The sequence below is a fragment of the Veillonella infantium genome, assembly GCF_002959895.1.
GTDB lineage: Bacteria > Bacillota > Negativicutes > Veillonellales > Veillonellaceae > Veillonella > Veillonella infantium.
On record NZ_PPDD01000009.1, the window covers coordinates 1 to 57,671 of the forward strand.

Here is a 57,671-nt window from a genome sequence, read left to right on the forward strand (position 1 = left end):
TATTTCACGTAAACTATTTCTGTATTGATTATATATAACTTTACGTCTATACTTAGGTGTAAATACTATGTGGTATTTGCATAACCATTTTGTGTGCGCAAGGCTCTGTGTCTTTGTTGCCATATAAAATCACCTTTCTTTTGCATATAATGCGGCTTGAACACCTACATTATACTTAAGCAAGGTGATTTTTTTGTATAACTTTCGTTGCCGCACCCGCATAGCGGGTGGTTTAATGATTCGCGACTACGTCGCGAACCAGTCTAAAGACAATAATAGAAACGGCATCTATCGTTTGATAGATGCCGTTTTTTCTATGTATTTTATTATTTTAATAAAGTAAGTAAGATATTAGCAATAAATCTAATAGTAATAAATTTATTAGTCATAAATCTATTGGTAAAATAGTAAACTATTAGTTAGATTTTGCTCTACTTGCCACTTTGGCCATAAATTTTTCGTTATTAATAACAAATCGTTCATGAGTTCCGCGACCAATGATACCGACACCATCAGATGCTTCAATATCAAAAGTTATTTTACGCCCTTCTATAGCGCTAACTGTAGCTTTAGCAGTTACTGTTGCACCAAGTGGAGTAGGTGCTTCATGAGTGATGGATAAAGCAATACCTACAGTGCCTTCACCTTCTTCTAAATATGGTTGTACTGCTGCTTGTGCTGCTTCTTCCATCAAAGCGCACATGGCTGGAGTGGCAAAGACCTCTAAAGAACCGGACTTCATTGTTTTTGCAATATTGGATTCTGTAACTGTTACAGTTGCCGTAGCTGTTTGACCTGCTGATACCATAATATACCTTCTTTCATTAAGAAAATTCTCGTTATAATAGTATTATACATCTTTCTATAATTTTTATGCTAATGTAATAATACATATTTATAGATACTACCAGTTAAAAATAATTACTTTTAACTGGTAGTATCTATAAAAGTAACCCATATAAGTTCTAATAATAATATTTTTAACTGGTAGTAATCGAAAAAATGGAATATATAGGTTTATTATCGAATATAGACAGATTGTTAATTAGAATAGAATTAAAGAAGGGGGAACTATATATAACAGTTCTATAGAATCCGTGATATAATGGAACTAGTTTTTTATAAAACGAGGTATATATGAGTACAAGAAAATTAAAGCCTTCTGGTGAAGGTTGGGTACAGTTAATAGCAGGCATTGGTTTTGTCATTCTATTAATTGCCATCCATATAGTAGATCCTACATTTTATCCAACTATGTGGCATTTAGCGACTAGTGGATCCATGGATGAAATAGCAGAGTATATTCAAGGCTTTGGTCCTATGGCCATGGTCGTTAGTATGCTTCTTGATATTTTTGTTAATGCTGTTGGTTTCTTACCATCTATCTTTATATCTACCGCAAACGGTCTAGTGTTTGGTATGTGGCCAGGCATAATTATTTCTTGGCTTGCAGAAACAATTGGCGTAGTCATTAGCTTTTATATTATGCGTTACTTCTTACGTGATACAGCGGATAAGCTCATTGCTAAGAGTACGGTATTGATGAAAGTAGATGATTTCTCTGGTAAAAATGGTTTTGTGGTTATGTTATTTGCACGATCCTTACCATACTTCCCATCTGGTGTTATTACGGCACTAGGTGCTATTAGTAAAATTAAACCGAGAGACTACATCTTAGCAAATTTAATTGGTAAATTCCCATCTACAGCTCTTGAAGTTGCTATCGGTACAGATATTGTAAATTTCCAAGAAAATATGGGGCGATTAGGAATTATTGTTCTTGTTGCAGGTGTTGTATACTTCATTCTTTGGAAAGTATATAAGAACTATATTAATAAGAAGAATGCTGAACAAGAACATGATCCTAATGCGTAATTTTTTAACGTAGTAATATTTTTAACTTAGTATATATGAAAGAGGCGATTGTATGAGTTTTTCTCTTCCTGAACGTGTCACTTTAAAAGGTCCAAATTTTATTCGCGAAGTATTTGAACGTGGTGTAGGCGTAGAAGGTTTTATCAGCTTTGGTATTGGCAATCCAGCGCCAGAAGCGATTCCTGTGGAAATCATCGAAAAGGCTTTTGATGAAGTAGTTCACTCTAATCCAATGAGTCTTTTACAATATGGACCAATGCAAGGTGATGCACGATTAGCAGAATTGACATTAGATCGTCTTGTAAAAACGCATAAGATGAATCCAGAAGGACAAGGTCTTATTATCTCTAATGGGGCGGGGCAACTCTTAGGTCTTGTACCGATTACTGTATTAGAACCTGGCGATGAAGTATACATGGATGAATTCACTTTTACCAGTGCCATTAATTCTGTACGCAATATGGGTGGTAAAGCATTAGGTATTAAGACTGATGAGTATGGCATGATTCCTAGTGAATTAGAAAAAGCGGCTCAATCTGGTAAAGGTAAATATATTTATCTCATTCCTAACTTCCAAAATCCAACAGGTATTACAATGCCGTTGGAACGCCGTAAAGAAATTTACGCTATTGCGTCTAAATATGATTTGTTTATCTATGAAGATGATCCATACGGTGAGATTCGCTTTGCTGGTGAGTACATTCCAACATTTAAATCCTTTGATACAGAAAATCGTGTTCTCTATGCAGGTTCGTATTCAAAGACATTATCTGCTGGTTTGCGTGTAGGTTTCTTATTTGGCCCAGCTAAAGTTATTGAAGCTATTCAAGCATTAAAAAATAATACGGCAGGGCAAATGCCATTAGTTACGCAAAAAGTGGTAGCTAAAGTGCTCGATACAATCGATTACGACGCACATTTAGAAAATGTACGTAAAGTTTATAAAACAAAATGTGATGCCTTGTTAAATGCTTTTAACAAGTATGCAAGCTCTAAGGTTAAGTTAACACAGCCTACTGGTGGTATGTTCGCATGGATGACGATGCCTGAGGATGTAAATTGTGATGAATTCTTCGAAGCATGTATGGACAGAAATATAGGGATTATTAAGTGTGGTGCCTTTGCAGCTGATGGAGCAGGGGAAGGACATGCATTCCGTTTGAGCTATACAGTACCAACAGTAGAAGAAATTACAAAGGGCATGGAAATTCTTGGAGCTTTAACTAAAGAATTCTGTGGTGAGTAATATATTGATAAAGTTTGATATGACATGATACAATGTAACAGTAGATACATTGTATTTACCATATAAACAAAAGGTTTTACATATAGATGTGAGGTAGTTCCTCAAAGAAAGTAGGTGTTTACTATGGGTTGCGGTAGCAGCAGTGATTGTGGCGGATGCCCATCTCAATCCTCTGGTTGCGGTGGCGGCGCTCCTCAACAACCTCAAGATCTTACAGCTCCATTACACGAGCTTAGTTCTGTTAAACATGTAATCGGCGTAGTATCTGGTAAAGGTGGCGTAGGTAAATCCTCCGTTACAAGCTTAATGGCTATTACTATGGCGCGTAAAGGTTACAAAGTAGGTATCCTCGATGCGGATATTACAGGTCCTTCCATTCCTAAAATGTTCGGCATCAAGGAAAAAGCATATGCTGACGAAATTGGTATGTATCCTGTAAAATCCAAAGGTGGTATTGACGTTATGTCTGTTAACCTCCTTTTGGAAAACGATACAGATCCAGTTTTATGGCGTGGTCCTATTTTGGGCAATGTTGTAAAACAATTCTATACAGATGTTATTTGGAAAGACATCGATTATTTATTCGTTGATATGCCACCAGGAACAGGTGACGTAGCGATTACAGTTTACCAATCCTTGAAATTGGATGGTATTATCATTGTTACATCTCCTCAAGACTTGGTATCCATGATTGTTGAAAAAGCAGTTAAGATGGCTGATTTAATGCAAGTGCCTATTATTGGTGTAGTGGAAAACTACTCTTACTTCCATTGCCCAGATAACGGTAAGGATTACCAAATCTTTGGTGAAAGCCACATTGAAGAAATCCTTCAAAAATACGGTCTATTATTGTTGAATCGTTTGCCAATTGATCCAACTATTGCAAATCTTTGCGACCAAGGTGATATTGAGTCTATCGAAAAAACAAACTTAGAGAACGTATCTCTACCTGAATAGGATTTATATGATGATGAAAGCTGTGCATACCTAGTGATGCACAGCTTTTTCTCATTTCTTTTTATGTTGTAATATATTATATTTATCATAAGAAGATATAAATATATTTCTAATTTCAAATACTACTGATATATACTGAAGACACCGTATGATAGGGGGCTTAGTATGTGTTTTATAGTCACCTTGCGATGCCTTGATATTTCAGCAGTTATATATTTTAGTTTTTTCCTATGTAGGAGGTATGTGTATGAAAAAACTGTTAAATTGGATTATTCCAGCGGTCTTTGGTATAGGCCTATGGTTTATTCCAACGCCTGAGGGTTTAACACCTCAATCTTGGCATTTATTCGCCATCTTTGTTGCTACTATCGTAGGCTTTATTACTCAGCCATTACCGATTGGTGGCGTATCTATCATTGTAATTACTGTGGCGGCTTTGACTGGTACTTTGAAAATCGGCGAAGCTATCTCTGGTTTTGCTAACTCTGCTATTTGGTTAATCGTAGGTGCGTTCTTATTCTCTCGTGGCTTTATTAAAACTGGTTTGGGGAAACGTATTGCGTATAATTTGATTGCTGCTTTTGGTAGTAGCTCCTTACGTTTGGCTTATGCATTAGCATTATCTGATTTAATTTTGGCTCCAGCAACTCCATCTAATACAGCTCGTGTAGGTGGTGTTATCATGCCAATTACTACAAGCTTGGCAAAAGCGTTCGGTTCTGAACCTCAAGATGGTCCTCGTAAAATTGGTTCCTTCTTGATGCAATCTATTTATCAAGTTAATACAATTACATCTGCTATGTTCCAAACATCCATGGCTGGTAACACATTGGTTGCAGCATTGGCGCTTCAATCTTTTGGTATTGGTATCACATGGGGTGATTGGGCTATGGCTGCCATCGTGCCAGGTATTATTGCATTGATCATTATGCCGTACTTTATTTACAAAGTATATCCACCTGAAATTACAGATGCTCGCGAAGCACAACAAATGATTAAAGAAGAGTTAAAAGGCCTTGGTAAAATGTCTTTCCAAGAATGGGTTATGCTAGGCGTATTTGTTTTGGCTTTAGTTTTATGGGCTACTTCTCAATTCACAAAAATTGATGCTACAACTGTTGCATTCTTAGGTATTTCTATTTTGCTTGCTACAAGTGTTCTTGTATGGGACGATGTTAAAAGTGAAAAAGGTGCTTGGGATACATTAGTTTGGATGGGTACATTAATGGGCTTTGCCGGTTTCTTGTCCAAATTGGGCTTCATCAAATGGGCAACAGTACTTGTAGGCGGTTATATTCCAGAAGGATCTTGGATTATTGCCTTCGTTATAGCTGTACTTATTAATACATATTCCCACTATGTATTCGCATCTTTAACTGCACATATTTCTGCAATGTTCGTAGCGTTCTCTGCAATTGCTATCTCTGCAGGTGCACCACCAATGTTGACATTGTTGATGATTGCATTCACATCTAACTTGTGTATGTCTTTGACTCACTATGCTGCAGGTCCATCTCCTGTAATCTTCAATACTGGTTATGTTCCTCAAAATACATGGTGGAAACTAGGTTTCTTCGCATCCGTAATCAACTTAATTATCTTTATGGGCCTTGGTTCCGTATGGATGAAAGCAATCGGTATGTGGTAAGACCAGATATCCAGAATTTTATATACTTGTAATACATTAAAAACTATATATGTCATAGTTTGATTATAGTGTGGTTACAAAATATACGAAAAGCCGTCCCACTTGGGGCGGCTTTTTTGTGATAAAATAAGAGCAGTTAATATATTATTAATGTATATGTTGTAAAATTATACGTAAATGAACTATTCATGGTGAATATACGAATAGCATCATTATTTTACATAGGAGGAATCTATGAAATTTGATAATGAACAGTTATTGAAATATATTGGTGCTTGTACATCTCCGTATCATACAGTAGATACAAGTTTACAAATGTTATTGGATTCAGGTTTCACAGAACTTAATTTAGATGATGAGTGGCAATTAGACTCTGGTTCTTATGTAGTTAATGTATTTGGTACTACTTTGTTTGCTTTTCATATAGGAAAGAAACCAGAACACACATTACGTATTGCTTCAGCGCATACGGACTTTCCTGCAATTCGGGTTAAACCAAATCCTATTACATCAGTAAAAGGTTATACCAAGTTAAATGTGGAAATGTACGGTGGTCTCATTGAAAATACATGGCTTGATCGTCCTTTAGGGGCTGCGGGTACAGTCGTATTAAAAGGTGATAATGCTTTTGATGTAGACTCTGTATTGGTTGATACAAAACGTCCTATCGCAATCGTTCCAAACTTAGCTATACATATGAATCGTTCCGTTAATGATGGCGTTAAATTAAATCGCCAAAAGGAAATGCTTCCTATATTAATGATGGATCGTAAAAATAAGGAAAATTCTTCAAAATCTTTAACTGATAGAAGTAATCCAAGTTTATTCCCAGAATCTGACATTCAATATGATGAGTGGACTACGTTCATAGCTGAAGAGGTAAATTGTGATCCATCTGAAATTTTGTCTTATGAAATGACATTATACCCAACAGAACAAGGCTGTGTACTTGGCACAGAAGGTGATTTCATTAGCGCCCCTCGCCTTGATAATTTAACATCTTGCTTTGGTGTCCTTTCAGGGATTATTCAAGCACGTAAACATAATGCTAATGGTGTACGCTGTGCTATTCTCTTCGATAATGAAGAGGTAGGAAGCCGTACAAAACAGGGTGGGGCAGGCATGCTTTTACCAAACCTTGTTAAACGTGTATATGATGCATTGGGATATTCCAATCAAGAGATGGAAAGTTTCATTTCAAAAGGATTTATGGTTTCCTCTGATGTAGCCCATGGTTTACATCCAAATTATCCTGAGAAAAACGATATCACTAATATTCCTACACTTAATAAAGGGGTAGCCCTAAAAATAGCATGTAGCCAATCTTATGCCGGTGATGCCAGAGCTATTGCCATCGTTAAAGGTTTGTGTGATGAAGCTGAGGCAAACTACCAAATTTATGTAAATCGTTCTGATATACCAGGGGGCTCTACTGTAGGGTCTATTTCATCTGCTATGTTGCCGATGAGAACCATGGATGTGGGGTTACCATTATTGGCAATGCATTCTGCACGTGAGTTGATGGGGGCCAATGACCAAGAACAACTGAACCGATTAATGAATCATTTCTTAGGTGATTAATTATATAGTATATAGAACTAGTTCGATGTACATCGATAAAAGACATATGAGTTTTTCTCATGTACAGCAAATAATGTATTTTATGATTTCATAATTAATATAATCCTTTAAATATGTGGAAAATATTGTATAATAGTTATATGTAATTATGAATATTATGCTTATCATAAATTTTGATGAGCTGTCCAAATATATTGTTTTGTCTATAAGTATAGGAAATATTCATATATTAATAAAAATGAAAGCTGATAGTTCACATTAGTGGAAGCTAGTAGGAGGCAATACATGAGAAAAATTAAATCCGTATTGGTTGCCAACCGTGGTGAAATTGCAATCCGCGTGTTCCGTGCATGTAATGAAATGGGTATCAAAACTGTAGCCATTTACTCCAAAGAGGATACATTATCCTTGCACCGTAACCAAGCTGACGAAGCCTATCTCGTAGGGGAAGGTAAAAAACCTGTTGAAGCATATCTTGATATTGAAGATATTATCCGTATTGCAAAAGAACATGATATTGATGCTATCCATCCAGGTTATGGTTTCTTGTCTGAAAACGAAGAGTTCGCTCGTCGTTGCGGTGAAGAAGGTATCATCTTTATCGGACCTCATGTAGAACATTTAAATATGTTCGGCGATAAGGTTAATGCTCGTGCACAAGCTAAATTGGCAGATATCCCAATGATTCCAGGTTCTGATGGGGCATTGCGTGATTTTGAACAATTAGAAGAATTTGCAAATACTCATGGTTTCCCATTGATGATCAAAGCCGTAAATGGCGGCGGCGGCCGTGGTATGCGTGAGGTTCATCGTAAAGAAGATCTTCGTGATGCATATGATCGTGCTAAATCTGAAGCGAAAGCTGCCTTTGGCGATGATGATGTATATGTAGAAAAACTTATTGTTGAACCTAAACATATTGAAGTACAAATCTTAGGTGATGAACATGGTAATGTAGTTCATTTACATGAACGTGATTGCTCTGTACAACGTCGTCACCAAAAGGTTGTTGAAATGGCTCCAGCTTTTGCATTGCCATTGGAAACTCGTAAAGCCGTATGTGATGCAGCTGTAAAAATCATGAAAAATGTTGGCTACGTTAATGCGGGTACTGTAGAATTCTTGGTAACTGCTGATGGCTCCTTCTATTTCATCGAAGTTAACCCTCGTATCCAAGTAGAACATACTGTAACAGAAATGATTACAGATATTGATATCGTTCATTCTCAAATCCGTATTGCTGAAGGTTATGACTTACATAGCCCAGAAGTAGGTATTCCAGCACAAGATGAAGTTCCTTGTAAAGGTACTGCAATCCAATGTCGTATCACTACAGAAGACCCTAAAAATAACTTCATGCCTGATACAGGTAAAATCTTGGCATATCGTAGCTCCGGTGGCTTTGGTATCCGCTTAGACTCTGGTAATGCTTTCACAGGTGCCGTAGTAACACCTTACTATGATTCCTTGCTTGTAAAAGCGACTGCATTCGGTCCTAACAACGAAGAAACTATTCGTAAAATGCTTCGTTGTTTAAAAGAATTCCGTATTCGTGGCGTTAAAACTAATATTCACTTCTTGATTAACGTTCTTGAAAATCCTGAATTCCAAAGCGGTAACTACACTGTTAACTTCATTGAAGACCATCCAGAATTGTTTGAATTAAAACCAGACCGCGATCGTGGTACTAAATTATTACGTTACATTGCTGACGTAACAATCAATGGCTACTCTGGTGCAGGTCCTCAAGTGGTACCTGATTTTGAACCAATTCAAATGCCATCTGATTTAGATGTATCTCCAGCAGCTGGTACAAAACAAAAATTTGATGAATTAGGACCAGAAGGCTTCAGTAAATGGTTATCTGATCAAAAACAAGTATTCTTTACAGATACAACATGGCGTGATGCTCACCAATCCTTATTTGCTACACGTTTACGTACCATTGATATGGCACGCGTAGCTGGTCGTGCTGCAAAAGGTGTTCCTAACTTATTCTCCTTGGAATGTTGGGGCGGTGCTACATTCGACGTATCCTATCGTTTCTTACATGAAGATCCATGGGAACGCTTACGTATGTTCCGTCGCGAAGTGCCTAATACATTACTTCAAATGCTTATTCGTGGCGCTAATGCTGTAGGTTACACATCTTATCCAGATAATGTAGTTCGTCAATTTATCCAACGTGCTGCTGCTAATGGTATTGATGTATTCCGTGTATTCGATAGCTTAAATAGCCTTGATAATATGCATGTAGCTATTGATGAAGTTCGTGCACAAAACAAAATTGCTGAAGTAGCATTGTGCTATACAGGAGATATTCTTGATAGCAACCGTCCTAAATACAATTTAGACTACTATGTAAATATGGCTAAAGAGCTTGAAAAAGCGGGTGCTAATATTATTGCTATCAAAGATATGGCTGGTTTATTGAAACCTCAAGCTGCTTATAATCTTGTATCTGCCTTAAAAGATGCTGTTACTGTACCGATTCATTTACATACACATGAAGGTTCTGGCAATGCTATCTATTCCTATGGTCGCGCTGTAGATGCTGGTGTAGACGTTATCGACTTAGCATACTCTGCATTTGCTAATGGTACATCTCAACCTAGCATGAACTCCATGTACTATGCATTGAGTGGACATGACCGTCAACCTGAAATGAACATTGATTACATGGAAGAAATGTCGCATTACTTTGGCAGCATTCGTCCTTACTACAAAGGTGTAGATAAAGCAGAAGCATATCCTAACACTGAAGTATATCAACATGAAATGCCAGGTGGTCAATATTCCAACTTGCAACAACAAGCTAAGATGGTAGGACTTGGTGATCGTTGGGCTGATATTAAGAAAATGTACCACCAAGTAAACATGATGTTTGGTGATATCATCAAAGTAACGCCATCCTCTAAAGTTGTAGGTGATATGACATTGTACATGGTACAAAATAACTTGACTGAAAAAGATATTTACGAAAAAGGCGATGTATTAGACTTCCCTCAATCCGTAGTTGAATTCTTTGAAGGTCGTCTTGGCACTCCATACCAAGGATTCCCTGAAGAGTTACAAAAAATTATCTTGAAAGGTGCAAAACCAATCACAGTTCGTCCAGGTGCAGTATTGCCTCCAACAGACTTTGAACATGTTCGCAATGAATTGAGTGAAATGGGTGCTCAAACAACTGATGAAGATATCAGTGCATACTGCTTGTACCCTAAGGTTTACCAAGATTACAATAAATTTAAAAAAGACTTTGGTAATGTATCTGTACTTGATACTCCAACATTCTTCTTCGGTATGAAACGGGGCGAAGAAATTCAAGTAACTATCGAAAAAGGTAAAACACTTATCATCAAAATGAACGGCTTATCTGAACCAGATGAAGATGGTAACCGTATCGTATTGTTCGAGTTCAATGGTCAACCTCGTGGTATTAAAGTTCATGATAAACATGCTAAGACTACTGGCGTTGTTCGTCGTAAAGCGGATGAATCTAACCCTGGTGAAATTGGTGCTACATTGTCCGGTTCCGTTGTTAAGATTCTCGTTAAAAATGGTCAATCTGTAGCTAAAGGTGAGCCATTGATCGTTACAGAAGCGATGAAGATGGAAACTACAATTACTGCTCCTATCGATGGTATCGTAGAAGAAATCCTAGTTCGTGAAGGTAGCCGCATTGAATCTGGCGACTGCTTGCTTCGCGTTGAAGATGCTCCTAAACGATAGTTAGAATAGTACATAAAATTAAAAATATTATTTCTAAAGTATTTCATAACATAAAATGCTCTAGAATAATGGAAGAATCCCTAGGAAATCCTAGGGATTCTTTGTATTTTAAGGGGTTTCATGGTACTATATATAGTAGAGAAAATGGGCGTATTATGCACTATTTTAGAGTGATTATTAGAAAAAGGAGTAGTAACAGATGAGATGTCCTTATTGCCAACACACAGACACGAAGGTAACAGACTCTAGAACGACTGATGAAGGTAATAGTATTCGCCGTCGCCGCGAATGTATCAATTGTGGCCGTCGCTTTACTACCTATGAAATTATAGAAGAAGTACCACTGATGGTATTAAAGAAAAACGGACGTCGTGAATTATTTGATCGTGGTAAATTATTAAATGGTCTATTGCGATCTTGTGATAAACGTACCGTACCAATGTCTGTGATGGAACAAGTGGTTAACGATGTAGAGCGTGATATTCGAAATGAAATCAATCAAGAGGTAACTACGGATCGCATTGGTGAACTTGTATTGCAACAATTAAAAGATATCGACCAAGTTGCATATGTTCGTTTTGCCAGCGTATATCGTAAGTTTGATAATATTGATAGCTTTATGGAAGAATTGAAAGCATTAAAGAAACTTGATTCTAAAAAACCAAAACGCAATTAATTACTAATACTATATGTGAGGCTTTATGATAGATTTACACTGCGATACGATAATGAAATTAATAGATTATCCTGATTGTGGAGATTTGTATCGTAATACTTGGAAAATCGATATAGAAAAATTACAAAAAGCTCACAGCAAGGTGCAGGATTTTGCACTTTTTATCAATCTTGGTGAGACAAATGATCCTTATGGTCGTTATGAAGCGATGCGTAATTTATGTACATCACAAATTCATCACTATGGAGAGCACATACAACATGTGCTCTCTTATCAAGATGTAGAGTCTGTGTATGAGTCTGGCAAGATTGGAGCTCTCATGTCTATTGAAGAGGGCGGTGTACTAGGCGGCGATTTAGATAAACTAAAACAAGCTTATCAAGATGGGGTTCGACTTATTACGCTTACTTGGAATTATTCAAATGGACTAGGTGAGCCACATTGTGGTGAGCAGCATAAAAAATTAACACCGAAAGGTGTTGAATTTGTGGAGGCTATGCAAGACTTAGGAATAATTGTGGATTGCTCCCATCTTAACGATGCTGGTACAGAGCAACTAGGTGATGTATTAGATGTACCATTTGTAGCATCACACTCCAATGCGCGCGAAGTTACTGCCCATACAAGAAACTTACCGGATAATTTAATTAAGCTTATTGCTAATAAGGGTGGCGTTATAGGCCTTAATTTCGCTCAATCATTTTTGGGGACATCACCAATAAGCCGGATTGAAGATATAGTAAAGCATGGCTTATATCTCATCAATAAAGGCGGAGAAGATGTGGTGGCATTAGGAACCGACTTTGATGGTATTAAGCCAGATACAGAAATTAAAGATGCTTCTGAAATGTATCGATTATATGATGCATTTAAAGAGGCAGGTTTGTCTGTGGAGCAATGTGAAAAATTGTTCTGGAAAAATGCAGATAGACTATTAAAGGAGATTTTATAATGACTGATTTAAATCCAATCATTGCAGATCGTTTTACAGAGCATCTTGAAGTTTTTGGTAAAACGATGGAGCATATGGATACCATTCAAGAGATTGCCTATCGCTGTAAGGCGGCTTTAGAAAATGGCAATAAAATTTTGTTCTGTGGTAATGGTGGCTCTGCTGCGGACTCTCAACATTTAGCAGCAGAATTGATTTGTCGTTTTAAAAAGGAGCGACGCTCTCTAGCGGGTATTGCATTGACTACTGATACATCTGCATTAACAGCTATTGCAAATGACTATGATTTTGAATCTGTTTTTGCACGTCAAGTAGAGGGCTTAGGCCGTACAGGTGATGTTCTCATCGGTATTTCTACATCTGGGAACTCCAAGAATGTTGTGAAAGCTGCAGAAATGGCTCGTTCTATTGGTATGCATACCATTGCTTTCACCGGTGAAGGCGGTGGGAAACTAGCTGAATTATGCGACATTACGTTGGCTATTCCAAGTAATGTGACAGCTCGTATTCAAGAAATGCATATATTGGCTGGACATATCATGTGTGAGATTATTGAAGAAGATTACTAACCGTTACGGTCTTATTTATAAATAGATACATGTTTGATGCCAAGTATTTTATGTAAGTCGTTATGCATGTATATTGTGGTAAGGAATAGGTGGATTATGATAAATGCTACCATTAATCAATTTTTAACAAAGCAGCTACCAAATCTAAAGATTGCCGTTATAGGTGATGTTATGGTAGATCGTTATGTTTTTGGTGATGTAAGTCGTATTTCTCCAGAAGCACCGGTTCCTGTTAACCGTGTGGTAAAGATGAAAGAAGTACTTGGCGGTGCTGGTAATGTTGCGTCGAACTTATCAAATTTAGATTGTACAGTATATCTCGGTGCTATTGCTGGTAATGATGACCATGGTCGCTTATTACAACAGTTACTTGAGACAGACAAGATTGATACAACAGGTTTATTAACGAGCGACGATCGTTCTACCATTACCAAGATGCGTATCTTAGGTGACCGTCAACAAATGATGCGTCTTGATTTTGAAACGATTACAGATTTGACGGCTCATGAGGAACAGAAACTCTCTACATGGTTAGAAAATCTCTGCAAAGCCGGTATCGACGGTATTGTTGTTTCTGATTATGGTAAAGGTGTTTGTACACCAACATTGCTAAAAAAAATCTTTAGTTTAGCTAAGCAGTATGGCGTACAAACGATTGTAGATCCTAAAGGTTCAGACTGGTCTAAATATAATGGTGCCACCTGTATTACACCGAATGTAAAAGAGCTTAGTGAATGTGTGGGCCGTAAATTAGAAAATGATGATGCCACGATTGTTGAGGCTGCGAAGTCAGTATTGGCTAATGTTGATTTAGAGTACATTGTGGCTACACGGTCTGCAAAAGGGATTACTGTTATTGCAAAGGATGGACGCACATGGCATAATCCGGCTACACAACAAGAGGTATTCGATGTAAGTGGTGCAGGCGATACGGTTGTATCTATGATGATGACAAGCCTTGCTAGCGGTCTATCTATGCGTTTGGCATTACATATCGCAAATGGTGCTGCTGGCATTGTCGTATCTAAGGTTGGCACATATCCAATCCACCGATCTGAACTATTGGATTTATGGCATTCTTATAAGCATAGTGTTCAATCTAAACCTTTATACACAAAAGAAGAGATGAAGCAGCTTATTGCACAATGGCAAAACAAAGGTGAAACTGTTGTGTTTACTAATGGTTGTTTTGATATTCTTCATCGCGGACATATTACATATTTACAAGAGGCGGCTCAGTTAGGGGATCATTTAATTATTGGATTAAATTCCGATGCTTCTGTTAGACGCCTAAAAGGGGAAACGCGTCCCATCGTACGTGAAGAGGATAGAGCAGCATTATTAAGCGCATTGCGTTGTATCGATGGTGTGGTGTTATTCGAAGAGGATACACCAGCTGAACTATTAGCTTATTTACGTCCTAATACGCTTGTTAAGGGCGGCGATTATAAAATAGAAGACATTATTGGGCGTGAGTCCGTAGATCATGTAGAGGTGCTTTCATTTAAAGAAGGTTATTCTACATCAGATATTGTAGGGAAAATAGCTACTATGGCTAAGGAGGGTAAATTATGATTATCGTAACAGGCGGTGCTGGTTTTATTGGCAGTAATATTGTGAAAGCGTTAAATGACCGCGGTCGTACAGATATTCTTATTGTTGATGACCTTACAGATGGTCGTAAAATCCGAAATATTCAAAATTTAGAATTCTTGGATTATATCGATTGTGATGATTTTGATTGTGCTATTGCTGATGGTACATTTGATGTAGGTCCTATCGAAGTTATATTCCACGAGGGTGCTTGTGCGGATACAATGGAATATAATGGCAAATACATGATGAAGAACAATTATGAAGGTTCTAAAAATCTATTCCACTATTGCCAAGACCGTCGTATTCCATTTATCTATGCATCCTCTGCATCTACTTATGGCAATGGTACTAATGGTTTCGTAGAAAAACCAGAAGCTGAAGAAGCCCTCAATCCATATGCGTACTCTAAATTGTTATTCGACCGTTATGTGCGTAAATATGAAGGTGAGTATACAGCGCAAGTTGTAGGTTTACGTTACTTCAATGTATATGGTCCTAATGAAGCTCATAAAGATAAAATGGCTTCCTTAGTTCGCCAAATGTTCTACAAAAATAAAGAAACTGGTATTATCAATCTATTTGAAGGTACAGATGGCTACGAAGATGGTGGTCAAACACGTGACTTTATTTATGTTAAAGACGTAGTTAATGTAAACTTCTATTTCTGGGAACACCCTGAAATTTCTGGTACTTTCAACTGTGGTACAGGTAATGCTCATAGCTTTAACCAGTTTATGCAAGCTGTTATCGATTACAACGGTAAAGGCAAAATTGAATACATTCCATTCCCAGAGGTATTAAAAGGCAAATACCAAAGCTTTACAGAGGCTGATACTACTAAATTGTTGGCTGCTGGTTATGATAAAGGGTTCCATAAAATGGAAGATGCTGTTAAAGAATATTGTGAATTACTTGATAATAACGAAGGATATTTACGTTAATGCGCAAGGTATTATTTTTAGATCGCGATGGTGTTATCAATAAAGATGTTAGCTATCTATACAAAATTAGCGATTTAGAATGGGTAGATGGAGCTAAAGCGGCATTGGCTTATGCGTATAGCAAGGGCTATGATCTCATTGTAGTGACTAATCAAAGTGGAGTAGCTAGAGGTTATTATAAGGAATCTGATGTTCAGATTTTACATGATCACATGGCTCAAGAACTAGATCGTAGTGGGGCACCAATTTTACATTTTTATTATTGCCCTCACCATAAAGAAGGCTCTGTACCTCTTTATGCCGTTGATTGTGAATGTAGAAAGCCAAAGCCTGGTATGATTAATCAAGCTATTAAGGATTATAATGTAGATCCTAAAGATAGTTTTCTTATCGGTGATAGTCAGCGCGACGTTGACGCAGCAGAAGCAGCTGGCGTAAAAGGTTATCTATTTACAGGTACAAATCTGTTAGATTTTATTAAGACTATTATTTAGTTAATTATTACCATTACTTTGTTATATTTTTAACTTATGTCTGTTTTAAGGTGAGATAACGTTGTTTAGGTATGGTGTTGTAATTGGGGAGGCTATATGAAAGATTACAAGAATATACTCATCATTAAGATGAGTTCTTTAGGTGATGTGATTCATGCATTGCCTACCTTGTATGCAGTGCGTAAAAACTGGCCTAATGCACATATTACGTGGGCTATTCATGAGCAATTCGCGAGCCTCCTACCTGGTAAACCATGGGTAGATGATGTCATCATTATCGATAAGAAACAACTTAAAAAGCCTGCCTATTTATGGCAATTACGTAAAGATTTACATAGTCGTCACTTTGATATGACATTGGATTTACAATGTATTGCGAAGAGCGCCATTGTATCTTTATTATCTGGTGCGCCTGAAAAATATGGCTACTGGGAGCTTCGTGAAGGTAGTAATTTAGTTAATAAAGCTTTAGTAGGTGACCATAAATACGACCATGTCATTGAACGCTATTTAGATACTGTTCGAGCACTAGGCGGTTATGTAGACAGTATAGAGTTTCCTATGCCGGCCTATGTAGATTCTGAGAAGTCAATTAAACATAAGTTAGCATGTCATGGCGTTGACGAAGATTATGTTGTTGTTGTCCCTGGCGCTCGTTGGATTGTTAAGGAATGGCCTCTTCTTAATTTTGGAGAACTATGTATTCGTTTATGTGAATCTGGCAAAAAAGTCGTTATTGCTGGTGCCCCTGTTGATGAAGAAAAAGGAGCTTTCATAGAAAACTATGTAAAAAATAAGAATCTCATCAATTTGGTAGGATCTACGTCCATGCCAGAGCTCATTGAGTTGATTCGACATTGCGAAATATTCATCAGTGCTGATACGGGTCCTCTACATATTGCTAATGCCCTTAAGCGTCCTTTGATTGCTTTATTTGGAACCACATCTCCAAAACGAACTGGGCCGTATGGCGGTAGCCACGTACATCTTATTATTTCACCGACTTCAAAGGCTACACCAGAACAGCCTCTCGTAGATGATCCAGAGTGTATGGCTCAAATTCCAGTGGATGCAGTGTGGTCTGTATATGAACAAGTACTTGGAAAGGAACTGTAATGGAACTTGATTATAAACGCATTGTGGTGACCTTTCTTATGCATTTAGGAGATGTTATATTAACGACTCCATTCTTAGAGGTGCTACGTAAAGCGGCTCCACATAGTCATATTACATATGTAATAGATGAAAAACTGCAACAAGTGATGCAATATAATCCAAATATTGATGAACTTATCGTTGTAGATAAAAAGGGGCGTCATAATAGTATTTCTGGGCTCAATGAGATAGCTCGAGAGATTAATGCAAAGGGTAAACCTGATATCGTTATCAATTTACATCCTAATGAACGTACTTCCTATTTAGCCTGGAAGATTCATGCGCCCATTACGACTGGTATGAGTCATTTTTTATTTAGACCGTTTATGACAAAGTATACCCGTCTAGACCGTAAAACTCGCCACGCTGCAGATATGTACATCAATGTACTAGAACAATTAGGTGTAACGGATATTTCTAACTCTGGTTTACATATTGAAACTTGTGAGGCATGGCGCCGTGAGGCTCAGGAGTTCTATGCTAGTCATGGTTTAACAGATAGTGATACGCTCATCGGTTTTAATATTGGTAGTGCTGTTCCTGAGAAACGCTGGCCTGCTGAACGATTTGCCCATGTAGCTGATTATTTGGGTCATTTAGGGTATAAAACAGTATTCTTTGGCGGCCCTATGGATCTCGAAATGGTGCAACCTGTAGTAGAACAAATGGAAACGAAACCGATTGTGGCTACCGGAAAATTCCAGTTAGGACCGTTGGCAGCGGCAATGAGCCGCTGTAATCTATTGATTACAAATGACTCTGGTCCTATGCATGTGGCCATCAGCCAAAAGGTGCCAATTGTGGCGCTTTACGGTCCATCAAACCCATTCTTTTATGGTCCGTACCAAGCTCATGCTATCGTTCTAGAAACGATGGACTCCTATGAGGTTGGTAAAAGCATGAAGAAGATTATTAAAGAAGGAAATTATAAAGGTTTGTCCGTAATTTCTGAAGAACAGGTTATTAAAGCAGCGGAAACGTTGCTTTCAGAATCGAAATAAACATATGAACTATATTGTATTTGATTTAGAGTGGAATCAACCCTATAGCAATGACATTAGCTTTATGAAGCGCACAAAAATGCCACTAACTGGGGAAATCATTCAAATCGGAGCGGTAAAACTGAATGAAAAGATGGACATTGTAGATCATTTTACAATGTTCATCAAACCACAATACCTGCCACGGATGCATAAACATGTCCGTGAATTGACAGGTATTACATCACGAGAACTCGATCATGGTGTGCCCTTTAAGACGGCTATGCAGCACTTTCAAAACTGGTGTGGTGATGAGTATATGTTGTTATCTTGGGGGTCTGATGACATTCTCATATTGCGTGAAAATCTAATGCTTCATAGGATGAAAGCTTTATCCTATGATCAATGGGTTGATGCGCAGATGATTTATGCTTATCAGCGATATGGTACGAGTCAACAGTATTCTGTGGCTCATGCCATGGAGGACCTGAATATATCTACGGAGCATTTATCTGCTCATAATGCATTACATGATGCTGTATTTACGGCTCATATATGTCAAAAGCTAGATATACAACAAGGTATTTTACATTATGATCTAATTCGAAAGGAAAGTAGTAATCCTTTCTTATATCCACCAATTTTAACGTTCTTTATGTATGAGAACTTTCCTGAAAAGAAGCGCATTGTTCATGATAGAAGGGTTCGATTATCATTCTGCCCGTATTGTCAGACCCGCTTGGAAATGACGCGGCCAGAACGATTGCAAGGTGATAAGCATCTCGCTATAGGCGTTTGTCCTAAACATGGCGATTTTGCAGTGCAACTTAAAGTTGGAAAATATACGATTAAGTCCGGTAGTACTAAATTCTACGTTACAAAGGTATTAACGCATTGTACGGACGAAATTCGTTCTCTATATACTCAGAAGTCTGAAATTAATCGAGAGAAAGAGCGAAAATATTTGGAATTTCGCCGGGCGGAACTAGAAAAGGACCGCCAAAAATAATTTTATTAATTCCTGTTCACATCTATAGTTTCTTAATTATTAGCTTGTGAGCATTTAGAAAGGATAGATTATGGAACGCAAATATGCATGGCATAATTACGACGATGCCACTATGGAAAAGGTATATGCCTTAAGTGATACATATCGTCAATTTTTAGATAATGGTAAAACAGAACGTGAATGTGTTGTACAGGCCGTTGAATTTGCAGAAGCAAAAGGATATGTAAATTTAAAAGATATTATTAAATCCAATACACCAATCAAAGCTGGGGACAAGCTTTATTACACACATATGGATAAATCCATTGCTTTATTTAATATTGGTACTGATGATATTGAATTGGGTATGAATATCTTAGGTGCTCATATTGACTCTCCACGTATCGATGTAAAACAAAACCCACAATATGAAGATAGCAATCTTGTGTTTTGGGATACTCATTACTATGGAGGCATTAAAAAATACCATTGGGTTGCTATGCCTCTTGCTATTCATGGCGTTGTAGTAAAAACAGATGGTACTCGTATCAACATCAATATTGGGGATAACGAAAATGATCCTGTATTCTGCATTACAGATTTGTTACCGCATTTGGGACAAGAGCAAATGCAAAAGAATGCAGCTAAGGTAATTGAAGGGGAAGCTCTTGATTTACTCATAGGCAGTCGTCCTGTAAAAGATGAAGAAAAAGAAGGGGTTACTAAATTTATTAACAACCTTCTTGAAAAAGAATATGGCTTTGTAGAACGTGATTTATTATCTGCAGAGCTCGAAATTGTACCAGCAGGTAAGGCTCGTGATATGGGCTTTGACCGCTCCATGGTTATGGCCTATGGTCAAGACGATCGCGTATGCGCGTACACATCCTTAGTAGCTATGCTTGAAGTAGACAATGTTAAACGTAGTACTTGTTGCTTGCTTGTAGATAAAGAAGAAATCGGTTCTGTAGGCGCCACTGGTATGCAATCTCGTTTCTTTGAAAATGCAGTAGCAGAAGTTCTCACACTTATGGGTAAACCTAATTCTGTAAGTGTACGACGCACATTGGAAAATTCTCGTATGTTATCTTCCGATGTTAGCGCTGGCTATGATCCTTTATATGCATCTGCATTCGAAAAGAAAAATGCATCTTACTTAGGTATGGGGGTTGTATTTAATAAATTTACAGGCTCTCGTGGTAAAGCTGGTTCTAATGATGCGAATGCTGAATATATGGGCTTTATTCGTCGTGTCATGGAATCTAACAATGTAACATATCAAACTGCAGAGCTTGGCAAGGTTGATCTCGGCGGTGGTGGTACCATTGCTTATATCATGGCCTTATACGGTATGAATGTTATCGACTGTGGTGTGGCTGTGCTTAGTATGCATGCTCCATGGGAGGTTACATCTAAGGCGGATATTTACGAAGCAAAACAATGCTATGTGGCATTTTTAAATGCAGCTGATGAGTCAATCTAAAATTATGGGGCTTTCACCAATGGTGAAAGTCCATTCTATGTGAGGTATATATGAATCAAACAGATTTAGGCGTAGCCATAGAGGCAGCGAAGGGAGAGGCAACAGAGGTTAAGACTGTAAAGGTCGATATCTTTGATATTCCTGAAACAAAGGCTGAAGAATATATTGCTAATCGTGAAGAAGTAGCAGAAGCTGCAGCACAGGTCATGAAACCATACTGTGTAACGGTAAAGCGTGAAACTTTAGATCCTGATGAAGGGGAAGCTGTAGTTGGTTATTATGTAACGGGTGAAATTTTAATGTGTGTCATTCTCGATCCATTTGAAGTACCTGTTATGAAGGTAGCACTTGATAAGGGGACCCTTAAAGACTACATTTTAGCAGCAAATGATTTGACAGAAGATATGCTAGCGTCTTTAGAAAAATAGTTGGATTTCTTGTCTTTATTGTATTTTACAAATAATAAAAATGTAAAATACTTTACTCTGCTACATTGATGTAGTGGATAAATTTGTTTATAATAGATGTATTATAGTCATTGCATATAGGAAGGAAATCCCCATGAACTTGAAAAAAGGTATTGCCCTAGCGCTCACGGCGGCAGCTTTATTAGCTTTTACTGGCTGTGGCTCAAATGGAACTACATCGAATGGTGAATACAAAGTTGGCGTAGTACAACTTGTTGAACATCCTGCACTAGATGCGGCAAATAAAGGTTTTGTTGATGCTCTTAAAGAAAAGGGGCTAGCTGATAAAATCACTTTTGACCAACAAAATGCACAAGCTGATCAATCTAATTTGAATAGTATTGCTCAGCGATTCGTATCTGATCGTAAAAACTTGATTTTAGCCATTGCTACTCCAGCAGCGCAATCTATGGCGAATGCAACTCATGATATTCCTATTTTGGGCACTGCAATCACTGATTATGAAGCTGCTAAACTTGTTAAATCTAATGAACATCCAGGCGGTAATGTTTCTGGTACATCCGACATGAACCCAGTAGAACAACAAGTAGATTTGATTTTACAAGTATTGCCTAATGCAAAAACAATCGGTACGATTTATAGTTCTAGCGAAGTAAACTCTCAAATTCAAGTAGAGAAGATGAAAGCTTACGCAGCAACAAAAGGCATTAAGGTTGAAGAGGTTACGGTTTCCAACGTAAACGATATTCAACAAGCAGCACAAAATCTTGTTTCTCAACATGTAGATGCCATATATGTACCAACAGATAATGTAGTAGCTTCTGCTATGAGTAATCTTGTAGCAATTACCGACCCAGCAAAAATTCCTGTATTTGGCGGTGAAGATAACCATGTAAAAGGTGGTGCCGTAATGTCCTTATCCGTAGATTACTACAAACTTGGATACCAAACAGGTTTAATGGCAGCTAAAATTTTAACTGGTGAAGCTAAAATTGAAGATATGCCTATTGAAATGCAAAAAGAATTTAAATTAGTTGTTAATAAAGATAAATTACAAAAATTGGGCATCACATTACCAGAAGAATTGATGAACAAAGCAACTATGATTTAATAAAAACTGGTAAGGAGTTACATATGAATTGGAAAAAAAGTATTGCAGTGGCACTGAGTGCCGTCACTATTATGGCAATGGTTGCTGGTTGTGGTTCCAATACAGCAACTAATGACCAAAAGAAAATTGGCGTTATTCAATTAGTAGAACATCCATCCCTTGATGCTGCGAATAAAGGTTTTGTTGATGGCCTTGCATCTAAAGGCTATAAAGATGGGGAAAACATCAAATTAGACCAACAAAATGCTCAAGCTGACCAATCTAATTTGAATAGTATTGCTCAACGCTTTGTATCTGATAAAAAGGATTTAGTATTAGCCATTGCAACTCCTGCAGCACAAACCATGGCAAATGCTTCTCATGATATTCCTATCATGGGTACTGCTATTACAGACTACGTTACAGCGAAACTCGTTCAATCTAACGAACATCCAGGTGGTAATGTATCTGGTACGTCTGATATGACACCTGTAGAAAAAGAGGTTGATCTTATTATTGCGTTAGTACCAAATGTAAAACGCATTGGTGCTATTTACACATCTTCTGAAATCAACTCCCAACTTCAAGTTGAAAAAATGAAAGCTTATGCTGCCACAAAAGGTATCACTGTTGTAGAAGCAACTGTTTCCAACGTAAATGATATCCAACAAGCGGCTACAAATCTTGTGAACCAAGATGTACAAGCTATTTATACACCAACTGATAATGTGTTGGCATCTGCTATGGCTAACTTAGCTCAAATTACTGATGCTGCTAAAATCCCAGTATTTGCTGCCGATGAAGGTATGACAATGACTGGTGGTGTAGCAACATATTCTGTTGACTACTATAAATTAGGCTATCAAACTGGTTTAATGGCGGCAAAAGTGCTTTCTGGTGAAGCTAAAATTTCTGATTTAGCCATTGAAACACAAAAAGATATTAAGTTAACTGTGAATGAAGAACGTGCTAAAAAATTAGGTATTACAATTCCTGAAGCACTTCGTAAAGATATGAAATAATAGAGGAGATTTTGATGTTAGATTTAGTGGTAGGCACCATAACAACTGGCCTTTTATGGTCTTTGTTAGCGGTTGGTGTATTTATCACCTTCCGTGTATTAGATGTGGCTGACTTAACTGTAGAAGGTACGTTTCCAATGGGGGCGGCCATTTCTGCAATTTTAATTACTAGTGGTATGAACCCGATCTTATCTATCTTGATTGCCGGCATTGGCGGTATGGCCGCAGGTGCCGTAACAGGTTGGATTCATACAAAATTAAAGATTCCTGCGTTACTCGCTGGTATCTTAACAATGATTGCTTTATACTCCATTAATCTTCATATTATGGGGAAAGCTAATGTATCCTTGCTTCGTATGGATACAATTTATACAATTATCGGTAGCGTACTTCACACACCAAATATGTGGTCTGCAGCTATCGTAGGTGTGATTGTAGCTGTTGTCGTATGCTTATTTTTATTCTGGTTCTTCGGTACTGAAATTGGTACAGCATTACGTGCAACAGGTGTTAACCCACAAATGATTCGTGCTCAAGGCGTAAACACTGACAATATGATCGTTCTTGGTCTTTTGATTTCCAATGGTTTTGTTGGTATGTCTGGAGCTTTAATAGGTCAATTCCAAGGCTTTGCTGATGTAGGTATGGGTATTGGTACTATTGTAATCGGTTTGGCTTCCGTAATTATCGGTGAGGTAGTTTTTGGTACAAAATCCTTCGTACGTAGCCTCATCGCTGTAGTACTTGGTTCTATCGTATATCGTATTGTTATTGCTGCTGTACTCTACATGGGTATGCCACCAAACGACTTGAAATTATTCACTGCAATTCTAGTTGCCATCGCGCTTTCCTTGCCTACATTGAAAGCAAAATGGTTGGCTCGTTAAGGAGGACACTATGTTAGAAGTAAAAAATATGGTAAAAACCTTCTTTAAGGGCACAATCAATGAAAAAACTGCTCTTCAAGGTATTGATCTTCGTTTAGAAGAAGGCGATTTTTGTACTGTAATCGGTGGTAATGGTGCTGGTAAAAGTACGTTGCTAAACTCCATCGCTGGTGTATTCCCTGTAGATGAAGGCTCCATTACAATCAATGATATTGATGTCACTAAAATGCCGGAATACAAACGTGCTAAATACATTGGCCGTGTATTCCAAGACCCTATGGTTGGTACGGCAGGTAATATGCAAATTGAGGAAAATTTGATCCTTGCTATGCGCCGTGGTAAAAACTTAGGTCTTAAATGGGCTTTCAAAGATAGCGAACAAGCTTACTTTAAAGAACGCCTTGCACTATTAGGTTTAGGCCTTGAAGACCGCTTATCTGCTCGAATGGGCTTGTTATCTGGTGGTCAACGCCAATCCATTACATTGTTGATGGCTACTATGCTTCGTCCTGAACTTTTATTACTTGATGAACATACAGCGGCTCTTGACCCTAAGACAGCAGAAAATGTTTTGCAATTGACTGATAAACTAGTTGCTGAACATAACTTAACGACTCTCATGATTACCCATAATATGCGTGATGCATTGCGTTTCGGTAATCGCCTCATCATGATGGATGCTGGTCGCATTATCTATGATGTAAAAGGGGAAGAAAAGAAAAAATTAACAGTTGCCGATTTATTACAAAAATTCGAAGTAGCTGGAGAAAATGCATTGAGCGACCGCATGGTGCTTGGTGCAAAATAATAGAAGAGGGCATAAGCCCTCTTTTGTTTATTTACTGTATTTATTCTTTACAAGATAAGGTAGATACTGTATACTAAATAAGGTCGTAAGACATATCGTAAGCGAAGTATTCGAATCTCCAACGGTTACTTAAGCTTATCGGGATTATTTATTTTTTAGGAGGTAACATTAATGTTAACTACAGAAGCTAAATTAGCAGTAATTAAAGAATACGCTACTCATGAAGGTGACACTGGTTCTCCAGAAGTACAAGTTGCGATTTTAACAAGCCGCATCCAATACTTAACAGATCACTTGAAAGAACACAAAAAAGACCATCATTCCCGTCGTGGTTTGTTGAAATTGGTTGGTCAACGCCGTAACATGCTTGACTACCTTCGTCGTAAAGATATCGAACGTTACCGTTCCCTTATCGAACGTCTTGGTCTTCGTAAATAATAAAACTAGCCGTCCTATAGGACGGCTTTTTTATTTTATTTCTCTATGTTATAATAACTTTAGGCAAAGGGAAACGAATGCCGATATTCAATTGTGGCAACACAAAAAAAGGACAGAGCGGCTACTCTGTCCTTTTTTATTTGTGCTAGTTGCTTTTTATGATGTGAAAAAATAGCTTAATTTAAATAGATGATATATAATAAGAAGGTATACATATAAGAAGATTTTTAGGAGGAATAGGAATGGAACAATTCCAAATGGACCTAGCTGGTCGTATGCTTACGATTGAGACTGGGGAACTTGCAAAACAAGCTGGCGGTGCCGTAATGGTTGGTTATGGCGATACTCGTGTACTCGTTACCGCTACAGGTTCTAAAGAGGCGAAGGATATCGATTTCTTCCCACTTACAGTAGACTATGAAGAAAAAATGTACGCTGTTGGCCGTCTACCAGGGGGCTTTATTAAACGTGAAGCACGTCCACCTGAGTCTGCCATCTTGAATAGCCGTTTGATTGACCGTCCTATTCGTCCATTATTCGATAAAGGTGTACGTAATGAAGTACACGTAGTGGCAACTGTTATGTCTGTTGACCAAGATTGTGATCCTGCAATCTGTGGTATGATTGGCGCTTCCGCTGCATTATCTATTTCTGATATTCCTTGGAATGGTCCTATTGCAGGCGTTCGCATGGGTCGCATCAATGGTGAATTTGTTGTAAACCCAACAAAAGAACAATTGGAAGCAACAGATCTTAATATCGTTGTAGCCGGTACAAAAGATGCTATCCTCATGGTTGAAGGTGGTGCTCAAGAGGTTCCAGAAGAAACTATTCTTGAAGTCATCATGGCAGCTCATGAAGAAATCAAAAAAATTGTAGCTTTCCAAGAAGACATGAAAGCTAAAGTAGGCAAGGAAAAACGCGTATTTGAAAGCAAAGACGTACCTTCTGAAATTGCGGATGCAGTTCGTGTATATGGTCATGATAAACTTGATGCAGCAGTACGTTGTGCAGATAAACAACAACGTGATGCACAAGAAAGTGAAGTGCGTGCAGATGTATTAGCACACTTTGAAGAGATCTATCCAGATAACTTGGCTGATGTAAATAAAGCATTTGATGCAATGACAAAAGAAATCGTACGTCATATGATTACTGTAGAAAAAATTCGTCCAGACGGCCGTAAACTTGATGAAGTGCGTCCTATCTCTTGTCGCACAGGTGTATTACCTCGTACACATGGTTCTGGCTTATTTACACGTGGTCAAACTCAAGTATTGAACGTTGCTACTGTAGCACCATTGTCTGAAACTCAAACAATTGATGGCATTGGTTTAGAAACAGAAAAACGTTATATTCACCACTATAATTTCCCATCCTTCTCCGTAGGTGAAACTCGTTCTTCCCGTGGACCTGGTCGTCGTGAAATTGGTCATGGTGCGTTGGCTGAACGTGCATTAGTACCTGTTATTCCTAGTGAAGAAGAATTCCCATATGCATTGCGTCTTGTATCTGAAGTGTTGGAATCTAATGGTTCTAGCTCCATGGCATCTGTATGTGGTTCCACATTATCCTTGATGGATGCTGGTGTACCTATTAAAGCTCCTGTTGCTGGTATCGCTATGGGTCTCGTAACGCAAGGTGAACACTACACAATCTTAACAGATATTCAAGGCATGGAAGATGCTCTTGGCGACATGGACTTTAAAGTGGCTGGTACAGCAAAAGGTGTAACAGCAATTCAAATGGATATCAAAATTTCCGGCTTGTCCCGTGAAATTCTTCATGAAGCATTAGAACAAGCTCATAAAGGGCGTATGCATATCATGGGGATTATGCTTGATACAATTGCTGAACCACGTCAACAAATGTCTCAATATGCGCCACGTATCATTACAATGAAAATTGATCCAGACAAAATCCGTGACGTAATTGGTTCTGGCGGCAAAGTAATTCGTGGTATTATCGAAGAAACTGGCGCTAAAATCGATATCGAAGATGATGGTACAGTATTCATCGCTTCTGTAGAGCAAGAAGGCGCTGCAAAAGCTCAACAAATTATCGAAAACCTTACTAAAGAGGTTGAAGTAGGGGAAGTATACCTTGGTAAAGTAACTCGTTTGATGGCCTTCGGTGCTTTCGTAGAAGTATTACCAGGTAAAGAAGGTCTTGTACACATTTCCAAACTTGCGAAAGAACGCGTTGAAAATGTAGAAGATGTAGTAAATGTAGGCGATGAGATTATGGTAAAAGTTATCGAAATCGATAAACAAGGCCGTATCAACTTGTCCCGTAAAGATTGTTTAAAATAAGAGGTGTTACATGGATATTCGTGGCTTTGAAGTAGTTTCTGCTTTTGAAGAACAAGATATCAATTTACCGACACGTAAAACAACAGAAAGCGCAGGCTATGACATTGAATGCGCTGAAGCTGTTACATTAGAACCAGGCCAAGTCGTATTAGTGCCAACAGGCATTAAAGCTTTCATGGCATACGATGAATACCTTGCCATTCACATTCGTTCTAGCATGGCCATTAAACGCCATCTAGCACTTGTAAATAGCACAGGTATCATCGACAGTGATTACTATAATAATGAGGACAATGAAGGTCATATCATGATCGCTCTACTCAATTATGGTAAAGAAACAGTTTCCCTTGAAAAAGGTGAACGCGTAGCTCAAGGTATTTTCTCTAAATACCTTATCACTAACGATGACGATGCTACAGGCATTCGTACAGGTGGTATTGGTAGCACTGGGACTATGTAAACTAAATACAATTCTGAACAGAATGGTGAAAGCCGCTCAACTAAGGTTGGGCGGTTTTTTTATGTGTAAAAAAATACGTATTGTATTAGATATACTATAGTCAATCCCAAAGCTTATTGTTTGTATTATGTTGTATAGGAGTTTAACTATGGAAACTTTAAAAGAAAACATTATTACTGTTGAAGACATCAAAGAAGAAATTGAAAAAGCAAAACTAGAAGTACCAAGAGAAGATGAAGATTTTGATGATCGCTATGATCGTTTGCATGCTGAATGGGAGGTAAAAGGCTTAAAAAAATATCGTAAGGAAATCAATGATGCTCATACTAATAAGGAAACTTTCAAAGATTGGGTAATTGATATCTGGGGAGATATAGAAACTTATATTGCCGTTATTAACGAGGAGCTAAAACTTCGTGAGATTGAAATTACTCGAGAAGCATCCGAATGTGCTGCATTGATGAAAATTTTTGTCTCCTCTGAAAGTGGCCCAAGAGATGAAGCTGAAGAAAAGGTAAAACGTAACCTAGAAGAAGCTTTAGAAGAACATGACCAAAGAATTCTTAACATCTATGATGTAGAAGTAGTACCACTTTTAAAATGGTGTGAAGAATTACTTGTGATGAAAGCCTTTTTAACTAATGACTTCTATATGAAAGGCTCCTTTACAGACGAATTAAAACTAATTTATACAAATGTGTTTACATTGTTAGATCGAAACTTGCCAGAAAAAGTTGACTACAGTGATGCTCATTCCTTCGAGTATTATGTAGATTTAGAAGATGAATGCGAGTATTTGTATTTAGATGATTTAAATCCTGTAGAAGAACTATTAGCTATATTACCTGGTAGTCCTTATGAATGTGATGTGATGTATTATGCGAAGTCAATTAATTGTAATATCAAGAATAAGCATGTAAATACTTTCAAAGAAAAATGCAAAGAGTTATATAATTCTTTGCATCAATAGTAGTATAGATTATTTATATGAGCTATGGAGTGTTTGTATATGAGAAGTATGTTAGTTAATGAAGAATCAAAAGAATCTGTTTTAGATTTATTTAAAAAACATTGAATGTAAAAATGAAAGAAGCAGAAATCCAACAGGATGATTGGATGCAAAAGGGTTAAAACCATACAGAGCTGAAATTATAGAGGCATTTAAGCATTTAGATTCATTTGATACATACATTGAATCAAACTATGAATCTAAAGAAAATTTTGAGCTTCTCATTTAAATGAAATAAAAATCCGAATGGAGGAATTGCTAGAAGGTTTTCATGGTATGGGGCGACCTATGATTATCCCGTGTGTTAAAAGTGGACCTCATAATGAAAGTAAAAAACAAGTTAAAGATTTGTTACATACAAGGCTTAATAATCATGATAATGAACTTCCTTATTTATTTGACAAGTTTATAGTACCTAATCTTGCCTGGAGTGAAAATTTATTTGAGATAATAGCTTATCTAAAAGGAAAAACTTATAAACCTAGTTCTTTAACTAACAAATTAATAACAATCTTTATGAAAGCATATGTAATACTTGAGGAAAACCTACAAGATCCAGAATGGTATTGCAATGCAAAACCATTGACATACTATTGGCATATGAAATCAAATTTAGAAAAAATCTATTATGATGAGTACTTAGCAATTCAAAAACTGTTATCTTTTATACCTAATAATTCATTAGATTGCTATATATCTTACTGTCCAAATTATATCAATGAAACCTGGGCAGAATTACAATAAGGAAAAGTTAAGCAAGCAATTTATAAGACTTATTATGATTTTCTACAAAAAATTAGTTAGTTGTTTGCGATAGAGAGAAGAAAGGCTACATTTGAATTTATGTAGCCTTTTATGACTTTGATTTATGAGTACAAAATGAATTAGTTTATGAAGAGTTTATGAAATATTGAATATATAATAATATTTTATTGGTAAAATATGGTAGGAAATATACTCATAATCAATGAAAAAAGAATGAGTATATCTACTATTTGTTTTCTAGTTCGCGTTGTCAAGTGAAAAAAATTCAATAAGAGTTATATATGGTGGAGTGTATGAATAGAAAAAATATTATTTGGGAAACTACTGTAAATACAGATTTTTTTAGAAATCATAAAAATTTACAGATTTGTATATTGGGCGATTTGGTTGAAAATCAAATTAATAATCCTGATTTTATTGATAATAATAATGAAATAGAATTACATGAAGTTTTAGATAATAAACATATTATAGAAGAAAAAAACGTAGAAATAGAAAAGTTAAATAAACGTATTACTGATGAACGAACTAAGTATAAAACTTTATTAGAAGAGAAAAATCAATTACATGCTGATTTTGAACAATATAAAAAAGATACAGAGTTTAAACTAAGTAAACAAAATAAAGACATTTATAATTTAGAAAAAGAAAAAAATGAACTGGAAAATGATATTATTTGCTGTGAGAGCAATAGTAACGCCTTAAAAAAACAATATGAAAATGAAGTAAAGATTCTAAATGAATCTATTGTTTCATTATCAGATAAATTGAACAGTTTGTTTAAGAATATTAGAGAAATATATGGTAAAGTTATGGATTTAGACACTAAATATCTTGATGAATTAGTGAAACCAATTAATTTAGATGATTTTGAGACTTTTTTAATAAGTAGTGTTTCTAGTGGTGATGCGTTACGTAGAATATGGTCTGTTGCAAAAATTGCTATAAAGTCTAATGATATATCTGCTTATGAGATTTTATGGAAGTATTTTGAAGAAATGGTTAAACTTCATAATAAATTTAAAGGAGAAGAAATTTTTTCTATTGATACGGTTAATATAGGAGACAAGTATTCCGTACATGATCATGAAAGTAAAGATGAAACTATCTCATTTGGTCATGTATCTAAAATATATATTTTGGGATTTACTAATAAATTACAAGGTAAAAAAATAGAAAAATCCTATGTTTTGGTGAAAGGGTAATTTTTATGATAGTTAGACCTTTTAAAGTTGCATTTTGTGATATTAAAAATCATTATGGTAATACTAAAACAAATGATATTGATAATGTAATGAAGGAGATAATTACTACAGTATTTAATAAATCAATTGAAATTGAAATTCCCAAAATATCACAAAGTGAATCATTTTTTCATCTACTTACTAGTTTTAGTAAAAATAATAATAATAATATTTTTGAATATAAAAAAGTTCAAAAATTAAAATCTGAGTTATTAAAAGAAGATCAAAATGATGAAGAGTTAGAATTTCAAGATTTAGTTTTAATTCCTAAGGTCGAATTTGAAAACGCTTGTTCTATTGTTGAACGCTATAAATATCTAATCAATAAATTAGACATTTATAGAAAAGAGAATAAAAGTAGTGAATCGGATTTTTATCATGAGTTTGTAGATATTAAGAATAAACAAGAAAAAGATGTATTTAGAATTAGTAGTATCAAAGATGGACTTGGAAGAACAGTTAAAAATTACTTTGAAGATAATTCTGCTTCCTCTTTAATATATACTAGAGACGCTTTATTTCAAAATATTTATAGATATTTTGAAATATGCCAGCCAATAGCATTAACTGATAAAGAGTTTGTTGAGTTTAAAAGACTTATGATGACGGTGTATGATAAAGATAGTAATATGCTATATACCTTGGATTATACTGATACTGACATAATTAAAACATATCTTATTGATTATAAGTTTGATAATTCTGATTATAGATTTCTCGATACATTACTAGATGATAATATTCCAAAGTCATGGTATCAAGAAGAAATACTATTTAATAGTAATATTTTTATAGTTAATCTTAAATTAGTTGGTGAACATTGGATTAATGGTAATATCTCTGGAAAATCTCTCGTTGAATTATTAAATCGTTCTGAATTAGATACCATAAAGTTTGATGTTATAGATATTCTTAATAAATATGATTTAAATATTAATGATTTAATTGATATGTCAAGAGAATCTATAGAAAATATTTATTTAAATATAGATAGAGATCGATCAAACATGCAGGGGGAGAATCAAACTGTATTATATGATCCTAACAGAGGTCATTGGGAAGTTTTTGAAGATTCTATTGACCATTCTTTTAGCGAAGATACTACTGAAGATAATGGGTTTTATGCTCGTAATCCATTATTAGATATAAAAGATGGATCTGTTTGTGCTATAGATTTTGGTACTAAAAGTACAGTAGTAGCAATCCGAGATCAAGAAGAACGTTTAGTTAGAATTGGCACAGGCGATTACTATTCAGAGGTTCGTAAAACTGATTATGAAAATCCAACTACAATTTATTTTGATGACTTTTTAAATTTCATAAATGCATATGAAGCTAGAGCAGGTCGTCCGTTTACATTATGGAAAGATTTGAAAATATCACATGAAGCTGAACAACGATTTTATAATGATATAACAAATGAGGATAACTTTTATGCTACATTTAATGAGTTAAAGCAATGGGCTAATGATCCACTTCGTTATCAGATTATTAGAGATCGAAAAGGAAAAGAAATTAAGTTAGTACCATATAAAAATCTTGGAACTGATAATAAGTTTGACCCGATAGAGTTATATGCTTATTATTTGGGTTTATATATTAATAATATGAATAATGGAATATATCTTAATTATGTTCTTTCTTTTCCTGTTAACTATGGTAAAGAAGTTCAAGATAGATTATTAAACAGTTTTACAAAAGGCTTAAAAAAATCATTACCCTCAAGTATATTATCTAAGGATGAAATCATGGAAGATTTTGATGTATATGCAGGGGCCAGTGAACCAGCGGCTTATGCCATTACGGCTTTAGAAAAATATTCATTGGAACCTAGTAATGATGATGAAGTTGCATATGGCGTATTTGATTTTGGTGGTGGTACAACTGATTATGATTTCGGCATCGAAAAAAAGCCTTCAGATGGTAGACGTAAGTTTGAATTAACTCAATTTGGAAAGGGAGGAGATCCATATTTAGGTGGTGAAAACCTATTACAATTGATGGCTTATAAGGTCTATTGTGAAAATAAACTTGAAATGCTTAAGAATCGTATACCTATTGTTCTTCCACAGAAAGCAAGTAGAATTCCTGGTTTTGAAGTATTAGTAATGGATCATGATATTGCTACTAAAGAAGCTTATTCGAATATGAGAGTATTAATGCATTTATTAAGACCTATCTGGGAAGAAGCAAAAGGTGCAGAAGAAGAATTTAATGAGGAATCTAAAGTAGTAAGATTATTTTCCAGTGATACAAGTGACATGAAGGGTATTGATATCACTTTAAAAATTAATATTGATGATTTAAAAAGTTTGCTAAAAGAACATATATCGATTGGTGTTCAAAACTTTATTAGTCAAATGCATGCTGTGTTTAAAAAGAAAAATCTGAAAACATATCCAATTCATATTTTCTTAGCAGGAAATTCATGTAAATCCACAATACTACAAGAAATATTCATAGATTCTTTAGTTAAATCTATTAAAGAATTTATTACTACTCATGATGAACAACCTGATGTTGAAAAATTAGAATTATATAAACTATATCCACCTTTAGGAATACAGTTTGATATTAGTAGTATAAAGAAATTATTTCACGATGATGATTTAACTATATTAAATCAATTATTAGTAGTTTCAACTAATATTGAAGAATCTGATAGAGATATTCCTTCTGATCAAAAAAGAACTGGTAAGACAGGAGTAGTTTTTGGATTATTGCGTAGTCGTAAAGGGGGAAAAGACGTCCGTATTATTAATGAAAATCTTACAGATATTGATGAAATTAAATTTCCATTCTATCTTGGTGTAGAAGGTGATAATCGTATGTTTAAAACGGTAATTTCTATTGATGTCCCTTATAATACATGGGCGCCTTTTGACTGGGCGGATGAAAAAAGGTTTGAATTGTATTATACAGTTGATAATAGAGCGTTATATGATAACACTTTGCCAATTAGTGAGACATCATTAAAAGTATGTAAGATTGATAAATCTGATATTAATGAAGATCATAAGATTTTTATCAGAAAAGCCGGAATTAATATAATTGAGTATGTTATAGCAGATTCAGATTTTAATGGTGATACTACCAATCTTCATGTATATAGTAATGTGATACTAGGATAAACAATGAAAGAAAAAATTGATAATATTATAGAAAAAGGTCGCTCATATCTGGATTTAATTAGTCAATATGATGAACAAAATGTATTAAATTTATGTTCAGATGATGAGTATATAAATTCAGATATTGATGAATATTTAGATGGCGAACAATTAGATCTTCGTAATTTCTTTTTATATCGAATTGATGAAATTGTGTTTTCAAAGAAAGATGGACCACGTCGAGAGGCAATGGAAAATGTCTTATCTTCTTTTAGAAATTATCAAGATGTTAATTTGATTTACATGATTTTAGGTGATAAAGATAAAGTAAATTTTTATATTGGCGTTTCTAAAAATTTGCATTTACAAGACTATAGTTCTTCTACTGGTCTTGCATTAAAAGATTATGCTGATGATATCCTACAACCTAGTATAAAGGGTAACTTTGTTGGTAGTACAATTACGAAAATAGAGCCTACAGAAAAGGAACGAATATTACAAAGAATACAAAATGGTAATTACTCTGGACTTATTAATGGTATCCCTGGTTTTATAGATGAAAATAATGGTGAAAAAAGTGATTTTCAAGGTGTTGAGCGTCTTGTAGATACCATGGTAGGCAATGAATTTGGATTAGTTGTTATTGCAACTCCATGTAAGGATATTGATATAATTCAGTTTAATCGTAATATTATACAACTACATGATACATTAAGCCCACTTTCTAAATATTTAATTCAGTCATCTGAATCAACTCAAAGTCAAGAAGGAACTGAAGAAAACTCTACTAATAGTAGAGCGATTGGATTATGTACTAATAAGGATTCTATATCTATACACTCTAATAGTAAACTGACTGGTCATGATCATCGGACTGATAATAATACACAAAATAATTCAAGTAAACATCAAACGAAAGTTTTTCAGAAATCTGAAAATATTGCTAAATCATCAACCTATACAGATTCTAAAAATAATTCTGAAAATAATGTTAAGAATCAAAATAGTAATAACTCAACCAATAAGACTAATACTTTTAGTTATAGTAATGATGATAGTACATCTTATCAATATAATGAATCAGATAGCTTTAATGATTCGGAACAATCTTCTGTTACCGTTTCCGAATCTGTTAGTGAAAATAATTCAGAGTCTAATAATACGATTGATACAATACAAAATTCTATTCAAAAGAGTACTTCAATTAATGATAATCTTTCATATTCTGAACGTAAAAGTAAACATGATAGTAATTCAACTCAATTTTCAAGGTCTATTGAGCTAGATAAAAAATCAGTTTTAAATTGGCTTAAATATATCGATGATGAGCTATTGTTGCGAGTTGATGCCTCTAGAGGTAAAGGCGCCTATTCTGTTGTTAGTTATTTATTTGCTGATAAGACTAGAACAACTTTATTTAGATTGGCAAACTCTATTTTGGGACTCTATGGTGGTGATAAAGGAAATATAAACCCATTACAGTTTATAGAATTTCAAAAACAACAATCGGAAGAATTGAATAATATTAAATTATGTTTATCCAATTTACAAGTTCCATTATTAGATTCATCTACTCCTATTTGGAAATCAATTTTTTCTAAAATTACCTATACTGCACTAGGAAAAGAATGTTATGGAACTTGGCTGAATACAGACGAATTAGGACTTCTTATGGGAATGCCTAGAAAGGAAGTTCTAGGAGTATCTACAAGAGATGAAGTAGAATATGGATTAAATGTAGATTTACCTGAAGAAGATAGTACTAATGAATATATTAAAATTGGAAGATTAATTCATCATGGTGATATCAAGAATACACCTATACATTTAAAAAAAGAAATTTTAAAAACACATACATTTATTTGTGGAGTGACAGGATCTGGTAAGACTACGACATGTCAAAATATACTATTACAATCGGATTTACCATTCTTAGTAATTGAGCCTGCTAAAACAGAATATAGAACATTAGCTAATAAATTAGATAAGGAAAAGATTTATTATTTTACATTAGGAAATCAGAATGTTGCCCCATTTTATATAAATCCTTTTGAAATTTTTGAAGGTGAGTCCATTACAAGCCGGGTAGATATGATTAAGGCTACTATGCAGTCAGCTTTTGATATGGAGGCTGCAATGCCACAGTTAATAGAAGCGGCAGCATATGATGTATATAAACGCAAAGGTTGGAATATAAATAATTCAACATGGATAAATCCTGATACAAATGAAATAGATGACCCTTTTAAAGCAGATAGTTTTGCATTTCCTACTTTGAACGATTATATCAATTCTATCGAATTTGTCACTAAAGAGCAGAAATTTGGGGATAAAATGGAAGCTGAATATTTAGGCTCATTGAAAGCACGTTTACAAGCTTTATTAGTGGGAGCAAAAGGCTTGATGCTTAATACTCCTAGGAGTATAGACTTTAAGAATTTAGTTAAGCAGAAAGTAGTTCTTGAATTAGAGGATATTAAAGATGGAAGTGAAAAATCATTAATAATGGGGTTTATCATTACTAATTTATTGGAGGCTGTAAAATATCAATATAAACAAAATTCAAAGTTTCAACATATTACATTGGTTGAAGAGGCTCATCGGTTGCTAAGCAAATATGAACCAGGTGATAGTTCTAATAAAAAACGAGGTGTAGAAGTATTTGCTGATATGTTAGCAGAAGTCAGAAAATATGGGGAATCATTAATTATAGTTGATCAAATTCCTAATAAAATGACTCCAGAAGTATTAAAAAATACAAATACAAAAATTGTACATAAAATATTTGCACAAGATGATAAGGATGCCATAGGGAACACATTGGCGCTCAATGATGAACAGAAAAACTTTTTGTCGTATTTAGAGAAAGGTCGTGCTGTTGTTATTACAGATGGTTGGAAAAAGCCAGTTCAAGTTCAGATAGATTTACTAAGTAATACGACTTGTGTACCTGATATTTCAGAAAATCTTATAAAACAGAGAGCTATTGAGTATTATATAGAAAATTATAAAAATGGTGTATTGCCGGGTATACAATACTTTTCTGATAATATTTCACTGAATGATATAGAATTGTATTTTACATTTTGCTCCATGTTAGGAATTAACAATAATGAGTTATCTAAGATAATTAACTATTATAAAGATTATGATAATATCGCTGAAATTGTTGGTTCTAAAGAACTTGAAGATTTTCAAAAACGATTAATTAAAAAAATTGAAAAAGCATCTATAACATTAAATGATATTAATAATAAAGGACTTATGAATCAATATATCTATTGGCTTCTTGGTCGATCAGGTATTAGTATATGTTCAGATATACATAGTTGTATTAATGAATTGATAAGTTATGTTTTAATGTATATTGGTAAGTACACTACACTATCATCAATTAGTTCTGGTTTAGAGAAAATGGAATTTGAAGATGGGTATAAATCAATTTTTAATAGAATAAGAAGTATATATAATAAGGAGGTTTAATATTATGGAATTTTTTAGTTGGATTGGTAGCGCTGTTGGTAGTATTGCCAGTGGAATTAGTAATGTTGTTAGTAGTATAAGTTCTGGTTTATCCGCTGCTATTGATAGAGTAGGGGAAATTATAAAAAGTGGTATATCTACATTGGGCAAATTAGTAACTACGACTATCAAGACTTTGAGAGATATCTGTCCTAAAGGCGCAAATTTTTTGCATGAAATTAGTCAAGCTGTAACTAAATTATTAACACCTGTGCTTGGGCCTTTTTTGGCACCAGTAGTTACAAGTATAATTATGGATGTTATAAATAATATATTTATGAGCCTATTAACTCCTATTAATGAGAACCCACTTGATAATGAACAAATCGAAGAATATGGTGCACTTCTTGAACAGTCTGAAAAAAATAATTGGGATGATGGAGATAAATTTGATACTGTTAATGAACACTATGAGTATCTAAAATCTAAGGCTAAAGAAGAGAATATTGAAATTAAGCCTGTAGAAAGATTGTCTGTTGAGTCTATGAAACGTAGAACCATAGCAATGTCAGAGCTTTGGGAGCGATTAGAAAAAAGAGAAGAAATTACTATTTCTCAAGATTTCCTAATTTTTTCTGCATTAAAAGCTTTTACACCCGAACGAGTGCAAGCAATAATTAATGCGTCCAAAGAAATGGGATTTTCTGCAGTTAAGTTTTCGGATTTACGTAATGGTAAATTAGATCCAGATATTACAAAAAAATATAATTTGACTATTGTATCACAATTAAAAGAAATTTATGAAAATAAGGGAATAACTATAACTGATGATGAAGCTATAAATGAGTTAGCTAATATGAAGACTTCTGTTGAAGAAATAAAGTTTATGGAACCACTAAAAGATAAATTTGATCTATATGCAGCTTTAGGAGAAAGATTATTTAATAAGAATTCTTTGGAAAACGAATATAAAAATATGATGTAAGTATATTTTTATATAGATTGATAATATTTGATATGAAGATATGAAGATATGAAGATATGAAGAAGAAATCATTAAAAGCTGAGTGGATCAGTTGTAGTAATTTTAAAGAAAACCATGAACAACATAGTTACAATTTAAGCAATGTAAAAAAAGATATTGGTGAGGGTCATTTTTATGTTGAAAATGGACAGAAATTTGTATCACGAAGTCTGAATCAATATAATAAAGATTTCAATATAAATGAAGATGTTTATTTAGATAATGGGCCTAAAGTCGATATTGATGATGCTGAAATTACAAAGATAATTAAAAATAGTGTTTTTAGACTTTCATCAATAAAAAAGCATATAGAATTAGAAACAATTAATAATGTGGCCAACGGAGACTCTTTTGAGCCTCCGTTTATCAAACAAAGTAATAATTTATTGAATTCTAATGCTCTAAAAGAGAATTATTTAAGGAAAATAAATATTAGGTTGGAAAATATAAAAAACTTATCATTAAAATTATCTGAATTAGAAGAAATTGATAAGACTTTACGAAGTAAATGGATTGAAAAGGAGTAAATAATATAGTGAATAGATTGCTATGTGTAATATCAGATACAAAATTATATTTTTTTGTTGATGCTCCAAGACCAAATAAAGGTTTAGAATTACAAACTATAAAAGGTTCCTATAAAGTTGATATATCTATGTATATTAATCGTGAACAAGACTTTAAAGAAGAGGTATGGCAAGATTTATGTGAATCTGCTGGATATATGTCTTCTACCTATATTGCTGCATTGTATCTATATGAGTTAGAATCTGAGAATGCAAGATTTATATTTAAAGTGTTAAATGAATTAGTTGAATCTCATAATGTTGTTGCTAATAGTAACGGATTAAAAAAGTCAATTCAATGGACTAATAAATCTCTTAGCGAGCTTTTTTTTAATAGTAAGAATCTCAATTTAGGTCACAGTAAATTTGGTCAAAACTATGTGGTTATTGAGAGCACTAAGTATAATATTGTTACAACAAACTGCGTTGAATATCATTTTATTGATATGAAAACAGATTCAATCAATCTTCATACAAAAGAAGCCCAAACGTCTGCAAAAGTAGTTTTTCCTAAGACCTCATTAAGTAAAAAAACATATAAAAAAACTAAGTATAAAAAAAATGCTGATAAAAATATAGTTAAACATTCTAGTTCTTTGGAAAAATTAAATTTAAAGGATCCGCGTGCTGAGTACTTAGAAGAAAAAACTAAAAATATGAATTTTGAAGTTAGTGAGCCAAGATAGAATTTTGCGAATTTAAATAAATGAATAATTCAAATAAAAATAATAAAATGAATAAAAACTGTGGACAAGATAAATCATCAATTGAATTATGGAAAACTCAGCAGGTAAAAGTACTGAGCAATGATTCTATAGCAGTTGATTACTTTTGTGTTTCTAAATCGGTATTAAATAATATCGTGATAGAAAAAATAAAAAATGAAATTTATGAGTATATGTGTGATTTAAGGGCAATATTAGATGAACCATATTTGATATTCAAGGATTGTGGTATTGCTTATTTTGGTAATGAGAAAAGAATCGTACCATTAGAATCTAATTCTGATAAAATTCTGTTTATAGATTCGAATCGTAAAAATTTTTCACGTTATACTGAATACCGAATTGGGGTTGCTGATAAGGGTACAGATAAATTCATTATAGAATTAAAAAATTTATCAATGAATATACTACTGTAGAAGATAAGTTATCCATATTATTAAAAAAAATAGATTTTAATCCAGTTTTAAACTATTATAAAAATAATAATATTATAATTCCAAATTGGTTAGATAGTTTATTGAATAATCAATTGTTAACAGAATCATTAAAATCATCAGTTATAAGATTATTAGAACTAAAAAATAAGTATATTGCTATTGGAACTAAGAAATCAATAACTGCTAATAACAATTTTACTATTGTTTTTTCCAGAAGAATACATGCTAAAACCTTTAATGATCTTTTTAAATATATCATAAAGAATTTGTGTGAGCCTAATCATGTTAAGTTATCAAAATATGATAATAAATATTTTGATAAACTTAAATTGTATGTTTTAGATAATAAGATTAAAAATGTTTTTGATAATATCGATATAATAGTAGATGGTATACTTAATCATTACAGAAAAGAATTAAACAATGTTAAGAAAATAGAAGACTATAAAAAGTATTTAGGTGGTTTTAGTGTCAATGATATATACGAGTTATATATTAATGAATTAAAAAATTGTGACTTAAAGCGTGCTAATATTTCACCATATACTGATGATATGTTGGAAGATATAAATAATGGACATTGGAATGTTTATGAATCATTTGCTGATGAGTATAATGCAAATACATATCTATGTAAGGTGCCAAAAAATAAAGTATTAGTAGCTAGAAATCCATTACGAGATGTCAACATGAAAGCTGTTTGTGGTATTGATTTTGGTACTAAAAGTACTGTTGTTGTATGTCACGATAAGGATGATAAACTTTTACGTGTTGGTGCTAGTAATTTTCTAGAAGAACCAAGGGTAGAAGATTATGAGAATCCTACTGTTATTCATATTATTGACTATGAGCAGTTTATTAGTAATTATAAGTCGTCCAAAGGCAGACCTAATACTGAGTATAAAGATTTACAAGTTTCTCATGATGCTGCAAAAGAGATATATAAAACAAATTTTGATAAGACACGGTTTTACTCCGTATTTAGTGAATTAAAACAGTGGGCGAATTCAAAGTATAGAAATCAGATTCTTCAGGATTATAATGGAAAATTTATTAATTTAAAGCCATATTTGTCACTAGAAAAAGATGATTTTGATCCAATAGAAATTTATGCATACTTTTTGGGAATTAATATTAATAATATGCATACAGGAATATATATAAAGTATCTATTATCTTTTCCTGTGAATTATGAATTGGCTGTTAGAAATAAAATTATTGAAAGTTTTGAAAGAGGATTAAAAAAATCACTCCCTAATACTGTGCTTAATGACGCTGATGTCATGAAACGATTCAAAGTATCTATAGGAGGGAGTGAGCCTGCTAGTTATGCTATTACTGCACTAAACTCATTTGGTGTGGAACCTTTAAAAGAAGAAACGTCAAAAGTAGTTTCGTATGGAGTTTTTGATTTTGGTGGCGGCACTACCGATTTTGATTTCGGTATTGAATATATTCCAGATAGTATAAAGTATAAATTTGAAATAGAACAATTAGGAAATGGTGGAGATGTTTATTTAGGTGGGGAAAACTTATTAAATGTCTTAGCATTTGAAGTTTATAAAGATAATTTGGATGTATTAAGGAAAGAAGCAATCCCTATAGTTATTCCTCCAAAATCTCAAGCTTTTTCTGGCTCTGAAGTTTTAATAAAAAATGAAGAGAATGCTGATCAGTCTTCATATTTAAATTTAAAACTTATTGCATATGAATTACGTGACTTATGGGAAGAAACTAATGATTATGAAGCTAAATATAATGAAGATACAATAACTATTAAATTATTTTCAGTAAATGGTGAAGAGAAAACGGTTAATTTACGTGTAAATCTTGATGAATTACAGGATATAATACGTAACCATATAAGAGATGGAATTGATAACTTTTTTAATACATATTTACGTGTAGCAAAACAATACCAGGATAAAATGAAGGCACCTTTGCATATACTTTTAGCGGGTAACTCTTGTAAATCAAGAATTTTACAAGAAGAATTTGTTTCACGAATAATAGTTGAATTGAATGATCTGAAGAAGATAAATGGTAAAAAAGATAATTTAAAACCAATATTTAAATTATACCCACCTCTAGGCACTAAGTTTAATATTGAAGCTCTAAAGAAATTGGATGTGGTTAAGAATTCACCATTTGATTTAGAAAAATTATTATTCCTAGAGTAAATAAAATTAATATATTTATAGTTGATCTTTTTTATAGTTAAGAATTTTGTACTTTATAGGATTAAAGGTTAGTAAATGGAAAAACTAATATCGATGGATCGTATTAAAACCGGTAAAACTGGTGTAGCATTTGGCCTAATAAGAAGCCGTGAAAGTGGTAGAGATGTTCATATTTTAAATGCAGCAATGACTAAAGATAGCGAAATTTTATTTCCCTATTTACTAGGTTGTGAGGATCGTAATTCTTGCGTTGATGTTTTAATTGGTGAAAATGTTGGATATGGTATATGGGCTAGATTTCTTCCGTGTATAGGTAATGAGTTGGAATTGTATTATACCAAGGAAGCTAGAGCACAATCACATAATATGCCTGTGTCAGAATCTAATTATGAAATTATGTATATAGATGATGAATATGTAAATGAAGATGGTTATTTCTTTATTAGAAAAATAGCTCCAGATACTATTGAATATACTGTGGCACTAACTGAAGATATGGAAAGTCCATCATTTGAGCCACTTAAAATTTATTCTTTAAAATTGAATTAATGGAGAATATATCATGTCAAAACGTTTTCAAGTAAAATTTAGAATTAAATCTGACCCTAAATCAACATCTCGAAATGGGGTAAATGCAACCATGGTTACTGCTTCTAATATGTGTGATGCACGTAATCAAGTAAAAGCACGTTATGCTAATAGTTTACATGGAATAGAAGTTATTTCTGTCGTTGAAAGATAAAAATATATTATGGCAAAATTCTATCCAACAATAATAAATAGTTTCCATGGTAGTGAAGGAGAGCGTCTCGTATATGAGGCGCTCTCTAAATTAAATAATGAATATGTAATTTTTCATTCTTATAGATGGTTAGGTGAATTAAACCAACGCAGGAGTGAAGGTGAGGCAGACTTCGTTATTTTACATCCTAAAAAAGGTATTTTATCTATAGAGGTAAAGGCTGGTGGGATTTCCTATCGTGATGGAAACTGGATTCAAACGAATCGAAATACAAAAGAAGAAAAAATAATAGATCCTTTGGGGCAAGCTGCGGAGAGTCAATTTAGGATTCAAAATTATTTACGTAAACATTATAATGGTCAAATGCCTGTTATTGGTCGTGCAGTATGGTTTCCGTCTGTGGCTATTCATAATAAGATCTCATTACCACTAGAAGTAAATAGAGATATTGTGTTTGATGTAGATTCCTTACTTAATCCACAGGAATCTATGGATAAAGCTTTTAGCTATTGGAGATCTAACTTAGGATTTAAAGATTCTGAGCAATCAGTAAATGATTTTCAGAATATGATTAAGATTCTCATGCCTACATTTAATATTGTAGAATCTGTTGCAAGTACAGCTCTTGCATCAACAAAAAGTTATATTCAGATGACTAAACAGCAAGCATCTATATTGCATTTTTTACGGGAGCAGCCAACGGCTGTTATACATGGACCAGCAGGGACAGGTAAAACTATGATTGCTATTGAAAAGGCTAAAATGTTAGCTGCTGAAGGTAAAAAAGTATTATATTTATGCTTTAATGAGTTCTTATTATCTTATGTGAAAGAGCATTATGTTTGTGAGAATATAATCTTTCATAATGTTAGATCATTAGCTGAAGAGATGATGCCTAACACTGAGTATTCTATTTCAGAAATTATTCCTCAGTTTATAGAGTACTTTCAAAATGAATACGATGATTTAGAGTGGTCTTATGAAAATGTAGTTATTGATGAAGGACAAGATATTGATGAGCATATACTAGAGCATATCTCTATGTTAGTAGATATGTTAGGAGGTCATTATTACGTATTCTATGATAAAAATCAGTATATAATGATGCATAAGTCGACGCATTGGTTAGATACTTATGGGGACTGTCGTCTTGTATTGTATAAAAATTGCCGCAATACCGCTGAAATAGCTAAGACTGTAGGAACAACATTAAGTGATATTAAGAAAGATGCTTACATAAATGAGCTATCAGGAATAAAACCACTTGGATCATTCTATAAAAATGAAAATGAATTACGTAATATTGTTACTAAATTTGTTACAAAAATGATTCAAGATAAGGTTAAACCTGATGACATTGTTATTCTTACTACAAGTAGTGTTCCTAATAGTATGTTAAAAAATATTTCTGCTATAAACGGAGTATCTATCTCTACTGAGCCAAAGAAAAATAATATATTGTTCACATCTGTTCGTAAATTTAAAGGTTTAGAAGCTAAAGCGGTTTTATTAATTGATATTTTAGTTAATCGTCTTACTTATGAATTACATAAACGTTTGGTTTATGTAGGTTCATCTCGGGCAAATACATATTTACAATTAGCATTCTATGATAATGTACCTAATGAAGATTATAAGTTCATTCTAAATCATTTAGGTGTAAATGAAATCAATGGAACTAATAAAGAAGCTTTGTTAGAAACTTTTGGTCTCGATTTATTAAAATAATATTTTGATGCGTTATTTTTTTCGCATACACTTTTGTACAATATACATGTAATCAGTTAGTTATTCTAATGTTGTTTTGTAGTATTGAGGTGTATTGTATGAAAACAGATGTTATTAAAGAAGCTATTGAAAAAGTTCAAAAGGAAGATCCTAAGTTATACCAGGATGTAGTAGAGTATGTTTCTTCTAATAGAAATAAAACTGGTGTTCATCCGAAAGGTGTGTATCAAGAGCATAGATGGCCTAATATTATAGGGCCTAGACCTGGACCCTTTCCATTTCCACAAAATCCATTAGAGAAAAATCCATTCGGTATATTTTTACCATTGGCAGGTTTGTATATGTTTTACAAGTTTGTTAGACGAATATGGAAATTATTACGAGGAAAGAATCAAGATATTTCCTTAGATGATATTATCAAGTATATGAATAATCTTAAATAATGCGTTGTATGGGAGAGGAATAATGGGGTCAAGAAAGTTAAAATTAGGAGATATCGTATTTTGCCAACGAAGTAACTTTTTCTTTGGTGATGTATATCAACATTATGGCGTATATGCTGGATATCATAAAATTATCCACTATATAAAGGGGGATTCTCCACTAGATGGACGAATTGCAGAGACTAGTATTGAAAAATTTTGTGACGGAGATACCTTATATATTGCCGAGGACGATAGTTTATTATCTATTTTCCAAGATGCAGATTTGGCCTCTACTTTTTATGGGCCTCGAAAAACTGTACAACGTGCAAGATCTATGATTGGTAAAGGTGACTATAACTTGTTTGGCCATAACTGTGAACACTTTGCTATTTGGTGTAAAACAGATCAACTAGAATCTACACAACTTAGTATAGAAGGCATGTTAGCAAGATTTTTACGACCATCACGCGGACCATTGAAATGGTTAGCTAATGAAATTTGGCGTGTTGAGGCAGAGTATTAGTAGTAACTATCAGGGACTAGCAATGCAGTAAAACATGTGTTGCTAGTTCTAACTTTCACAAAAGCAAAATATTTTAAAAGTAATTATTGACACACACGGATACGTGTATTATAATTACATCATAAGGTGAAAGAAATCATCAACAATTAGAACAGAAAGACTTAGATTCTAACAGCAATCCTATCACATACATAGCTTGATTAAGATGAGTATAGAATCTAGTATAATTTCATAGTTATCGTTCATAAACGATTCATAAGGTTAGACACAAGCAGCAATCTTCGATGATTTAACCAGAAAAAGTGATTTTGGAGACCATTTGGTCTAGAGTATCGTGTCTAGTTATCCTTAGCCTCAGTGAGGTTAGTAATTGTCTTGAACTTTGTATTGTAACCGCTCATGGTTGTCTTGTTTATTTTGCTTTCAAAATTTACGTTGTGATAATCCGCAGCGGTTTTTTATATGCCAAGGAGATATGAACTATGGATACATTTATGAACGCTTTAACAAACAATGAAAAATCCTATACAGCCAATGATGGTACTGCGTATCATACGAGTGGCAGTCCTCTTGTGGACCTTAATTTCTCTGTGCCTGCATTGCGTCAAGTTGCGGTTAATTTTTATGGTAAAAGTAAACATGACCGATATTTCTATGGTGCACATCGCACTATGGATGCTGTGGAAGCATTGCGCTTATTTATTACATCCTACGATGAAGATCCTCTGTATACCATGAAATGGCTTATGTATGCTCGCCATATTAAGCTAGGCCTTGGCGAGCGTGATGTATTTCGCATGATGCTCACTAAAATTGGTGACTTGTATCCAGAGATGGCATTGCAGTTCATCATCGGCACCGAGTTATGGAACTATGGCCGTTGGGATGATGTGTTACGCATCTTTTTTGATACTACAAGTGGTATCTTACACGACGGACTAGGGGCGTTAATAGCTAATCAGTTTAGACGCGATGTAATGGCGTGTGGGCTTGGCGATTCTATTAGTTTATTAGCTAAATGGATGCCGTCCAATAATACATCGTCTAAGCAAAAACGTTCTGAAGCAGTTATTTTACAATCCTTGTTACATCTAAGTGCACGAGAGTATCGTAAAACCTTATCTAGGTTACGTGAACATTTAGTTATAGTAGATCGAAAGGCTTCTCTCAACCAATGGAATGATATTAATTATAATCATGTGCCCTCTAAAGCGAATCTTAAATATCGTAATGCCTTTTTAAAACATGATGAAGAACGTCGTAAGGCGTATCTTGCATCATTACAACGGGGAGACAATTTAGTTAAGATTAATGCGGATTCTATGTTCTTGTATGATATCGTGCAAGCCTATGTAAAGGCGGATAGTTGCTGGAATAGTAGTCTAAATCCATATGATGAAACGCTAGAACAATTATGGAATGCCCAAGAATCTCCTAAGGATTATGACGATATCTTAGTTATACGCGACGGGTCTGGATCTATGGGGCAACAACTATCTAGTAATAGTTCCGTTACCGCACTTAGCGTAGCAGATTCAATTGCATTGTATTGTGCACAGCATAACAAGAATGAATCCTTTAAAAATCGATTTATTACCTTTAGTAATCGCCCTCAGATGGTAGACATTTCGATGTGTGAAACTTTGCGAGATAAGTTGAGACGCTTACATCGCTTTGACGATTACAGCAATACAGATATAGAGGCAACTTTTGACTTAATTCTAGATACAGCCGTAAAAAATCATCTGCGTCAAGATGAGTTACCTTCAGTGTGTCTCGTTATTTCTGATATGCAGTTTGACCAGGCAACAAAGCATGACGATAACACAACTGTTATTGAATCTTGTCGTAAGAAATTTGAGGCCCTTGGGTATACTATGCCACGGCTCATTTTCTGGAATGTATCTATGTACGCACATAATACAATTCCTGTACAAATGCATCCAAGCGGTATTATTCTCGTATCTGGATTCTCTAAATCCATCGTAGATATGGTAGTATCTAGAGAACTCGATCCTGAAATGGCACTCAAAGTTGAGCTTGATGCAAAGTGTAGTATTGTAGATACAGTACTACAAGATTATGTAAATGTAGCATAAATTATATATAATCTTATTATTTAAGGTTCTTATTAGTCAGATTCTGACTAGTAGGACCTTATTTTTGTGTACATAATTTGTGCTATAATGAAGAGTAGGTTTTATAAGGTAACAATCATTTTATATACGAGGAATTATATATGGCAATTAGCAAAGAAATTCAAAAGTCTAGTGAAATGAAATTTGACGGCAAGTTAATCAAAGTAACCTATGATATTGCAGATGTAAATGGTAATGAAGCGTGGCGAGAGGTAGTTCATCATCCTGGTGCTACTGCAATTGTAGTTGTTACGGAAGATAATAAAATTGTAATGGAGCGCCAATTCCGTTATGCTTTGAAACAGCCTTTGCTTGAAATTCCAGCAGGTAAATTGGATCCCAATGAAGAGCCTCTAACTTGTGCTAAACGCGAGTTAGCAGAGGAGACAGGATATCGTGCTAACGAGTGGATTCCATTAGGTACTATTGCAACAAGTCCTGGTTTTTGTAATGAAGTACTACATTTATATTTAGCGAAAGATCTCACTATGGGTGAAACTAATTGGGATCCAGATGAATACGTTGAGCTTGAGTATTTTACTTTACCTGAATTATTAGAGGCAATTAAGGGTGAGCAAATTAAGGATAGTAAATCCTTAGCAGCTCTAATGTTAGCTATGCCTTATCTTAAGTAGTACTTTATTTTCATAATTACATATAGTATAATTAACACATAAAGAGAGCCAAATAACGTGCTACTAGCGTTAGGCTCATCTAAAATAGGGAAATTTGATGATGCCTAACGTGTTGAGGTGGTAGGATACCTCATACGTTAGGCGTTTTTATTATTATATAGCATGGATTATTCTGCTTGAGTATTACAATAGGAGTACTTATGTATAAAAGAATTATTGTATTAGTTATGGATTCTGTCGGTATCGGTCATGCCGCTGATGCTGCGAAGTTTGGTGATGAAGGTTCTAATACATTAGGCCATATTGAATCAACGGCAGGCCAGATTTATTGTCCTCATTTAAAGTCTATTGGCTTAGGTCGTATTGCTGATATTTCTGATACTGGTGAAAGCATCAAAGGTGCTTTTGGCCGCATGGCAGAGCTCAGTACTGGCAAAGATACAACGAGTGGCCATTGGGAGATGATGGGGCATCCCGTTACCTTTCCATTCCCAACCTTTTATGAAGGTTTTCCAAAAGAGTTGATGGATACTTTCACAAAAGAAACGGGATATGGTTATTTAGGTAACGAAGTAGCATCTGGTACTGAGATCATTGAACGTCTTGGGGCTGAGCACATCAAAACAGGTAAGCCTATTGTATATACCTCGGCAGATTCTGTATTCCAAATAGCCGCCCATGAGGATGTTATCCCTCTAGAGGAACTATATCGTATATGCCAAATTACACGTGATAAGGTTTGCGTTGGCGATTACTATGTAGGCCGTATCATCGCACGTCCTTTTGTAGGTGAACTAGGTAGTTTTGTACGTACCTCAAATCGTCATGATTATAGTCGTATGCCAGAGAAAAAGATGGTACAACAAGAGTTACAAGATGCTGGTGTGCCAACAGTAGCAGTTGGTAAAATTGGCGATATTTATGCCCATGTAGGATGGGATGAAAGCTATCCAACAAAGACTAATTCCCATGGCATGAATATGGTTCCATACTTACTTGGCTCCTCCTTTAAAAGTGGTCTAATGATGGTTAACCTCGTTGAATTTGATAGCCTATATGGTCATCGCAGAAATGTAGAAGGATACAAACGTGCTATTGAAGATTTTGACTACCAATTAGGTGGCTTATTGCCATTACTGAATGATGACGATTTGCTACTCATCACTGCTGACCATGGTAATGACCCAACTTGGGAGGGCACAGATCATACTCGTGAATTAGTACCAATTCTTGGTTATAGTCCACGTCTTAAAGGTGCTATTGACCTTGGAGATAGAAAAAGCTTTGCTGATATTGGGGAAACTATATTAGAAAACTTTGGCCTTGAACAATGGAATATTGGAACATCGTTCTTAGAGAAACTTAGTAAATAATTTTCTAATATATTTTCGTATTTTTAGGTTCAGAATCTATATTACTACCTATGTACGACACTGATATAATTTCAAAATAACAAAGATAATATGCTATATATGAGATACTACCAGTTAAAAATAAATAGTTTTAACTGGTAGTATCTTTAAAATAGATAGTTAAATCATAATGAAAGACCAACTTATGTATATCATAAGTTGGTCTTTTCATATTGGAGCTACATATTTTAAAATGATATGCTTATTTAATTATAGTAAGCCTTTATTATCCATCATTTCTTTTATATTTAGTAAGGTGGATTTACAAACTACATCATATTCTAGTGTACTTAAGAAATCTGCAAATTTTCTATCATCTTCGTTTTTACAGTTTTCATAAGGGATCTTACCATTTTTTTTATATGGTTCTAGAATCCGATTTCGTCGGTACTTCCAAGTATTATAATAAGGACCTTTAAATTTTGTCATAAAGCCATTACTATCGACTATTACAAAGCCTTCAGACTCATGATGTGAATTAAGTTCCTTATTTATGATATCTTTTAGTTCGTCCATCGTATTAACTTGTTGAATTGTTTTTACAATAGATATTAACTGAGTGTCATATTTTTTAAGGATGGAGTCTAGTTCTGCTAGTCTCTCCCTAGAGAAAGATACATCAATATGTTTACCATTTACATCTAACGTATTTTGAATCATATCAAGTACATAGAGATGATCTTGGTTATATTTTATAATATGTGTATCTTCTTGGCTAATGACTTCAAACATCATAGAACAGCTATTACGTTTTAATAATTCTTTAATTTCTTCTTGTAAACTTGTAGGTAATTTTTGGAATAAATTTTTAAACAAATCTACGTGCATACCTTCTGTAGTAGATTTAGAAGCAAAGACTAATTCATCATTAATGACACCTAGAATAGCGAGGTATCCATTTTCTTTAGTTCGAATTTCTACAGGGAAGGAGAGTGTGTTAGCTAAATTATTTAACTCAGTTTCTGGTCGTTCGTTGAGATTAAAGAATTTATTATAACTACGTAATTTCACATCTCCTGTCATACGATCCACAAATAACCCTCGAGCTTGTACTGTATTTTCATTCCATAATCGTTTGTGGAATACACGTGAGGTGAAGTTTAAGGAATATAGGTTAGGGGAGCATTTTTTTACTTTTACTAATTTAGAATTACCTAAAATATTAATATCTTCGTTTTGTGTGAAGATAACATGTTGTATCATGCTTTGGTATTCATGGCGCATGTACTCTTTATCGTACACATCGTTTTTAATACCATTTTTAGTAAAAGCAGCTGCAGTAATATCAATGTATTTGAGCTCGCCCCCAAATTCTACTTCTCCTTCTAAACAGAAGGAATATTTACCATCTGGAACACCGCGATGACCATGAATTTGAATGAAGTCTTGACACATTCCATGCTCATAGTTAGTGTCATATATCTTTGCGATATCTGTTTCATATGCTCCAAAACCATTGATAAAGGTAGAGGTAGCTATAAAGGTCATGTTAGGTACATAGGAAAGACCACCATGGGATACTAAATATTTTTTGCCATGAAAGCTGAAAGGATAGCATTGACGAAGTGATTTATAAAAGAGGCGTAATTCTCGTTGAAGTGATTCTACATCTTTTTTCGTCATATCTTTTATGATAGGTGCTACTACTTCTTTCATAAATCGTTTGGAATGATCTAAGTTTGTATTGAATGCAAAGTTTGCAATATGTCGTTCGTGATTGCCTTCTAACATAATCGTATTAGGTAATGTACTGAGGCGCATCATTTCATATATCATTTCTTTATTTTCAATACCGCGCTCCAAATAGTCGCCACAAAAGATATAAAGTGTTTTTTCATCCCATGGAGTGATAGCTTGTTGCAATGCTGTGTAACAGCCGTGAATATCACCGATGATACGCACTCGTTCATATCGATTCGTTAAATTTACAGTAAAGTAATTGTTGATTTCATCGATAGAATTTATTTTCCTACAAAACTTTGGTAATGTAGTTGTTTTAATCATCTTGTGCATGCGGTGTATAACTTGCTCAGGCACTCGTTTGTAATCTGTTCGTGTAGCATTACGAGCTAAACATTCTTCTAATGATGTATCTGGTTCGTAGTAATATACAGTATATTTATATTTGTTAAGCAATTCTTTATATGCATTAACAGCTTTAGATGTAGTGTGGGTAGCATCCAAAACGACAAAGTCGCCATTGCTCATTCGTTTCTCTAAGCAATCTAGTAGGAGTTCCCAGGCCGGACCATTATCCTCTTGTGAAATATACCAACCGCTTTCACCAAGGGAAGGGCTGCGTAATAGCATACGGAAATGATCGGCTTCTAAGGTGTAAGCCTCAAGATTGTTGTCACGAATCCACTGAGACTTACCACTAGCAGGAGCACCACGCATTAATAAAAGTGTTCTCATAGTAATAGTCCTCTAATCTGCCCATAGGGCGTAATAAAATATAACTGTATAAAAAACGAAACAAGTATTATATAAAAAATAAAAAAGGGCATAAAAAAACAGCCTCAACGGAAATCCGAGAGACTGTCTTACTTGCTTTTAAAATTATAAAGCGTTTACTTTAGCTGCAAGGTTGGATTTTTTGCGAGCTGCAGTGTTTTTATGAAGTACACCTTTGGAGGCTGCTTTATCAATTACGCTAGTAGCATGAACAAGTGCTTGTTTTGCTTCTTCTACTGCGCCTGCTTGAACAGCTTCTACGGTTTTACGACTTGCTGTACGGATTTGAGATTTTACAGCGGCGTTTTTCGCACGACGTTCAGCATCCGTTTTTACGCTTCTAATACTGGATTTAATGTTTGGCAATTGAGTCACCTCCTTAAAAATCGTTTCTTATACCTGAATGATTATATCATACCACATATTGATACGCAAGGACTTTTCAGCCCAATATTTTCCTTGTTAGTATGAAGTATAAAACATTCTCTATTGTTATTAACTATAGCATATAAGTCTATTTTATGAAATCAAGATTATTAATATATTTGCTAGTATTTTAATTAGTAATTATTTTGATTTTAAAAGTTAGTTAGCTCCCTTATGTTATAATAAAGGATAGAATTAAGCGAGGTGTATTATGAAAAAATTAATGATTATAGATGGCAGTAGTTTGTTATTCCGTGCATTTTTTGCATTACCACCGTTGAAATCTGCTTTGGGTACTCCCACGAATGCAGTGTATGGTTTTTTAACAATGCTCATCAAATTGTATGAAGAAATTAATCCTGATTATATTGCCGTAGCTTTTGATAAAGGTCGTCAGACGTTCCGTACAGAAATGTATAGCGAATATAAAGGTAATCGTCCAGATGCACCAGAGGATTTACGTCCACAGTTTAGTCTTATTCAAGATGTATTAAAAGCCTTAGGTATTTGTGTTATTGAAGAAGAAGGTTTTGAAGGGGACGATATCCTAGGATCTTTAAGTAAGAAATTTGGCACTCCTGAGATGGCTGTTCAAATCATTACTGGTGACCGTGATAATCTGCAGCTCGTTACTGAGCATAGTCACGTGTTCTTAACTAAAAAAGGTATTTCTGACATGTTAGAAGTAACTCTTGATAACATGGAAGAACTCTATGGCTATGGTCCTGATAAAGTTATCGAAATGAAAGCCCTTATGGGTGACTCCTCTGATAATATTCCGGGCGTACCAGGTGTAGGTGAAAAAACGGCCCTTAAATTGATTACAGAATACGGTAATCTTGAGTCCGTATATGACCATATCGAAGATATTTCTGGTAAGAAATTAAAAGAGCGACTCTTAGAAAATAAAGACTTAGCGTTTTTATCTCGTGAGTTGGCTACAATTAAAACAGATATGGATTTATCTTTCAAAGCAGAAGACTTTGTACAAAATTTCCATGCCTCTGAGGTACAGCCTTTATTTGAAACATTAGGTTTTACTAAATTAACGCCTCGTATCGTTCAAGTGATGGGCGGAGAGGAATCCGCTTTTGGCGATCCTGGTTCTTTATTTGCTCCACAAGAGGAAATTTCTCTAGATGATTTAGTAGATGCTAAGGCTTTAACCTCTGAGTTCTATACAGATAAAACGGTGGCAGTACATATCGTGCTAGATGGTAAAACTCCTTTTAGAACAGTAATGAATGCTTATTTATCTAATGGTGATACGATTGTAAAAACAGACGATACTAAAGCTGTATTAGCTGTTTTACAAGGTGCAAAGGCCATTGTTACGACTCAAACCAAAGAGATTATTGAAGCCTTTGGTGAAGATGCACCAGCTGAAATTTCTTTATTTAACGATGATAAAACAGCTCGTGTCCATGATATGTCTCTTCTCGGGTACTTGTTAGATCCTACGCGTACTAACTATGGTTATCTATATTTAACGGAACGTTTCTCCGTACCAAGCATTGCTAGTGGTAGCGTAGATGTAGAATGCGTGTCCATGGTGAAAGCTTTACTGGCCATGAACGAAATAGCTTGTGAATCTGCACGCCGTGAAGAGCTTTGGTCTCTATATGAAACAATTGAGTTACCATTGATTCATACCTTAGTGGTAATGGAGAAAAATGGTATCTATATTGATACAGAAAAATTAGCTGAAACTACAGCTCGTTTTAAAGAGGAATTAGCTCAAGTACAGCAAGAGATTTACGATATCGCAGGGGAAACTTTCAACATTAACTCACCTAAACAATTGGGTGTTATATTGTTTGAAAAGATGAACTTGCCAATCATTAAGAAAACTAAGACTGGCTATTCTACTGATGCAGAAGTACTTGATATGCTTCGTCATGAAAGTCCTATTGTAGAGAAAATCTTAGCGTACCGTTCTGTAGCCAAACTAGTATCTACCTATTGTGAAGGCTTGGCCGTTCTTATTAATGATAAGACTAAACGCATTCATACAACGTTTAATCAAATGGTTACAGCTACAGGACGTCTCAGTTCTTCTGACCCTAACTTACAAAATATTCCTGTTCGTACTGAAAAAGGCCGTGAAATTCGTGCCTTATTCTATCCAGGTGCAGGGTACGACACATTAGTTAGTGCCGATTACTCTCAAATTGAGTTGCGCATTTTAGCGCATCTATCTGGCGACGAAGCGTTAATCAAAGCTTTCGTTGATGGTAAGGATATTCATCGTTTTACTGCGGCAGAGGTACTAGGCAAATCTCAAGAGGACGTCACTAGTGAAGAGCGTTCCCATGCGAAGGCCATTAACTTTGGTATCATTTACGGTATTTCTGACTTTGGCTTGTCTCGTGACCTAGGTATCACACGTGGTGAAGCTAAAAACTATATTGATTTATACTTTAGCCGCTATCCGAAGGTTAAAGAATATATGGATCGCATGGTGCAAGAGGCTCATGAAACTGGTAAGGTTCGTACTATGTTCGGTCGTCAACGTGAATTGCCTGATATTAACAGCCGTAACTTTAACCGTCGCTCCTTTGCAGAACGTACGGCCATGAATACACCAATTCAAGGCACAGCTGCTGATATTATCAAGTTGGCTATGAACCAAGTCGAGAAAAAGCTAGAGGAAGGAAACTTTAAATCTAGACTTTTATTACAAGTACATGACGAACTTGTATTAGAAGTGGTGAATTCTGAATTAGAAGCAGTAGAAGAATTATTACGTACGACAATGCAATCCGTTGTGGAATTACATGTTCCTCTTATTGTAGATGTGCACCATGCTGAGAACTGGGCATTGGTAAAATAGTTTACATATTAATATTAAATGTTGGAAGATATATATGTTTAAAATAGGATTAACTGGTGGTATTGCATCAGGCAAGAGTACTGTCCTTACCTATTTTAAGGACAAAGGAATACCTTATATCGATGCAGATATTGTCGCTCGTGAGGTAGTAGAGCCTGGTACTGAAGGTTTAAAAGCAATTGTGGATGCCTTTGGTTCTATTGTATTGCATGATGATGGTACATTAAATCGTGAAGTATTAGGCGCTATTGTCTTTCACAATGAAGAAAAACGACAATTGTTAAATGGATGTCTAAAAACACATATTCGCAATCGTATTTTGGAACTAACATCTCAATATGAATCGGTTAATACACCGATTTTAATCTATGATATTCCATTACTCATAGAGGGGGAATGGTATACCATAATGGATGAGGTATGGCTTGTTTATGTAAACGAGCCTACTCAGATAGATCGCTTAATGAGTCGCAATGGATATACTAAAGAGGATGCTTTGGCTCGAATCAATAGTCAAATGCGTCTTGACGATAAACGCACTTATGCAGATATAATTATTGATAATAATGGTACACCTTATGATTTATTAGCACGCTTAAATAGTATTTGGGAAGAACATATTGAGCCAATTTTACGGGAATTAAAATAATAGTCTGTTATGTACCCAATTTAGTATATAAAAAATAGTATTAAATGGTATAATAAGCCCATAAAATTTAGTATAATAGTAGCCTAATATTTTGTAGATTAGTATATTGTACCGATATTAAAATCGTATAGAGATTGTGTAAGGAAAGGGGGATTTATGAAACGTGCAACGGCAACGGCGTTATCGTGCGTCGTACTTGGGTGGTTTTATTTTACTCATTTAGATGATCCTTTAGCGCGTCAAGTGGCGTACCCCTTTAACTATAGAGATGTAGTGATGGCTGCAGCTGAGAAGGAACAGGTTCCACCATCCTTGGTGGCTAGTGTTATCTTAGCTGAAAGTAAATATAAGAATACTGCTGAGTCTGAAACAGGTGCTCTTGGATTGATGCAACTCATGCCAGATACAGCACGTTGGGTTGCTCAACAAGTTGGTCATGGTAATTATACAGATCGTCAGCTAAAAGAGCCTGAAACAAATATTGAGTTAGGAACATGGTATCTAGGCCATTTGTTAAAAGAATTTAATGGCGATGAGGTGCAGGCGTTAGCGGCGTATAATGCGGGACGTGGACATGTTGAATCCTGGCTTAATGAGAATAAATGGAATGGCATGGTTGATACTATACCATTTCCAGAAACACGTAGCTATGTAAAAGCTGTTTTACAGTATCAACAGAAATATGAGGCATTATATGGAAACGATTATTGAAGCTTGTAAAGCATTAGATTATTCATGGTTGCCTCAGCAGATTGAGGGATTTAACTTAGTAGCATCCAATGAATCTGATTACACTGCGCTACTTGAACGCCTTACAGCAGGTGAAGAGGTATTAAAGGTACCTATTTTCCATTATCAAAATGATC

General features: G+C 34.7%; 50 protein-coding genes (1 of these 50 running past the window's edge). 46 read left to right on the forward strand and 4 right to left on the reverse strand.

From position 1 onward, the window contains the following. The coding region (locus tag VCHSUH03_RS05030; protein ID WP_174683259.1) for a transposase at window positions 1-123 on the reverse strand (123 nt) is incomplete at its 3' end. A gap of 292 nt (window positions 124-415) precedes the next feature. Next, on the reverse strand, window positions 416-808 hold the full coding sequence (locus VCHSUH03_RS05035; RefSeq protein WP_105094249.1) for a thioesterase family protein: 393 nt from the start codon (window positions 806-808) through the stop codon (window positions 416-418). A gap of 329 nt (window positions 809-1,137) precedes the next feature. Here VCHSUH03_RS05035 and VCHSUH03_RS05040 point away from each other — a divergent pair, with 329 nt between their 5' ends. From VCHSUH03_RS05040 to VCHSUH03_RS05245, 42 genes are all read left to right on the forward strand, one after another. Continuing rightward, window positions 1,138-1,875, forward strand: a complete 738-nt coding sequence (locus tag VCHSUH03_RS05040) for a TVP38/TMEM64 family protein (RefSeq protein ID WP_105094250.1) — start codon at window positions 1,138-1,140, stop codon at window positions 1,873-1,875. A gap of 52 nt (window positions 1,876-1,927) precedes the next feature. Further along, window positions 1,928-3,121 (forward strand): aminotransferase-like domain-containing protein, encoded by a 1,194-nt coding sequence (locus tag VCHSUH03_RS05045; RefSeq protein WP_105094251.1) that lies wholly within the window; start codon window positions 1,928-1,930, stop codon window positions 3,119-3,121. A gap of 123 nt (window positions 3,122-3,244) precedes the next feature. Then, window positions 3,245-4,078: an Mrp/NBP35 family ATP-binding protein gene (locus VCHSUH03_RS05050; protein ID WP_105094252.1), complete on the forward strand. Its 834-nt coding sequence runs from the start codon at window positions 3,245-3,247 to the stop codon at window positions 4,076-4,078. Between the two features lie 247 nt (window positions 4,079-4,325). Next, window positions 4,326-5,726: an anion permease gene (locus VCHSUH03_RS05055; RefSeq protein ID WP_105094253.1), complete on the forward strand. Its 1,401-nt coding sequence runs from the start codon at window positions 4,326-4,328 to the stop codon at window positions 5,724-5,726. 234 nt (window positions 5,727-5,960) lie between these two features. Next, on the forward strand, window positions 5,961-7,307 hold the full coding sequence (locus tag VCHSUH03_RS05060) for a M18 family aminopeptidase (RefSeq protein ID WP_105094254.1): 1,347 nt from the start codon (window positions 5,961-5,963) through the stop codon (window positions 7,305-7,307). Window positions 7,308-7,592: 285 nt separating this feature from the next. Then, window positions 7,593-11,039, forward strand: a complete 3,447-nt coding sequence (locus VCHSUH03_RS05065) for a pyruvate carboxylase (protein ID WP_105094255.1) — start codon at window positions 7,593-7,595, stop codon at window positions 11,037-11,039. Between the two features lie 199 nt (window positions 11,040-11,238). Next, a complete protein-coding gene (gene nrdR / locus VCHSUH03_RS05070; RefSeq protein WP_060924705.1) occupies window positions 11,239-11,715 on the forward strand; it encodes a transcriptional regulator NrdR in 477 nt (158 codons plus the stop codon). Between the two features lie 25 nt (window positions 11,716-11,740). Then, entirely contained in the window at window positions 11,741-12,667 is a 927-nt protein-coding gene (locus VCHSUH03_RS05075; protein WP_105094256.1) for a dipeptidase, read from the forward strand. Then, window positions 12,667-13,236, forward strand: coding sequence for a D-sedoheptulose 7-phosphate isomerase (gene gmhA, locus VCHSUH03_RS05080; protein WP_060924703.1), 570 nt, complete (start codon window positions 12,667-12,669; stop codon window positions 13,234-13,236). Before VCHSUH03_RS05075 ends, gmhA begins: the two co-directional genes overlap by 1 nt. Window positions 13,237-13,332: 96 nt before the next feature. Further along, window positions 13,333-14,811, forward strand: coding sequence for a D-glycero-beta-D-manno-heptose-7-phosphate kinase (gene rfaE1 / locus VCHSUH03_RS05085; protein WP_105094257.1), 1,479 nt, complete (start codon window positions 13,333-13,335; stop codon window positions 14,809-14,811). Next, complete coding sequence (gene rfaD / locus VCHSUH03_RS05090; protein WP_105094258.1) at window positions 14,808-15,773, forward strand: ADP-glyceromanno-heptose 6-epimerase; 966 nt, start codon at window positions 14,808-14,810, stop codon at window positions 15,771-15,773. The genes rfaE1 and rfaD overlap by 4 nt, the downstream gene beginning before the upstream one ends. Next, window positions 15,773-16,267, forward strand: a complete 495-nt coding sequence (locus VCHSUH03_RS05095) for a D-glycero-alpha-D-manno-heptose-1,7-bisphosphate 7-phosphatase (RefSeq protein WP_105094259.1) — start codon at window positions 15,773-15,775, stop codon at window positions 16,265-16,267. Before rfaD ends, VCHSUH03_RS05095 begins: the two co-directional genes overlap by 1 nt. Window positions 16,268-16,363: 96 nt before the next feature. Further along, window positions 16,364-17,383 carry a glycosyltransferase family 9 protein gene (locus VCHSUH03_RS05100; protein WP_105094260.1) on the forward strand — a complete coding sequence of 340 codons (1,020 nt, stop codon included), beginning with the start codon at window positions 16,364-16,366 and terminating at the stop codon, window positions 17,381-17,383. Further along, window positions 17,383-18,423, forward strand: coding sequence for a glycosyltransferase family 9 protein (locus VCHSUH03_RS05105; protein ID WP_105094261.1), 1,041 nt, complete (start codon window positions 17,383-17,385; stop codon window positions 18,421-18,423). The genes VCHSUH03_RS05100 and VCHSUH03_RS05105 overlap by 1 nt, the downstream gene beginning before the upstream one ends. A 4-nt stretch (window positions 18,424-18,427) precedes the next feature. Then, entirely contained in the window at window positions 18,428-19,411 is a 984-nt protein-coding gene (locus VCHSUH03_RS05110; RefSeq protein WP_060924698.1) for a 3'-5' exonuclease, read from the forward strand. A gap of 70 nt (window positions 19,412-19,481) precedes the next feature. After that, window positions 19,482-20,873 carry an aminopeptidase gene (locus VCHSUH03_RS05115; protein WP_105094262.1) on the forward strand — a complete coding sequence of 464 codons (1,392 nt, stop codon included), beginning with the start codon at window positions 19,482-19,484 and terminating at the stop codon, window positions 20,871-20,873. A gap of 50 nt (window positions 20,874-20,923) precedes the next feature. Next, complete coding sequence (locus VCHSUH03_RS05120; protein ID WP_105094263.1) at window positions 20,924-21,301, forward strand: hypothetical protein; 378 nt, start codon at window positions 20,924-20,926, stop codon at window positions 21,299-21,301. A gap of 133 nt (window positions 21,302-21,434) precedes the next feature. Then, window positions 21,435-22,412 (forward strand): ABC transporter substrate-binding protein, encoded by a 978-nt coding sequence (locus VCHSUH03_RS05125; protein ID WP_105094264.1) that lies wholly within the window; start codon window positions 21,435-21,437, stop codon window positions 22,410-22,412. Window positions 22,413-22,435: 23 nt separating this feature from the next. Further along, entirely contained in the window at window positions 22,436-23,413 is a 978-nt protein-coding gene (locus VCHSUH03_RS05130; RefSeq protein ID WP_105094265.1) for an ABC transporter substrate-binding protein, read from the forward strand. Between the two features lie 14 nt (window positions 23,414-23,427). Next, window positions 23,428-24,300 carry an ABC transporter permease gene (locus tag VCHSUH03_RS05135; protein WP_105094266.1) on the forward strand — a complete coding sequence of 291 codons (873 nt, stop codon included), beginning with the start codon at window positions 23,428-23,430 and terminating at the stop codon, window positions 24,298-24,300. 10 nt (window positions 24,301-24,310) lie between these two features. Beyond that, a complete protein-coding gene (locus VCHSUH03_RS05140) occupies window positions 24,311-25,108 on the forward strand; it encodes an ABC transporter ATP-binding protein (protein WP_105094267.1) in 798 nt (265 codons plus the stop codon). Between the two features lie 171 nt (window positions 25,109-25,279). Further along, a complete protein-coding gene (gene rpsO, locus VCHSUH03_RS05145) occupies window positions 25,280-25,546 on the forward strand; it encodes a 30S ribosomal protein S15 (protein WP_005386879.1) in 267 nt (88 codons plus the stop codon). Window positions 25,547-25,788: 242 nt separating this feature from the next. Next, window positions 25,789-27,858: a polyribonucleotide nucleotidyltransferase gene (locus VCHSUH03_RS05150; protein ID WP_105094268.1), complete on the forward strand. Its 2,070-nt coding sequence runs from the start codon at window positions 25,789-25,791 to the stop codon at window positions 27,856-27,858. Window positions 27,859-27,868: 10 nt separating this feature from the next. Continuing rightward, window positions 27,869-28,318 (forward strand): dUTP diphosphatase, encoded by a 450-nt coding sequence (dut, locus tag VCHSUH03_RS05155; RefSeq protein WP_060924693.1) that lies wholly within the window; start codon window positions 27,869-27,871, stop codon window positions 28,316-28,318. Window positions 28,319-28,466: 148 nt separating this feature from the next. Beyond that, window positions 28,467-29,288 (forward strand): hypothetical protein, encoded by an 822-nt coding sequence (locus tag VCHSUH03_RS05160; RefSeq protein WP_105094269.1) that lies wholly within the window; start codon window positions 28,467-28,469, stop codon window positions 29,286-29,288. A gap of 294 nt (window positions 29,289-29,582) precedes the next feature. Continuing rightward, on the forward strand, window positions 29,583-30,071 hold the full coding sequence (locus VCHSUH03_RS05165; protein ID WP_241567140.1) for a hypothetical protein: 489 nt from the start codon (window positions 29,583-29,585) through the stop codon (window positions 30,069-30,071). 314 nt (window positions 30,072-30,385) lie between these two features. Beyond that, window positions 30,386-31,297, forward strand: a complete 912-nt coding sequence (locus tag VCHSUH03_RS05170; protein WP_133159304.1) for a coiled-coil domain-containing protein — start codon at window positions 30,386-30,388, stop codon at window positions 31,295-31,297. A gap of 5 nt (window positions 31,298-31,302) precedes the next feature. Next, on the forward strand, window positions 31,303-34,467 hold the full coding sequence (locus VCHSUH03_RS05175; protein WP_105094271.1) for an acetate and sugar kinases/Hsc70/actin family protein: 3,165 nt from the start codon (window positions 31,303-31,305) through the stop codon (window positions 34,465-34,467). Window positions 34,468-34,470: 3 nt separating this feature from the next. Then, window positions 34,471-37,929: an ATP-binding protein gene (locus VCHSUH03_RS05180; protein WP_105094272.1), complete on the forward strand. Its 3,459-nt coding sequence runs from the start codon at window positions 34,471-34,473 to the stop codon at window positions 37,927-37,929. A gap of 4 nt (window positions 37,930-37,933) precedes the next feature. Continuing rightward, window positions 37,934-38,893, forward strand: coding sequence for a hypothetical protein (locus VCHSUH03_RS05185; RefSeq protein WP_105094273.1), 960 nt, complete (start codon window positions 37,934-37,936; stop codon window positions 38,891-38,893). Window positions 38,894-38,949: 56 nt separating this feature from the next. Next, window positions 38,950-39,459 (forward strand): hypothetical protein, encoded by a 510-nt coding sequence (locus tag VCHSUH03_RS05190; RefSeq protein WP_105094274.1) that lies wholly within the window; start codon window positions 38,950-38,952, stop codon window positions 39,457-39,459. 8 nt (window positions 39,460-39,467) lie between these two features. Then, a complete protein-coding gene (locus VCHSUH03_RS05195; RefSeq protein WP_105094275.1) occupies window positions 39,468-40,184 on the forward strand; it encodes a hypothetical protein in 717 nt (238 codons plus the stop codon). Window positions 40,185-40,204: 20 nt separating this feature from the next. Beyond that, on the forward strand, window positions 40,205-40,639 hold the full coding sequence (locus VCHSUH03_RS05200; protein WP_105094276.1) for a hypothetical protein: 435 nt from the start codon (window positions 40,205-40,207) through the stop codon (window positions 40,637-40,639). 101 nt (window positions 40,640-40,740) lie between these two features. Further along, the gene (locus tag VCHSUH03_RS05205) at window positions 40,741-42,840 is read left to right on the forward strand and encodes an acetate and sugar kinases/Hsc70/actin family protein (protein ID WP_105094277.1); all 2,100 of its coding nucleotides are present in this window, start codon (window positions 40,741-40,743) and stop codon (window positions 42,838-42,840) included. 75 nt (window positions 42,841-42,915) lie between these two features. After that, window positions 42,916-43,389 carry a hypothetical protein gene (locus VCHSUH03_RS05210; RefSeq protein ID WP_167388610.1) on the forward strand — a complete coding sequence of 158 codons (474 nt, stop codon included), beginning with the start codon at window positions 42,916-42,918 and terminating at the stop codon, window positions 43,387-43,389. A gap of 13 nt (window positions 43,390-43,402) precedes the next feature. Further along, complete coding sequence (locus VCHSUH03_RS05215; RefSeq protein ID WP_105094279.1) at window positions 43,403-43,582, forward strand: hypothetical protein; 180 nt, start codon at window positions 43,403-43,405, stop codon at window positions 43,580-43,582. 9 nt (window positions 43,583-43,591) lie between these two features. After that, window positions 43,592-45,310 (forward strand): nuclease-related domain-containing DEAD/DEAH box helicase, encoded by a 1,719-nt coding sequence (locus VCHSUH03_RS05220; protein WP_105094280.1) that lies wholly within the window; start codon window positions 43,592-43,594, stop codon window positions 45,308-45,310. A 98-nt stretch (window positions 45,311-45,408) separates the two neighbouring features. Continuing rightward, on the forward strand, window positions 45,409-45,753 hold the full coding sequence (locus tag VCHSUH03_RS05225; RefSeq protein ID WP_105094281.1) for a hypothetical protein: 345 nt from the start codon (window positions 45,409-45,411) through the stop codon (window positions 45,751-45,753). Between the two features lie 22 nt (window positions 45,754-45,775). After that, complete coding sequence (locus VCHSUH03_RS05230) at window positions 45,776-46,258, forward strand: lecithin retinol acyltransferase family protein (RefSeq protein WP_105094282.1); 483 nt, start codon at window positions 45,776-45,778, stop codon at window positions 46,256-46,258. A 482-nt stretch (window positions 46,259-46,740) separates the two neighbouring features. Beyond that, entirely contained in the window at window positions 46,741-48,357 is a 1,617-nt protein-coding gene (locus VCHSUH03_RS05235; protein WP_105094283.1) for a DUF2828 family protein, read from the forward strand. 140 nt (window positions 48,358-48,497) lie between these two features. Then, on the forward strand, window positions 48,498-49,031 hold the full coding sequence (locus tag VCHSUH03_RS05240) for an NUDIX hydrolase (protein ID WP_105094284.1): 534 nt from the start codon (window positions 48,498-48,500) through the stop codon (window positions 49,029-49,031). A gap of 200 nt (window positions 49,032-49,231) precedes the next feature. Beyond that, a complete protein-coding gene (locus tag VCHSUH03_RS05245) occupies window positions 49,232-50,404 on the forward strand; it encodes a phosphopentomutase (RefSeq protein WP_105094285.1) in 1,173 nt (390 codons plus the stop codon). Window positions 50,405-50,653: 249 nt separating this feature from the next. Here VCHSUH03_RS05245 and VCHSUH03_RS05250 read toward each other — a convergent pair whose 3' ends face one another. Further along, window positions 50,654-52,858, reverse strand: a complete 2,205-nt coding sequence (locus VCHSUH03_RS05250; protein ID WP_105094286.1) for an RNA ligase — start codon at window positions 52,856-52,858, stop codon at window positions 50,654-50,656. A 144-nt stretch (window positions 52,859-53,002) separates the two neighbouring features. Beyond that, window positions 53,003-53,263 carry a 30S ribosomal protein S20 gene (gene rpsT, locus VCHSUH03_RS05255; protein ID WP_009351773.1) on the reverse strand — a complete coding sequence of 87 codons (261 nt, stop codon included), beginning with the start codon at window positions 53,261-53,263 and terminating at the stop codon, window positions 53,003-53,005. 271 nt (window positions 53,264-53,534) lie between these two features. Between rpsT and polA the strand changes: the two genes are divergently transcribed. The 4 genes from polA to VCHSUH03_RS05275 form a co-directional block, all read left to right on the forward strand. Further along, window positions 53,535-56,156: a DNA polymerase I gene (gene polA, locus VCHSUH03_RS05260; protein ID WP_105094287.1), complete on the forward strand. Its 2,622-nt coding sequence runs from the start codon at window positions 53,535-53,537 to the stop codon at window positions 56,154-56,156. Window positions 56,157-56,190: 34 nt separating this feature from the next. Continuing rightward, entirely contained in the window at window positions 56,191-56,805 is a 615-nt protein-coding gene (gene coaE, locus VCHSUH03_RS05265) for a dephospho-CoA kinase (RefSeq protein ID WP_105094288.1), read from the forward strand. Between the two features lie 156 nt (window positions 56,806-56,961). Beyond that, complete coding sequence (locus VCHSUH03_RS05270) at window positions 56,962-57,516, forward strand: lytic transglycosylase domain-containing protein (protein ID WP_105094289.1); 555 nt, start codon at window positions 56,962-56,964, stop codon at window positions 57,514-57,516. Beyond that, window positions 57,500-57,671: the beginning of a hypothetical protein gene (locus VCHSUH03_RS05275; RefSeq protein ID WP_105094290.1), read on the forward strand. The gene runs 524 nt beyond the window's last position; only the first 172 of its 696 coding nucleotides appear in the window; its start codon is at window positions 57,500-57,502; its stop codon lies beyond the right edge, outside the window. Before VCHSUH03_RS05270 ends, VCHSUH03_RS05275 begins: the two co-directional genes overlap by 17 nt.

Bases quoted from the DNA above. Each gene is read 5' to 3' on its own strand.
- gmhA (WP_060924703.1), top strand. From the start codon at position 12,667: ATGACTGATTTAAATCCAATCATTGCAGATCGTTTTACAGAGCATCTT.
- VCHSUH03_RS05100 (WP_105094260.1), top strand. From the start codon at position 16,364: ATGAAAGATTACAAGAATATACTCATCATTAAGATGAGTTCTTTAGGT.
- VCHSUH03_RS05210 (WP_167388610.1), top strand. From the start codon at position 42,916: ATGGAAAAACTAATATCGATGGATCGTATTAAAACCGGTAAAACTGGT.
- VCHSUH03_RS05185 (WP_105094273.1), top strand. From the start codon at position 37,934: ATGGAATTTTTTAGTTGGATTGGTAGCGCTGTTGGTAGTATTGCCAGT.
- VCHSUH03_RS05040 (WP_105094250.1), top strand. From the start codon at position 1,138: ATGAGTACAAGAAAATTAAAGCCTTCTGGTGAAGGTTGGGTACAGTTA.
- VCHSUH03_RS05060 (WP_105094254.1), top strand. From the start codon at position 5,961: ATGAAATTTGATAATGAACAGTTATTGAAATATATTGGTGCTTGTACA.
- VCHSUH03_RS05140 (WP_105094267.1), top strand. From the start codon at position 24,311: ATGTTAGAAGTAAAAAATATGGTAAAAACCTTCTTTAAGGGCACAATC.
- VCHSUH03_RS05200 (WP_105094276.1), top strand. From the start codon at position 40,205: ATGAATAATTCAAATAAAAATAATAAAATGAATAAAAACTGTGGACAA.
- VCHSUH03_RS05170 (WP_133159304.1), top strand. From the start codon at position 30,386: ATGAATAGAAAAAATATTATTTGGGAAACTACTGTAAATACAGATTTT.
- VCHSUH03_RS05230 (WP_105094282.1), top strand. From the start codon at position 45,776: ATGGGGTCAAGAAAGTTAAAATTAGGAGATATCGTATTTTGCCAACGA.
- dut (WP_060924693.1), top strand. From the start codon at position 27,869: ATGGATATTCGTGGCTTTGAAGTAGTTTCTGCTTTTGAAGAACAAGAT.
- VCHSUH03_RS05050 (WP_105094252.1), top strand. From the start codon at position 3,245: ATGGGTTGCGGTAGCAGCAGTGATTGTGGCGGATGCCCATCTCAATCC.
- VCHSUH03_RS05045 (WP_105094251.1), top strand. From the start codon at position 1,928: ATGAGTTTTTCTCTTCCTGAACGTGTCACTTTAAAAGGTCCAAATTTT.
- VCHSUH03_RS05095 (WP_105094259.1), top strand. From the start codon at position 15,773: ATGCGCAAGGTATTATTTTTAGATCGCGATGGTGTTATCAATAAAGAT.
- rfaD (WP_105094258.1), top strand. From the start codon at position 14,808: ATGATTATCGTAACAGGCGGTGCTGGTTTTATTGGCAGTAATATTGTG.
- VCHSUH03_RS05110 (WP_060924698.1), top strand. From the start codon at position 18,428: ATGAACTATATTGTATTTGATTTAGAGTGGAATCAACCCTATAGCAAT.
- VCHSUH03_RS05115 (WP_105094262.1), top strand. From the start codon at position 19,482: ATGGAACGCAAATATGCATGGCATAATTACGACGATGCCACTATGGAA.
- VCHSUH03_RS05270 (WP_105094289.1), top strand. From the start codon at position 56,962: ATGAAACGTGCAACGGCAACGGCGTTATCGTGCGTCGTACTTGGGTGG.
- VCHSUH03_RS05125 (WP_105094264.1), top strand. From the start codon at position 21,435: ATGAACTTGAAAAAAGGTATTGCCCTAGCGCTCACGGCGGCAGCTTTA.
- VCHSUH03_RS05245 (WP_105094285.1), top strand. From the start codon at position 49,232: ATGTATAAAAGAATTATTGTATTAGTTATGGATTCTGTCGGTATCGGT.
- VCHSUH03_RS05075 (WP_105094256.1), top strand. From the start codon at position 11,741: ATGATAGATTTACACTGCGATACGATAATGAAATTAATAGATTATCCT.
- VCHSUH03_RS05250 (WP_105094286.1), bottom strand. From the start codon at position 52,858: ATGAGAACACTTTTATTAATGCGTGGTGCTCCTGCTAGTGGTAAGTCT.
- VCHSUH03_RS05035 (WP_105094249.1), bottom strand. From the start codon at position 808: ATGGTATCAGCAGGTCAAACAGCTACGGCAACTGTAACAGTTACAGAA.
- nrdR (WP_060924705.1), top strand. From the start codon at position 11,239: ATGAGATGTCCTTATTGCCAACACACAGACACGAAGGTAACAGACTCT.
- VCHSUH03_RS05180 (WP_105094272.1), top strand. From the start codon at position 34,471: ATGAAAGAAAAAATTGATAATATTATAGAAAAAGGTCGCTCATATCTG.
- rpsO (WP_005386879.1), top strand. From the start codon at position 25,280: ATGTTAACTACAGAAGCTAAATTAGCAGTAATTAAAGAATACGCTACT.
- VCHSUH03_RS05150 (WP_105094268.1), top strand. From the start codon at position 25,789: ATGGAACAATTCCAAATGGACCTAGCTGGTCGTATGCTTACGATTGAG.
- VCHSUH03_RS05065 (WP_105094255.1), top strand. From the start codon at position 7,593: ATGAGAAAAATTAAATCCGTATTGGTTGCCAACCGTGGTGAAATTGCA.
- VCHSUH03_RS05215 (WP_105094279.1), top strand. From the start codon at position 43,403: ATGTCAAAACGTTTTCAAGTAAAATTTAGAATTAAATCTGACCCTAAA.
- VCHSUH03_RS05225 (WP_105094281.1), top strand. From the start codon at position 45,409: ATGAAAACAGATGTTATTAAAGAAGCTATTGAAAAAGTTCAAAAGGAA.
- VCHSUH03_RS05135 (WP_105094266.1), top strand. From the start codon at position 23,428: ATGTTAGATTTAGTGGTAGGCACCATAACAACTGGCCTTTTATGGTCT.
- VCHSUH03_RS05190 (WP_105094274.1), top strand. From the start codon at position 38,950: ATGAAGAAGAAATCATTAAAAGCTGAGTGGATCAGTTGTAGTAATTTT.
- VCHSUH03_RS05055 (WP_105094253.1), top strand. From the start codon at position 4,326: ATGAAAAAACTGTTAAATTGGATTATTCCAGCGGTCTTTGGTATAGGC.
- VCHSUH03_RS05105 (WP_105094261.1), top strand. From the start codon at position 17,383: ATGGAACTTGATTATAAACGCATTGTGGTGACCTTTCTTATGCATTTA.
- polA (WP_105094287.1), top strand. From the start codon at position 53,535: ATGAAAAAATTAATGATTATAGATGGCAGTAGTTTGTTATTCCGTGCA.
- VCHSUH03_RS05220 (WP_105094280.1), top strand. From the start codon at position 43,592: ATGGCAAAATTCTATCCAACAATAATAAATAGTTTCCATGGTAGTGAA.
- VCHSUH03_RS05130 (WP_105094265.1), top strand. From the start codon at position 22,436: ATGAATTGGAAAAAAAGTATTGCAGTGGCACTGAGTGCCGTCACTATT.
- VCHSUH03_RS05240 (WP_105094284.1), top strand. From the start codon at position 48,498: ATGGCAATTAGCAAAGAAATTCAAAAGTCTAGTGAAATGAAATTTGAC.
- VCHSUH03_RS05160 (WP_105094269.1), top strand. From the start codon at position 28,467: ATGGAAACTTTAAAAGAAAACATTATTACTGTTGAAGACATCAAAGAA.
- coaE (WP_105094288.1), top strand. From the start codon at position 56,191: ATGTTTAAAATAGGATTAACTGGTGGTATTGCATCAGGCAAGAGTACT.
- VCHSUH03_RS05175 (WP_105094271.1), top strand. From the start codon at position 31,303: ATGATAGTTAGACCTTTTAAAGTTGCATTTTGTGATATTAAAAATCAT.
- VCHSUH03_RS05235 (WP_105094283.1), top strand. From the start codon at position 46,741: ATGGATACATTTATGAACGCTTTAACAAACAATGAAAAATCCTATACA.
- VCHSUH03_RS05120 (WP_105094263.1), top strand. From the start codon at position 20,924: ATGAATCAAACAGATTTAGGCGTAGCCATAGAGGCAGCGAAGGGAGAG.
- rfaE1 (WP_105094257.1), top strand. From the start codon at position 13,333: ATGATAAATGCTACCATTAATCAATTTTTAACAAAGCAGCTACCAAAT.